Consider the following 47,345-nt stretch of genomic DNA (forward strand, 5'->3'; position numbering starts at 1 on the left):
CTGCTGCCCCCGGCTCCGACTTGATCGGAGCCTCTCCAATACCCGGCCAGCGCGGGGTCAAACATCTCGCCCAGCCAATGCAACACCACTGGCTGTTTGGCCTGGCTCAGGATGCGGCCGTAAACGCGTTCGTAATCGGCCGGTGATTTGGCCACCCGCGCCAGCGCGCGGCTGGCCATGACGATCAGTTTGCCGCCCAGCTTTTCAATCGCCGCCATCTGCTCTTCGTAGGCGGCAATCACCTCGTCAACCGTTTTGACTTCATCCAGCACCAAATGGTCGGTGCCGCAGCCGGAAGCGACCAGCGCCCCGGGAAAGTCCTTGGCCGCGTCCAATGAACGTCGTATCAGCTCCAGCGAAGTTGGCCAGTCCAGGCCCATGCCGCGCTGCGCGGTGTCCATGGCCTCGGCCACACCCAGGCCCAGCGACCACAGGTGGCGGCGGTAGGCGATGGTGTCGTCCCAGTCGATGGCACAACCGACCCAAGGGTCGCAAACTGCCAGCGGGTCGGCCACCACGTGCGCCGCCGAATAGGCGATACGGTTGAATTTCACACCTGCAGGAGGACGTACGGGGGTGGCGCCTTGCGGCGTGTAGGGCTGCAGGCCGCCCGCGACAGCGGGCAGCGTCAGGGATAAAGCCATGAATTCACCTTTATGCATCAAATCGGGCTGTAGCCCTTGCTGTACCTGCGCAAGCAGCTATCAAACCAGTAGCGCCGGAACATCCACCCAGCGGCGCTCTTTCCAGCTTTCGAGTGCGGCTTCCACCAGTTGCACGCCCTTGGCGCCTTCGGGCAGCGTCCATTTGTAGGGCTCGTTTTCAACCACGTGGCGGATGAAATGCTCCCACTGGATCTTGAAGCCGTTGTCGTAGACCTGGGTGTCCGGCACTTCCTGCCACTGGTCGGAGAAGTTCATCGTCTGCTTTTCATCCGGGTTCCAGACCGGGCGCGGGGTGTTGACGCGCGATTGGGCTTTGCACGAGGACAGACCGGCGACGGCCGAGCCGTGCGTGCCGTCAACATGGAAGGTCACCAAATCTTCGCGGTTCACGCGGGTGGCCCAGGACATGTTCATCTGCGCAATCACCGGCTCGCCGTTGTGGCCGATCAGCTCGGCCGTGGCATAGGCCGCGTCATCTGCGGTCGCCTTGTAGGGCTTGCCGGCTTCGTCCCAGCGCTCGGGGATGTGCGTCGCACCTATGCAGGAGATCGACTTCACTTCGCCGAACAGGTTGTCCAGCACATAGCGCCAGTGGCACATCATGTCCAGGATCATGCCGCCGCCGTCTTCGGTCCGGTAGTTCCAGCTTGGTCGCTGGATGGGTTGCAGGTCGCCTTCAAACACCCAGTATCCGAACTCCAGTCGCACCGACAGCATCTTGCCGAAGAAGCCGGCGCGGCGCAGCATGTCGAGCTTGCGCAGGCCGGGCAGGAAAAGCTTGTCCTGCACCGCGCCGTGTTTCAGGCCGGACTTTTCGGCCAGACGCGCGATCTCGACGGCTTCATTGAGGTTGGTGGCAATTGGCTTTTCGCAATACACGTGCTTGCCAGCGCGTATGGCCTTGGCCAGCAGCGTGGGGCGCATCTGCGTGGTGCCCGCATCAAAGAAGATGGTGTCGGCCGGGTTGGCCAGCGCCTGGTCGAGGTCGGTGCCCCAGCGCTCGATGTTCCAGGCTTTGGCCAGAGCCACCATTTTTTCGGCATTGCGGCCGATCAGGATGGGGTCGGGCATGACCTTGTCGCCGTTGGAGAGCGTGACGCCGCCCTGCTTGCGAATCGCGACGATAGAGCGGATCAGATGCTGGTTCATGCCCATGCGTCCGGTGACGCCGTGCATGATGATGCCTAGTTGCTGGGTTGCCATGGGTGTCCTGAAGCTGATTACTGAGGGGAAAGGCCGGCGTTTTTGACCAGCTTGGCGTTGACGTCGATTTCATCCTTGATGTAGCTGTCGAACTGCTCGGGCTTCAACACCCAGGCCTCGGCGCCCAGACGCGCAAAGCGCTCCCTGACCTCGGGGGAGGCCAGTGCCTTTTCCACTTCGGCTTGCAGGCGCGTGATGATGTCGCGCGGCGTTTTGGCGGGGACCATCATGCCAATCCAGAAGTTGAACTCTGAACCGGGCACGCCCGCTTCAGACGTTGTCGGCACATTGGGCAGCGCGGGAGAACGTTTGGCCGAACCGACAGCCAACGCCAGCAGCTGGCCTTCCTTGATTTGCGGCAGCACAGGCGCAATCGGCGAGAAGTAGTAGTCCACGCTGCCGACCATCACATCGGTCACAGCCTCGGGCGAACCGCGGTAAGGAATGTGCACCGCAAAAAATTTGCCCTGCATCTTGAATTTTTCGGCGTTTAGGTGCGTAGCACTGCCATTGCCAGCAGAGGCGTAGTTGAGCTTGCCGGGGTTTGCGCGGGCATAACGTACCAAGCCTTGCAAGTCCTTGAAGTCCTTTTTGGGCGAGATGACCAGGACATTGGGCAATTGCGCAATAGGCGTCACGCCCGCGAAATCCTTCAGCGTGTCGTACGGCAACTTGGCGTAGGTGGACGGGCTGACGGTGTGTGAGGAGGAGTGAACAAGGATGGTGTACCCATCCGGCGCAGAGCGGGCCACTGCAGCAGCGCCCAACGTGCCACCCGCGCCGGCGCGGTTGTCAACAATGACCGGCTGGCCCAGGCTGGCGCCGAGTTTTTCGGTGATGGCCCGGGCAATGATGTCGGTGGTACTGCCCGCCGAAAAAGGCACGATGACCCGTATGGGTTTGTTCGGGTAGGCCGTCTGCGCGTTGACCACCAGCGGTGATAACGCGGCAAGGCAGGCGAGGTAAGTCAGCGTGGCGCGGCGCATGAGTTTCATGAGATGTCTCCTGGCATGGTGGCAACAAGGGTGCACAACAACTGTTCGACGATGCGGCCAGTTGCTGTGGTGGAGACATCTTACACATAATTCACCAATAGGTGAATTAAAAAATGACAACAAGAAACTTGCCAGGCGGGCGGCACTTGCGCCGCAATCAGTTTCTAAGGACGTAGCCCAGAACGACGTCGCACATGTGCGACAGCCGCTCGTGCCGCGCTTTGGGCGTCATCAAGTCGCGCCCGAAGATGGCCGAGAGGGTGTGATTGTTTGAGAGATAAAAATAGGACATGCCCGCGATGGACACGTAGAGCTGCACCGGATCGATGCCGCCACGAAACAACCCATCGGCCCGCCCGCGTTCGAGTATTTCTGCCAGCGTCTGCACCAGCGGCGAGTTCATTTCCTGGACTCGGCTGGACATTGCCAGATGGCGTCCCAAGTGCAGGTTTTCACTGTTCAGAAGTGTCAAAAACTCGGGGTGGTCGATGTAGTATTCCCAGGTGAACTCGGTGAGCCGACGGATAGCCAGGGTCGGTGCCATGTTGCGCAGCTGCAGCTTGGTTTCCGCAGCGCGGATGTCGGCGTAGGCTTGCTCGAGCACTGCCAGAAAGAGGTCGTCCTTGCTTTTGAAGTAGTAGTAAATCAGGCGCTTGTTGAGATCAGCGCGCTCGGCGATGCGGTCCACCCGCGCACCACCGAGGCCGTGCTGCGCAAACTCGTCGCGGGCGGCCAGCAGGATGGCCTGCTGGGAGCGGTCGGCATCGCGCGAGCGCGGTTCGGCAGGCTTGGCGGTCGCGCTTGGGGGGCTTGGCATGGCGGATAATTTAACTGTTTGGTGAATTAATGCAATGCAGAAGAACGTCGCGCCCCGGCCGCAGCGAAGCGCCGGCCGCACGGATGACAGCGACTGTACCAAGCTGTGTTCATAATGGGGCAGGTATCGGCCACCCGCGCTGCTGCCACTTCAAGGAAATAGCCATGAATGATTCGACCACCCCCAAGGACGGCGACTTCGCGAACTGGGTTGACGAAAAGTCCGAGGCACTCAAGTTCGAACTCGGCGAGAAGTTCCCGGTGCCGCCGACGGAGCTGCATTCATCCTCCGCCCATGCCGAAACGAGCAGGCAAAAGCTGGAGGAGGTGTTGTTGGAGCATGAGGAACCGACCGCCGAGTTGCTAGAGGAAATCCAGGCCATGGAAAATGCGCCACCCCTGAGCGATGAGGAACTCGCCCGGCAGGCGCTGGAAGCTGGCGGCGCTGACGGCGACGCGGCCACACCAGAGTAGCTCCGCACCACGTCCTCCGAGGGAACGGAGTACATCGAACTACGTTGCGGGGCTTTGTCTTGACCGGCAGGGGCCGCGGGTCGTAAGCGCAGCGGCCCCCTCGCGGGGCAGCGACCCACACGCAGTGGGGGAGCGTGGGGGCACAATATCCTGATGACAACACAACTTGCCGGCCATCTTCTCGTTCAATGCCTTGTGGCCCAGGGCGTCACCCACGCGTTTGGCGTGCCCGGTGAAAGTTATCTTGCGGTGCTGGATGGCTTTCATGCGTATCCTGACCAGATTCGTTTTGTCATCAACCGGCAGGAGGGCGGTGCCGCCTTCATGGCCGAAGCGCATGGCAAGCTGACCGGCCGGCCAGGTATTTGTTTTGTCACGCGCGGTCCCGGTGCGACCAATGCGTCCATCGGTGTGCACACGGCCTTTCAGGATTCCACGCCCATGATTCTGTTTGTCGGCGACGTGGCCAGCGACACGCGTGACCGCGAGGCTTTCCAGGAGGTCGACTACAGCAGCTTTTTCGGCCCTTCAACCAAAGGCATGGCCAAACGGGTCGAGCGTATTGACGATGCGCGTCGCATTCCCGAATACGTGGCGCGTGCCTTCGCTACCGCGATGAACGGCCGTCCCGGCCCGGTGGTGCTGGTGTTGCCGGAAGACATGCTCACGCAGATGGTGGATGCAGATCCGCTGCCGCGCGTGGAAGCGGTTGAGGCCTGGAGTGACCCCGGCTCCCTGCGCCAGTTGCGTGAGATGCTGCTGCAGTCCCAGCGCCCGCTGGTGATCGCTGGTGGCGGCGGCTGGACGCCACAGGCGGCGCAGGCCTTGCAGCGCTTTGCCGAGAACTGGTCGCTGCCGGTAGGCAACGCCTTTCGTTTTCAGGACACCTTTGACAACCACCACCCGCTCTATGCGGGCGATGTTGGTATCGGCCTGAACCCGAAACTGGCTGCGCGGATCAAACAGGCCGACCTGGTCCTGGCCATCGGGCCGCGGCTGGGCGAGATGACCACAGGCGGCTACACGCTGATCGAAGCGCCGCGGCCGAAGCAAAAGCTGGTGCACATCCACGCCAGCGCGGAGGAACTCAACCGCGTGTTCCAGGCCGACCTGGCCATCAATGCCACCATGAATGCGGCTGCGCGTTCGCTGGAGGTGTTGACGGCGCCCGTGACGGTGCCCTGGCAGTCTTGGGCCGCATCCGCCAACGCGGATTACCTGGCCAACATAGCCCCCACCAATGACGGCGTGGTGCTGCCAGGCACGATCGACATGCCGGCCATTGTTGCGACGCTCAAGAAGCTGCTTCCCGAGGACGCCGTGCTGACCAACGGCGCTGGCAATTTTGCGAGCTGGGTGCACCGCTTCTTCCAGCATCACGGACTGGTCAAGGGCCTGAAGACCCAATTGGCGCCAACGGTGGGTGCCATGGGTTACGGTGTGCCAGCCGGCATTGCAGCGGCCATCACCACTGGCCGGACCGCCTTCACGATTGCGGGCGATGGCGACTTCCTGATGAACGGACAAGAGCTGGCAACGGCGGTTCAGCATGGCGCGAAAAGCATCGTGCTGCTGCTCAACAACGGCATGTACGGCACCATTCGCATGCACCAGGAGCGCGAGTACCCGCGCCATGTCAGCGGCTCCAGCCTGCACAACCCCGACTTCTGCGCACTCGCGCGGGCTTACGGCTACACCGCCACCCGCATCACGCGCACCGAAGAATTCGAAGCCGTGATGCGGCAAGCGCTGCAGGGCAAGGAAGGCGCGCTGATCGAGGTCATGCTGGACCCGGAAGTCATCAGCACGCGCGGCACGCTGTCAGGCATCACCACTTCGGCGCTACAAAAACAGTAGCTATCGGCGCCCGCAGGTCGGGGGCAAGACCTCGCTTTTATCAACAGACATAAAAAAAGGGCCACTTGCGTGGCCCTTTCTACCGGTCTTGCCCAGCGCAAACGCGGAGCAAGTCCTTCGCGACGTTACTTGACGTGCTTGCCGATCAGGCCAGCCATCTCGAACATCGACACCTGCGCCTTGCCGAAAACGGCACGCAGTTTTTCGTCGGCATTGACCATGCGCTTGTTGATCTTGTCCTGCAGACCCTTGGCCTTGATGTAGACCCAGAGTTTGCGCACGATCTCGGTACGTGGCAACGCAGCAGCGCCAACCACAGCCGACAAGGCAGGGCTCAATGTCAGTGGCTTCATGAAGGCTGCGTTGGGCGTACGCTTTTTGGCGGGCGCTTTTTTCGCAGGCGCTTTTTTCGCCACTACTTTTTTCGCAGGGGCTTTTTTCGCCACTACTTTTTTAGCCGGTGCTTTTTTCGCAGGGGCTTTTTTCGCGGGAGCTGCTTTCTTCGCAGCTACTTTCTTTGCCGGTGCAGCCTTCTTTGCGGCTGCTTTTTTTGCCGGTGCTTTTTTTGCAGTTGCCATGATTGATTTTCCTTCTAGAAGTTGATAAATCACCAATGCAGATAACTACTCTTCACTGGCACTGCGGATGCTACTGGAGAAAACACCTGTTTCATAGGGAAAACGGAATATTTTTGGTCTTTTATGTAGCCGGTTTACCTCTGAAAATCAAAAAGACGCCAGTGAGAATCACGCTGCAGGCAGCCCATTCACCTCCGGTGACATGTTCCCCAGCGAAAAAAGCACCCAGAAATATCGCGATCAAGGGGTTCACAAAGGCATAGCTGGTGGCCACGGCGGGCGATGCATGAGCCAGCAAATACATGTATGCGCTGAACGCGATCAGCGATCCGAAGGTCACCAAATAGAGCCAAGCCAGCACGGCCTGAGGCTGCAATGGCCAGTTGCTGATGACCTGGTGAGGCTCACCCAGTGCGAGAGATATGACCACTAACACCGCGCCACCACACAGCATTTCGCTGGCGAAGCCCGCAGGGCCGGTGGCCAAGGGCAAGCGTTCGGTGGACAGCACTGAGCCCAGCGACCACAAGGCGGTGGCCCCGGCAATGCAGACCAAACCCAGTGGCGCGGCGGCAAAACTAGCGCCCCGAACCAGCAGCAACACGCCGGCCAAGCCCACGGCCATGCCAAAAAATTCCAGCCGATTGGGTCGCTGGCCCAGCATCAAACCCCAAGCCGAGACCATGATGGGGACCACCGCGATGAAGGCAGCGATCAAACCGGAGCCAATGTGGACCTCCGCGCTGGCGACCAGCCCCATGCCCCCGCCCAGCATCAGGGTGCCAATAACGAAGGCGTTGCGCCATTCGCGCCGGGTCGGGAGCTTGTGTTTCCTGATTACCACCCACGCCATCAGAAGCGCACCCGCCACCAGGAAGCGCGTGCCCATCTGGAAAAAAGGGGGGAAACTCACCAGCGCAAGCTTGATGGCCAGGTAGGTTGAGCCCCATACCAGGTAGCAAGCGAGCAGGGCGGGAATCAGGAGGGGTGCAGCCCTGGCGGGCCGAGTAGGAAGACAGAGGGTGGTGGTCATCCAGTCATCGTAGTTTGCCAACTACCGCAAGGACATGCAAAATTAAAGGCAGATCGGCAGGCTTGCCTTTTAAATAAATGGTTGAAAGCACTATGACAGAAACTTCAGAATTCGACACCTATGACGGCCGTATCCTGGCCGAACTGCAAAAAGATGCACGCATCACCATGGCCGAGCTGGGGCGGCGGGTGCATCTGAGCCAGCCTGCGGTTACCGAACGTGTGCGCAAGCTCGAGCTCAATGGCGTGATCAAGGGCTACCGTGCTGAGGTGGATCTGACGCGGCTGGGTTACGGCATTCGCGCCATCATTCGGGTGGGGCGTGTGGAATACGCCCGGGTCGTCAAGCTGATTGAGCAGACGCCAGAGGTCATCAATGCCTACAACGTCACCGGAGACGACAGCTGGGTGCTGGAGATTGCCGTGATTGACGTGGCCCACCTTGATGCCGTGGTAACCAAATTTTGCATCGTCACCGAAACCGCGACCTGCATTGTGCTCAATGCGCCGCGCGAAAATGCCGTCGTATTGCCGGCCCGCCGTGAAAATATCAAACACTCCATCAAAAAAGTCACTGGAAGATGACAAACCAAGCGGCTTCGACGTTCGCCACCTCCGATTTTTGCGACCTATATAAGAACGACAGCCCCGGCCACTTTCGCGTTCTTCCCTCTGTGTTCAGGCCTTTTGGCGGTGTTCCCGCCTTTTGCGGGCCGGTCGTTACGGTCAAATGTTTTGAGGACAACTCACTGGTCAAGGCGGCGATGGACAGCAGTGGGCTGGTCGACACGCCGACCGGCCCCGTGCCGGCCGTGCTGGTGGTCGACGGCGGGGCTTCTTTGCGGCGCGCTGCGTGGGGCAAGCTCGGCGCGGCAGGTTCAGGCGGGCAGTTTGATTCCTAGCCGCTTGAGCTGCTCGCCGCCTTCGGTTGTGACCTGCACCACACGCGAATGTTTTTTGCGCTCTATCCAGCCTTGCTGTGTGAAGTGCTCGGCCAGCGCGGCACCCAGCGCACCGCCCAAGTGGTCACGCCGCTCGGACCAGTCCAGGCAGCGGCAGGCAAACTGCCGGCGCCGCGCTCGGGCACCCACCAGGTCGATGCCCAGGGACGTGAAGGCCTTGCTGCCCTTGGGCGTGAGTTCCAGCTGTTTGGCCGTGGTGTCGGCCACGTCGTTGACCAGCCAGCCCTTGCGCAGCAGCAGGGCCAGCAGGCCAGTGCCCAGGCTACCTGCGAGGTGGTCATAACAGTAGCGGGCCTGGCGGATCGGTTCGGCCGCATGTGCGGCCTCGGACTCGCGCCGCGGCGCCACACGCATCAGCGACTCCAGCAGCTGCGCAACCTGCTCCGATGCTAGGCGGAAATATTTGTGCCGCCCCTGTGAAGTGCCCGCCAGGAGCCCGTCATCAAGCAGGCGTTTGAGGTGGGCGGTGGCGGTGGCCGGTGTGATGCCGGCGCCCAGCGCCAGTTCTTTCGCCGTCAACGCGCGGCCTTCCATCAACAGCGCCAGCATCTGGATGCGGCGCGGGTCACCCACGGTGGATGCGAGGCGGGCGAGGTCTGGGTCTGCATGCATGGTTTGATCTTAGACAAACTATTGTTGCTCGACAAGTTGGGTGGGCCTCGCGACACTAGACGCCTTTGAACAAGGAGGGCAGAGATGGCTGAATTCACCGCCGACATCGCATGGGAGCGCGGCGCGCAGGATTTTCTGAGCGGGCGTTACAGCCGGCGACACCTGATGTCGTTTGACGGTGGGGCCGAGGTGGCGGGCTCGTCCTCGCCGCATTCGGTGCCGCTGCCGATGTCGGACGCCGCCGCCGTCGATCCGGAAGAGGCCTTTGTGGCTTCGCTGGCCAGCTGTCACATGCTCTGGTTTCTGGCGATAGCCGCGAAACGCAAATTTTGTGTGGACCGGTACACCGATGCCGCGGTGGGTGTGATGGAAAAAAATGAGCAGGGAAAAATGGCGGTGACAGTGGTCACCCTCAGACCCGCAGTGGTTTTTTCCGGCGAGCGTTTGCCCACCCGCGAACAACTGGACCATCTGCACCACGAAGCGCACGAGGAATGTTTTATCGCGAACTCGGTGCGTACCGAGGTCCGTTGCGAACCGGTGGTCAGTGATGCTTGAAGAGGTCCTGCTGCCGCCCGCCGATCCCATCGCTGCAGTCATCCACCCCGACCCCTGGCCGTATTACCGGCAGCTGCGCGAAACGCGGCCGCTGTATTTCGATGCCGGCCTGAAGCTCTGGGTCGCCAGCAGCCTGGCGGTGATCAGCGAGGCTTTGCAGCATCCTGCATTGGCCGTGCGACCGCCGGGCGAGGCCGTTCCGGCGGCGCTGCAGGGCACGTGGGCAGGCGAGGTGTTTGCGCGGCTGGTACGCATGACGGACGGGGCATTCCATGCGGCCCACAAGCCGGCCGTGGTGAAGGCGGTGCGGCGCTGGACCCTCGAGGACGTGGGGCGCGCCAGCCAGGCGGCAGCGGCTGACCTGGGGCCGCGGCTGGGCGCCAATGCCTTGATCAGCGGGCTGCCCGTACAAACCATGGCGCGTTTGCTCGCTGTTGCGGACAGCGCGCTGGACGCCACCTGCGCCCATGTTCAGGCCTTAGTTCAAGGCATCGCTCCCGGTGCCTCGGAAACGTCTGTGGTGCTCGCTTCAGAGGCCGCCCAGGCCCTGACGGCCCAGGGCGTGATGCAGGGGCTGGACGCAGTGCAGGCGGCCAACCGCATCGCTCTGATGCAGCAGTCGCTGGACGCCACGGCCGGCCTGCTGGGCCACACCGTGCTGATGCTGCGGCGACATCCGGCGCTGGCTGGGGCTGCAGACCAGTCCTTGTCGGCGATGCGTGGTTTCGTGACTGAGGTCGAGCGGCACCAGGCGCCTATCCAGAACACGCGACGTTTTGCGGCGCAGGCCCTGCAACTGGCCGGGCAGCGGATTGAACTGGGGCAGGGCGTGTTGCTGCTGCTGGCCAGCGGCAACCGCGATGAGGCGCTGAATCCGCAACCCGACACCTTTGATCCGCAACGCAGCGACCGCCGCAGCCTGGGGTTCGGAGCCGGCGCCCATGTCTGTCCCGGAGCCCAGATTGCTATCGAAATAGTAGCTGCTTGCGCACGCCAAATAAGGGCTGGAGCCCGATTTGATGCATATTTCGGGAAGCTGACAGGGTTTCGCCCGCTAGGCAATGCCCGCATTCCCGTGTTTGAAGAACGATGATTTACAAAGGAGCACACCGTGGTTTCAGTGATTTTTGAAGTCTGGCCCGACCCGGCCCACCGCGAGGGCTACCTCAATTGGGCGGCCGAGCTCCACACCGAGCTGGTCAAGATGGAGGGCTTTATCTCCATTGAGCGTTTCCAGAGCCTGACCGAGCCCGACAAGGTGCTGTCACTGCAGTTCTGGCGCGACGATGCCTGCCTGACGGCCTGGCGCAATCTGGAGGCGCACCGGGCCGCGCAGGCTGCAGGCCGCAGCACCATGTTCAAGAACTACCGGCTGCGCATCGCTGAGGTGACACGCGACTACGGGCTGGCGGCGCGCGAGGAAGCACCGGCAGACTCGCGGGTGGCGCACGGCTGACGGGCTCGCGGGCTACAGGCTGCTCAAGCCCTTCCAGAGCATGTAGGCGGCCAGCACATAAAGGATGCTGGCAAAGACGCGTTTTAGCTTGCTCACTGGCAGCTTGTGGGCGAACCTGGCGCCCAGCGGCGCCACAAAAAAGCTGGAGATGGCGATCACCACCAGCGCGGGCAGCCAGATGTAGCCGAAGGACGCTGGTGGCAGGTTTTGCACGGACTGGCCGCTGATCACATACCCCAGCACGTTGGCCACGGCAATCGGAAAGCCCAACGCTGCCGAGGTGGCGACCGCGTTGTGGATCGCGACGTTGCACCAGGTCATGAAGGGCACGCTGATGAATCCGCCACCTGCGCCGACCAGTCCAGAGAGAAAACCAATGCCGCCGCCGGCTGCAAACTGACCTGCCGTGCCAGGCATTTGCCGCGTCGGCTTGGGCTTCCTGTCCAGAAACATCTGGGTGGCCGAAAAGCTTACGAAAAGCCCGAAGAAGATGGCCAGGTAAGCACCTTTGAGCAGCGCAAAAACGCCCAGGCTACCGATGATGCTGCCGATCACGATGCCGGGTGCCAGGCGCCTGACGATGTCCCATCGCACCGCGCCGCGCTTGTGGTGTGCCCGCACGCTTGAGATGGAAGTGAAGATGATGGTTGCCATCGAAGTGGCAATCGCCATCTTGACAGCCAGATCGGGCGCCACGCCGCGTTGCGCCATGATGATGGTGATGAATGGCACCATCAGCATGCCGCCGCCTATGCCCAGCAACCCCGCGAGGAAACCTGTGCCAATGCCCAGCAGGGCGAGTTCAAGAATGAGCAGGGGTTCGAAGAGCATGCGTTGTACAGACAGGCTGCTTGCCTCGGCAAGCGGTTGGGCGGCCGGTTTGGCGAGCGGTTTAAGAAGTCAGCAAAAGGTGTCTGCAAGTGCCACCGGACCGTCATCCTGAACCGGGGTTCAGGTGGGCGAGGGCAGTCAGGTTTCGGGTTCGTCTGACGCGAGACGATCACGCCTGCCAGACAATTTACCAAGCCCGTGCTCGTAGAGCATTGGTTCAAGGAAATATAAAGCCCGGTGCGCACCGCAGACGATTCCATTGTAGGCGCTTGTAGCTGACTGTGCAGCTGGCGGCGGGGCGCTTGATGGCGCGTCGGTGGCGGTGCACCGCGCTGCGTTAAAGCAGGCGTCCGTCCACACCCAGGGCGTTGTCCAGGCGTTGCAGCAATGCCGCCAGTTGGGGCTGCGCCCCATCGGCTGGTGCAGTGCCTGCCGTATCCGCCCGGGCTGCGGCAGGCGCGGCGTTGCGTGTGGCCTTCAGCGCATTGGCTTCCTGCTCGGACAGCTCGAACGCCAGGTTCAGCGCTGCCAGCACGGCGATGCGGTCGCGCGCCTTGATTTTTCCGGCGTCGCGGATCTTGCACATCGCGGCATCGACTTTTTCCACCGCATCCAGCAAGCGCGCCTCGCCACCTTCAGGGCAGCCGAGCAGATAGCTCTGGCCCATGATCTGTACATCGAGCTGCTTCATGAGTCTGATCCGGCTGTGCTTCTTGCGGAAGCAGCGCCCAGGCTGACGGACGATGATGAGTCGGGCAAACGCTCAAGCAGCGCAACGACGCGCGCGCGCGCGGCGCTCAGGCGCGAGCGCAGGGAGTCGCGTTCCTGTGTGAGCACATGCACCTGTTCGCTGAGCAGGGTGTTGGTGCGCTGCAATTCCTCGTAGCGCAGCAGGAGCCGCTCGACACGTTCGGCAATCTGGTCGATGTGGGTTTGGTTCGACATGGCTTTGTGATTGTAGGGTTTGCCGGGTTTTGGGGCGTAGAATCTCGCCTGTTGGTGCTCGCGGTGTGGTTCACACGCTGCAGTTCAACGGGAAGCAGGAGGGAGTTTTCGCCATGCGTTCGGGGTTCACCCCGGTCCGCAAGCGCCGCTACTTTTAACCTGCGCTGCCCCCGCAACGGTAAAACGGACGAATGTTTTCCCTGAAATTCAGCTTCAGGTGCATTCAGCCCCATCACAGCCACTGAGCGTTTGAACACACGTTTGGGAAGGCGATGGGGACAGTTCCGTCAGCCCGGATACCGGCCAACAAGGTGGTTGCACGCCCGCAAGGGCTGCAGCCGTAACGCTCAATGCACTGGCGGGGAAGCCGGTGAGGGCTTTTTGTTGATTGTTTCCACCCATGAAAACCTGTGTTTTTTATGCGCGCCCTGCCGCGTTGTCGCTGGCTTTGGCCGCTGCTTTGCCTGCGCTTTGTCAGACCGAAAAATCGTCCGAACTCGTCCAGACCGTTGTCACGGCCTCGCGCGTGGCGACACCGGTCACCGATGTGATTGCCGACGTATCCATCATTGATCGGGAGACACTGGATCGGGCCGGGCAGTCGTCACTGCGCGACATCCTGGCACAGCAGCCCGGCGTGCAGATGGGCAGCAATGGAAGCTACCGCTCGAACTCAAGCATTTTCCTGCGCGGCGCCAGCAACTCGCAGACCATTGTTTTGATTGACGGCGTTCGGGTCGGCTCGGCAACTTCGGGCGGAGCATCGTTCGAGAACCTGCCGCTGGCGCGTATTGAGCGGATTGAAATTTTGCGCGGTGCCGCCTCTGCCCTGTATGGGCCGGACGCCGTGGGCGGCGTGATCCAGATTTTCACCCGTGAGCCCGCCGACGGCCTGGCACTCAGTGCCAGCGCCGGCTTTGGTTCGGACGGTCAGCGGCAACTGGACGCATCAGTGCGTGGCAGCACTGGCGCCATCGGGTACAGCCTGGGGGTATCGCGTGAAAAAGCGCGGGGCATCAGTTCTGTTTCCAGCCCGCTATCGCCCAGTTTCAATCCCGATGCCGACGGTTTCAGTTCTACCAGCGTGGACGCCAAGCTGACCGCAAAAATCAACCGCGAGCATGCGCTGACGTTGAGTTTGCTGCAGAGCGATACCGAGTATCAGTTCGATGGTTTGCCCTCTCCCAATCCGCTGGCCTTGACCCGGCTTACCTCTGATGCCCGGGCCAAGCCAAAGCTCAACAATGCCACCTTCAAGTGGGAAGCGCAGTGGCTGCCGCAGTGGAAATCCACGCTCACAGCGGGAACCAGCGATGAGGAATCGGTCAACGAGTACTACCGCATCTCTGACAGACGCTTCGGTGGCGCCAGCCGGTTCAACACCCAGCGCAGGCAATTGACCTGGCAAAACGACTTCACGCTGGGCAAGGATGTGTTGTCTGTGTTGTTTGAGGACCGTTCCGAGGCGGTGGAGAGCTCCACCAACTACACGGTCAAGCAGCGTGACCTGCGCAGCGCCCTGGTGTCCTATGCGTTCAACCGGGAACGCTGGAATGCGCTGGCTGTGATCCGTAACGACAAAAACTCCCAGTTCGGCAGCTTCAACAACTGGGCGCTTGCCGCCGGTTACCGCTTGACGGACGGCCTGCGTGCCGTGGGCAGCGTGGGCACAAGTTTCCAGGCTCCCACCTTTAATCAGCTTTACTTTCCGGGTTTTGGCAATGCGGCCCTGGTGCCCCAGCGCAACCGGGCCACTGAAGTGGGCCTGAAATACCAGCAGGGCAATCTGGCGCTCGGAGCGGTGGCCTACCACAACGACATTCAAGGCTTCATCATTCCATCGACCAATGTACAGAGTTCGCTGGCGGTGTTGCGCGGGGTCACGCTGACCGCCGATGTGCAGTCTGGCACCACCAGTTATGCGCTGTCTTACGACTATGCTGACCCGCGCTCCTACTCGTCTGTGCCGGCTTCCAATGGCCTGCGCCTGGTGCGTATTGCGCAACATGTACTCAATGCCCGCGTCACCCACCGTATGGGTGATGTCAGTGTGTTTGGTGAACTCAGGCTGTCCGGCAACCGCGAGGACGCCAAGGTGGTCGGGGCTGGCCGCGATACCTTGCCCGGTCACAGCGTGCTCAATACCGGCGTGACCTGGAAGGTTCAGAAAGATGTCACCCTGTTAGGCCGCATCAACAACCTGACCGATACCCGCTACATGCTTGCCAACGGCTTTTCGGTACCCGGTCGCAATTTCTTTGCGTCCGTTTCATGGGCCATGTGAGGCATGCCCTCAGTCCGCTGCCCCGCCATCCTGATCGCTGCCCCGGCCTCCGGCCAGGGCAAAACCACGGTCGCGTGTGCGCTGGCGCGCCTTCACGCCCGTCAGGGCCGGCGCGTGCGGGTGTTCAAGTGCGGGCCGGATTTTCTGGATCCGCACTGGCTGGCGCTGGCCAGCGCCGCACCAGTGCATCAGCTCGATTTGTGGATGACCGGCGAAGCCGATTGCGCGCGACGACTGCATGAAGCCGCACAGGAAGCGGATCTGATCATTGTCGAAGGCGTGATGGGCCTGTTTGACGGCCTGCCCAGCGCTGCCGACCTGGCACAGCACTTCAGTTTGCCGGTACTGACGGTGATCGACGCCGGCGCGATGGCTGGCACTTTCGGCGCCCTGGCCTGGGGACTGCAGTCCTACCGAGACGGCCTGCGTTTTGCCGGGGTGCTGGCCAACCGGGTCGCGTCGGAAGGTCACGCGGCCATGCTGGAGGAGAGCCTGCGTGATCCGGCGCAATGGCAAGGGGCGCTGATGCGCAGCCCGGCCTTCAATTTGCCCGAACGGCATTTGGGTCTGGTGATGTCCGGCGAGATGGACGATGCCATGGCCAGGCTGGATGCCGCTGCCGACGCACTCGCTGCCACAAAGCTGGGGCAAATGGATACGAACGCGTTGCAGGCCTGGGCGGTGGGCTTTCCCGGGCCGGATGATGCGGCGCCTGAAACGCCTCAGCTGCTGCAGGGCGTGACAGTTGCCGTTGCACGCGACGCAGCCTTCTGTTTTATTTATGCAGCCAACCTGGACTGCCTGCGGGCGCTGGGCGCCCACGTGGTGTTTTTCTCGCCCTTGCGCGATACCGCCTTGCCTGATTGTGACGCGCTGTGGCTGCCCGGCGGTTACCCCGAACTGCATGCGGCAGCGCTGGCGGAAAACAGCGCCATGAAAGCCGCCGTCGCCAGCCATGTGGCTGCCGGCAAGCCGGTCTGGGCCGAGTGCGGCGGCATGATGGCGCTGTTCGGTGAGTTGCAAACCATCGATGACAGCCGCTTCGCGATGTGGGCCATATTGCCGGGCCGCGCAAGTATGCAAAAAAAACTTGCGGCCCTCGGTCCCCAACAATTGACAATGGCTGGTGGCACCCTGCGCGGCCACACCTTCCACTACTCGACGTGCGAGACTTCGCTGGCCCCTGCGGCCCGCACTGAAGCCGCGCCGGGGCGCAAGCTGCGCGGCCAGGGTGAGGCGCTGTATGTGGCTGGCCCTGACCGCAAGGTCAAGGCCAGCTACTTTCACGCCTGGTTTCCTTCCAACCCGGCAGCTGCTGCGGCGCTGTTCATCAAGGAGAGGCTATGACCGCATCCACGGACTGGCGCGCGCTGGCATCAGGTACAAACAGGTCCGCCTATGGACCACAACGCATCGTCTGCCTGACCGAAGAGCCGACCGAGTGGCTGTACCTGCTCGGTGAAGAGCGGCGCATCGTCGGCATCTCGGGCTACACGGTGCGGCCACCGCGTGCGCGCGCCGAAAAACCGAAAGTCAGCGCCTTTCTGAACGCGAAGATCGACAAAATTGTCGAGTTGCAACCCGATTGCGTGATCGGCTTTTCCGACCTTCAGGCCGACATCGCTTCGCAGCTCATCAAAAAGGGCATCGCCGTCACCATCTTCAACCAGCGCAGCGTGGCCGAAATTTTCTCTATGCTGTACCAGCTTGCCGCCATGGTCGGGCAGGAGTCGCGCGGCCTGGAACTGATCGCGGGCATGCAAGGCCGGCTGCTTGAGATTGAACTGGCGGCGTCGGCGCTCAAGCGCCGGCCGCGCGTGTTTTTCGAGGAGTGGTACGACCCGCACATTAGCGCCATCGCCTGGGTGACGGAGCTGATCGGCATTGCTGGGGGCGACGATATTTTCCCCGAGCTGGCGTCGCAGCCCATGGGCAAGGACCGCATCATTGGCGACGGCGCAGAAATCGTGCGGCGCAACCCCGACATCGTTTTCGGTTCCTGGTGCGGTCGCAAGTTCCGCCCCGATCACGTGTTGGGCCGGGCCGGCTGGGAGGGCGTCAACGCCGTCAAACACCGGCAGCTGTTCGAGATCAAGTCCGCCGACATCCTGCAGCCCGGGCCAGCGGCACTCACCGATGGAGTCGAGCAGATCCACCGGCTGATCATGAGCTGGAACATGACCCCCACGCTCGGCACTGGCGTGTCGTCGCTGCCCCCCGAGGGGGCCGTCCGCGCCTTGGGGCGGCCCGGCGGCGCGGGGTCCGCCCCATGAATACCCCTCACATAGCCCGCAGCGAATTGATCCTCGGCGGCCAGCGCAGCGGCAAGTCGCGCCGTGCCGAGATGCTGGCGCGGCAATGGCTGGACGCTGCACCTGAGCACCGGGCGCTGCTGATCGCCACCGCACAGCCCTGGGATGCGGAAATGCGTGAACGTATCGCGCGCCACCGGCAGGACCGAGCCGAACGTGTGCCGGGCATGACCACGGTGGAGGAGCCGCTGAACCTGGCACAGGCGATCACGCAGAACAGCAACGCGCAGACGCTGATCGTTGTTGATTGCCTGACACTGTGGCTGACCAATCTCCTCATGCCGGCCGGGAGTTCACAGCAAAATAGCCTTCCAGCCCCCGAGCCACAAGCGCAGACAGCTATGGTTTTGATAGCAATACAGAATTGCACCGGCCCGCTGGTGCTGGTCGGCAACGAGATCGGGTTGGGCGTTATTCCGATGGGCCGCGAGACCCGCGACTTTGTCGACGCGTTGGGGCGGCTCAACCAGGAGGTAGCTGCCGCCTGCGAGCGCGTCACCTTCATGGCGGCCGGGTTGCCACTGACGCTCAAGGGCTCCCCATGAAACGCCTGATGTTGTTGCTGCTGGCCGGCATCGCTTGCTGGCTGCCGGCGCAGGCGCTTCAAGTGGTCGATGACCGGGGGGCGGCCATCAGCTTCACCCAGAGCCCGCAGCGCATCGTCAGTCTGCTGCCTTCGCTGACCGAAAGTGTGTGCGCGCTCGGGCAGTGCCAGCGCATTGTCGGCGTGGACCGTTTCTCCAACCATCCGGTGAGCGTGCGCAGCCTGCCGGTCATGGGGGGCGGGCTGGACCCGAACATCGAGGGCATCGTGGCGCTCCGGCCCGACGTGGTTCTGCTGTCCGTCTCATCACGCGCCAGCCAGCGGCTTGAGTCGCTGGGCATCAAGGTGGTGGCACTGGAGCCCAAAAGCCATGCTGACGTGCGCCGCGTGTTGTCGGTGCTGGGTGTGCTGCTGGAGGTGCCGGAAGAGCTTGGCGCCGCGCGCTTGTGGCGCGTCATTGATGCCAGCGTGTCAGCGGCGGCGCAGTCGCTGTCGCCGAAGGCGCGCGACACGCGGGTGTACTTCGAAGTCAGCCGGGGCCCATATGCCGCCGGTGAGTCGTCTTTTATCGGTGAAACCCTGAAAAGGCTGGGCGTCAAAAATGTGGTGCCGGCTGCGCTGGGACCTTTCCCCAAGCTCAACCCCGAGTTTGTGGTGCGCGCCAACCCGGACGTGATCATGATTGGCAACCGCAGCATGCAGGCCATGGTGCCTTACCCGGGATGGGCCAGCATCAAGGCCGTGCGCGACAAGCGCATCTGTGTCTTCGGCGTGGACGAGTCCGACGTGGTGGTGCGGCCCGGTCCACGCATGGCCGAGGCCGCGCGCCTGATGGCCCGCTGCCTGGAAGAGCAGGCGCGATGAGCCCGCAGCGCAGCGCGCAGAACCGCAGGGCGCTGTGGCTGGCCGGCGGCTTGCTGCTGGCCACGGGCTTGTTGTTGCTGTTGGGCGTCAGCGTGGGCAGCACCGGCTTCGAAAGTGTGCGGGCCATGGGTCGCGATGCGCAGGCCCTCCAGATTGTCTGGGAGATCCGTCTGCCACGCACCGTCGGCGCCTGGCTGGCCGGCGCGCTGCTGGGGCTGGCCGGCGCCGTGGCGCAAGGCCTGTTTCGCAACCCGCTGGCCGATCCTTACCTGCTGGGCAGCGCATCCGGCGCCTCGCTGGGCGTGGCGCTGGCCATGGCGCTGTTCGGTGTGTCACCGCTGGCCACGCACTGGGTCGCGCGCATCGGGCTGACCGGGGCCGCTTTTGTCGGTGCTGTGCTGGCGGTGCTGCTGACCCTGTTGCTGGCCAAGGGCGTGCAGCACACCCTGCGCCTGTTGCTGGCCGGCGTGATTGTGGGCGTGGTGCTGGGGGCGCTCAGCTCGCTGATCCTGCTGATGACCCCGGACATCATGCAGGCCATGCAGTCCTTCATGCTGGGCAGCACCGCCTTTGTCGGCTGGACCGCCTGCGCCGTAATGGCGGGCGCGCTGCTTGCCAGTTTGCTGGCGGCCTGGATGATGAGCCATGTGCTCGACGGGCTGGCGCTCGGTGAAGCCACTGCACAAAGCCTGGGCCTGAAGCTGCCGCAAATGCGCGCGGCGCTGGTTGCGGTGCTGGCGCTGGCCACCGGCACGGCGGTGGCGCAGACCGGGTTGGTGGCCTTTGTCGGCCTGGCTGCGCCGCATCTGGTGCGCTCGGTGGTCAAGACCACCCACGGTCGGCTGATTGTGCTCGCCACCCTGATGGGCGCGGTGTTGTTGATGGCCGCCGACATCCTGGCACGCTGGTTGATTGCGCCGCAGGAGTTGCCGGTCGGCGTGTTGACCGCCGTGCTCGGTGGCGGTTACCTGCTGTGGCTGATGCACCGAAGCAGCGCAAGGGGAGGGGGCATCTGATGTCGGGAATATCTCCAATTGCTATCAATTCAGTAGCTGTGCACGCAAGCGGGGTAAGGGCCAGACTCGGAAATACCGAGATATTGCACGATGTGTCGCTGGCCGTGCCGGCAGCTCGCTGGACCAGCATTGTTGGGCCCAATGGCGCCGGCAAGTCCACCCTGCTAAAGGTGCTGGCGGGGCTGCTGCCCTGCAGTGGAAGCATCACCCTGCTCGGACGGCCCCTGGCCGAGTTGCCTGCCCGCGAGCGCGCGCAGCAGCTGTCATGGCTGGGCCAGAACGAAAGCTCGCCCGACGACCTGACGGCCTGGGACGTTGCCATGCTGGGCCGCTTGCCGCACCAGGCCTGGCTGGCGCCGCCCAGCGCGCAGGACCACGCCGCTGTCGAGCGTGCGCTGCGCGCGACCCACGCCTGGGACTGGCGCGAGCGCGCCCTCGGCCAGCTCTCTGGCGGTGAGCGTCAGCGCGTGCTGCTGGCGCGGGCGCTGGCGGTCGAGGCGCAGATGTTGTTGATGGACGAGCCGCTGGCCAACCTGGACCCGCCACACCAGGCCGACTGGCTGCTGATGGCCCGCGCGCTGGTGGCGCAGGGAAAAACCGTGGTCAGCGTGCTGCATGAGATCTCGTTCGCGCTGCAGGCCGATGAACTGGTGGTGATGGCCGACGGCCGTGTCATGCACCAGGGCGCCTGCGCTGACCCGGCCACCCACCGCGCGCTGGAAAGCGTGTTTGCGCAGCGCATCGCCGTGCACCCGTTGGCTGGCCAGTGGCTGGCCGTGCCCCGAATCTGAAAGCTGAAAGACACCCCATGCAAATCGAGACGCCCCCCACTGAAAAACGCTACGACAAACCCGAGGGCGAACGCCGCGGCCTGGTTATCGTCAACACCGGTGACGGCAAGGGCAAAAGCACGGCCGCCTTCGGCCTGGCACTTCGTGCCCACGGCCGCCACCACGTGCATGGCAAGGCCGTGAAGATCTTCCAGTTCATGAAAGTGCCGAGTGCGCGTTTCGGCGAACACCGCATGTTTGAGCAGCTCGGCATTCCCATCGAAGGCCTTGGCGACGGCTTCAGCTGGAAAAGCCAGGACCTGGAACACTCGGCCCAGCTCGCGCGTGATGGCTGGCAGAAAGCCAAGGCCGCCATCCTGGGCGGTGAAAACTTCATGGTGGTGCTGGACGAGCTGACCTATCCGCTGATTTACGGCTGGATGCCGCTCGACGATGTGTTGCAGACTCTGAAGGACAGGCCCAGGGATGTGCACGTAGTCATCACCGGCCGGCGTTGCCCGCCGGAGCTCATCGAGCTCGCCGACACGGTGACTGAAATGACCAAAGTCAAACACGCCTTCAACGCCGGCATTCCGGCGCAGCGCGGCATCGAGGACTGAGGCGTGACGCCCCAGTTGCCGGACCACGCCTTCAGCCTGCCGGAACGGCAGGCGGTGTACCGCGCGATTTACGAGCGGCGCGACATGCGCCATTTTTGCGGCGGCACGGTCGCTGACGAGTTGCTGGCGCGCCTGCTGTCGGCTGCCCACCACGCGCCCAGCGTCGGTTTCATGCAGCCCTGGCGCTTTATCCGTGTGCGCAACAGCGCTTTGCGCCAGGAGGTGCATGCGCTGATCGAGCAGGAACGCGTGCTGACCGCGCAAGCGCTGGGCGAGCGGCAGGATGACTTCATGAAGCTCAAGGTGCAGGGCGTGCTCGACGCCGCCGAGGTGCTGGTTGTGGCCTTGCCGCCAGGGCGTGAGGCCCATGTATTTGGAAGGCGTACGCTGCCCGAGATGGACCTGGCTTCTGCGGCCTGCGCAATCCAGAACCTGTGGCTGGCTGCCCGCGCCGAAGGGCTGGGCATGGGCTGGGTGTCGATTTTCTGCCCGCTCAGGCTTGGCCAGTTGCTGCAGATGCCCGAGGGCAGCAAGCCTGTTGCCGTGCTGTGTCTGGGCCCCGTTGCCGATTTTTACGACCAGCCCATGCTGCAAGCTGAAAAATGGGCGCGCCGCACTGCCTTGTCTGACCTGGTCTTTGAGGATGGCTGGGGCCCGGGTGCTCCGCTTTCGCCCGTTGCCGGTTCTCTTCATGATTCACTCCCGCCCCATTGAAAGCCACGCCATGCCTTTTGAAAATGCCCTGTTCCAGCTCGCCCAGATGTTTCTCTGGCCGGTCACCCTGTTGGTGTTCGCCGTATTTGCCTATGCGGTGATGTCCCTGGGCGCCTTCGGCGTGGAGTGGCTGCGGCGACGACGCCAGCCCGATCGGCTGCTGCTGCTGAACCGGCTTAGCGACGCCTCGGCCGAAGCGCTGGAACTGGCGGTACTCAAGGAGCTTGAAGGTTTGCGGCTGTGCAGCCGCGTCGCGCCCATGTTGGGACTGGTGGCGACCATGATCCCCATGGGCCCGGCGCTGGTCGCGGTGGCTTCGGGCCAGTCGCAGGGCGTGGCGCAAAACCTGGCGCCTGCTTTTGCGGCGGTGATCGTGGCGCTCGTCGCAGCATCGATCACCTTTGTGGTGTACAGCGTGCGCCGGCGCTGGCTGCTCGCGGAAATGCTGGCGGTGCTGGACGGGCAGACCGCATGAGCCCGCCCGGCAGCGCTTCGCCCAAGCCAGTCACAAGAGTGGCAGCCGCCAGGCCGCGCATGCGCATTCTTGACGAGGACGACGACGACCCGGTGCTCTCCACCATCAACCTGATCGACGTGTTTCTGGTCGTCATTGGCATGCTGCTGATTGCGGTGATCAACAACCCGCTCAACCCGTTCGCTAATGACAAGCTGACCATCATCCGCAACGAAGGCCAGCCCGACATGGAAATCATCACCAAGGACGGCCAGAAGCTCACCCGCTTCAAGGCCAGCGGTGCCTCGGGCGAGGGCGATGGTGAAAAAGCCGGTACCGCCTACCGCATGAAGGACGGCACCATGGTGTACGTGCCGGTCGTCCCGGTCGTCCCGGTCGTGCCCGACGGCGCGCAGGCTCAGGGGGCGCGGCCATGACGCTGGTGCGTCGCCTGCTGGCCAGCGTGCTGTTGCTGCTGTTGCTCGGGGCAGCGGGGGCTGCGGCCCAAACTACCCAGCTGCATGTGGTGTTGCTGACCACCTACGTGGTCACGCCGTCGCGGCTGGCGCAACTCGTGGCCGGGGCGCGGCAGGCCGGGGTGCCCCTGACCACGCTGTCGGCCGAACAAGGCACGCCAGAGGCATTGGCCCAGGCGTTGCGCGGTGCGCGCTTGCTGGTGATTGATGCTCCGCACAGCAGCGTGGCGCAAAACACGGCCGCCCGCTTCGGCGACATCCTGGACAAGGGCGATACCCCGTATGTGCTGGTGGGCGAGTTTGCCGCCGTGGCGAACAAGCAGCCCGTGGCCGCTGCGCCCCTGGCCGCCGAGCGCGGCGTGGACAGCGCCTGGGCACAGCGCCTGCGCGAGTACTGGCGCTTTGGCGGTGCGGCCAACATCGCTTTGGCCATGAGCGCCCTGAAGCAGTCGCTGGCCGGCACGCCCGACGCTGCGGCCCTGCCAGTTGCTGTGCAGTTGCCTCTGGCAGGCTTTTACCACCCGCGTTGGCCGCAAATGCAGAGCCAGGCATCGGAGCTCGATCAGCTGCCGTTTTCAGCATCAAATATGCCTCGAGCCCTTATGGGACGGGCGCAAGCAGCTCCCAAAACAGTAGCAATCGCCGTCAACAACGCCGTTTTTACCGGTGCCGACACCGGCTGGCTGGACAGCCTGATCGCCGCGCTGGAGCAGCGCGGGCTGCGCGCCTACGCGTTTTACGGGCCGCGCCAGCAACAAGACCTGTTCTATCAGGCCACCCACATCACTGAGCCGGCGGGCCAGCGGCGTGTTGCCGACCTCATCATCAATGCCGCGCTGGTCTTCAACCCGACCGGGCGCAAGGCCGAGCTCGAGCGGATCGGCGTGCCGGTGCTGCAGACCATGCCGGCGCTGGCGATGAACCCGCCCGAATGGGCGCAGAGCCGCGACGGGCTGGCGCTCAGCGATGTGTCCTACTACTACACGCCCAGCGAGTTGTCGGGCATGGTCGATGCCATGCTGATCACGGCGCGCGACACGACCAGCGGCTCGCTGCTGCCTATCGCCGGCCAGATCAACGCCGTGGCCGACAAGGCCGCCGCCCTGGTGCGCCTGCAGCAGACGCCACCGGCGCAGCGCCGCGTGGCGATGATGGTCTACAACTATCCGCTGGGTGAGGGCAATGTGGGCGCGTCCTTCCTGAACGTGCCGAAAAGCCTGCATAACATGCTGGCCGCGATGAAAGCCGCCGGCTACCAGACCCAGGCGCCGACGGCGGATCAGATCACGCCCCAAGTGCAGGCCACCATGACCGCGTTTTACAAGCCCGAGCTGGTGCGGGGCCTGCTGGCGCAGGGGCTGGCCGAGGCCTTGCCGCTGGCCAGCTACCTGACCTGGTTCCGCAGCCTGCCACCGGCCACACAAAAGCGCATTGAGGACTACTGGGGGCCGGCCGACAAGGCCGCCATGCTGCGTGCGACCGATGCAGGCCAGCCGGCCTTCATCATCCCGCGGCTGCAGCTGGGCGAGGTAGTGATCCTGCCGCAGCCGCTGCGCCACGAGATCACGGCGTCAAGCTCAGCCGAGCAGCGCAAAAAACGCATCGGCCACCGCTCCCAGGTGCCGCTCAGCCACAACTACCTGGCCACCTACCTCTGGCTGCGCACCCAGTTCGGCGCCCATTCGCTGGTGCATGTGGGCACACATGGCACGCTGGAATGGGCACCGGGCAAGGAGCGCGGCCTCTCGGCGCAGGACGATCCGCTGCTGGCCCTCGGCGACATGCCCAACATCTACCCCTACATCATGGACAACCTCGGCGAGGCACTCACCGCCAAGCGGCGCGGCCGCGCGGTGCTGGTCAGCCACTCGACGCCGATGTTTTCACCGGCCGGTTTCCGCCCCCAGGTGCACGAGATGCACGACCTGATGCATGACTGGGAAACCGTCGCCCCCGGGCCGGTCAAGGCTGAGCTGGAAGCGCGCCTGATCACCCACTTTGTCGAGCACAACTACCATCTTGACCTGAAGTGGAGCCGGGAAAAAATCCGCAACAACTTTGCCGGATTCATGGAAGTGCTGCACCCCTTTATGGATGACCTGGCGCAGGCCGCCCAGCCGCTGGGCCTGGCCGCCTTCGGCGAGGTGCCGGACGCACAGCGCCGCCTGCTGACCGTGCTGCAGACCCTGCGCAAGCCGTTGATCGAGGCGCTCGGTGAGGATATCGACGAGGTCTTTTTGCTCGACGGCGCACGCCTGATGCAGTCGCGCCCCGCGCGCTGGTTGCAGGTCGCGTTGAAAGACCCGCAGGCCGCGAGCCGGCTGGACCTGCGCGCCGAAGACGCGAAGAATCCAAAGACCTCGGTGCCGAATCGCGCCGAAGCCAAGCTGCTGGACCCGCAGGTGCTGCTGGCACTGGCGCAGCGCGCCATCCAGCTCGATGCCGCGCTGGCCAACAACGAAGAGATCAGCGGCTTTCTGAAAGCGCTGGACGGCCGGCATCTGGCCGCCAGTTACGGCGGCGATCCGGTGCGCAACCCCGACAGCCTGCCGACGGGCCGCAACCTCTACGGCTTCGATCCCGGCCGCGTGCCGACACGCCAGGCCTGGGACACCGGGGTGGCCGCCTTCGATGCCTGGATGGCGCAGCACCGCGCAGACAACAAGGGCCGGTGGCCTCAAAAAATTGCCTTCACCCTGTGGGCCGGCGAAACCATGCGCCATCAGGGCGTGATGGAAAGCCAGGCCCTGCACGCCCTGGGTTTGCGCCCGCGCTGGGATGACGCTGGCCGCGTCACCGGCCTGGATACGGTGCCGGCCAGCGAACTCAAACGACCCCGGCTCGATGTGCTGCTCAGCGTGACCGGCTCCTACCGCGACCAGTTCCCGACCGTGATGCGCTGGCTCGATCAAGGCGTGCAGCAAGTGGCCGCCTTGCGCGAGGCCGACAACTTCGTGGCGCGCAACTCCGAGGCGCTCGCCCGAACCATGCAGGCCGGCGGCGCCACAGCAGCGCAGGCGCGGCGCTGGTCCACCGCACGGGTCTTCTCCAACGAGCAGGGCGCCTACGGCACCGGCCTTGCCGATGCGGCGCAGGCCACCGACCTCTGGCAGACTGCGGCCAGAGCCGGGGGCGACGCAGAGATGGCCAGCCTGTACATGGCGCGCATGGGCCATGCCTACGGCGAAGGGCTGGGCGAGTCGGATAGTGGCGGCGAGTCATCGACTGTGCTCAACAAGCTGCGCAGCGCTGTCTATGCAGGCAACCTCCGGCAGGTCGACACCGCCTTGTTGTCCCGTACCTCCAACACCTACGGTATGCTGACCAGCGATGATCCTTTCCAGTACCTTGGCGGCATATCGCAGGCGGTGCGTCAACTGACCGGCAAAGACCCCTCCCTCTATGTCCAGAATCTGCGTGACGCCACAGAAGTCAAGACCGAAACTGCGGCCAGCGCGCTGACCAAGGAAATGCATACCCGTTACCTGCATCCGCAATGGATCAACGCGCAAAAGGCCGAAGGCTACAGCGGCACCCTGCAGGTGCTCAAGACGGCACAGTTTCTCTGGGGCTGGCAGGTCACCTCACCACAGACGGTGCGGCAGGACCATTGGCAGTCGCTGCACAACGTGTATGTGCGCGACCAGTACAAACTGGGCACACGGCAGTGGCTGGAAGGCCATAACGGGGTTAGCCGCGCGGCTTTCGCACAGACGCTGGAGCGCATGCTCGATGCAGTGCGCCTCAATTACTGGCGGCCCGACGATGCGACGAAAAAAGAGCTGGCGCAGGCGTACATGGACGCACTCAAGGCAACCGGTTTGCGCGAAAGCAATCCCGCGGTGCGGCGTTTTGTTGAAGCGCAAGCCGGTTCTGTCCCGCCCGCAGCCACGCGCCAGATTGTGCAGCCCGCGACTGCGGCCGCGCCGCAACCCCTCGCCCAGGTGACAGATGCACAGCTTGCCCCAAAATCGCCTGCGGCGGTGCAGGGATTGAAACTCGAACCGCAGGCCGACGTGCCCGCGCCGAAAGCCACGCCCGTGGTGGACACCCTCTTTGCGCTGTTTGCCACGGCGCTGTTGCTGGCGCTGGGCGCCTGGCGGCAGGCACGGCGTGGCCGCGTCGCCGTGGCCTCGCGTCATCGAGGATAGGGAGCCTCAGATGCTGACAGCGTGGAACTTCTTCCAGTTGGATCCAAGCCCCGGGATGCTCGCGGTGTGTGTGGCGATTGTTATGGTGTTTGTGCTGGTGCTGGCCCTGTCGATTGATGCGCGCTGGGGCGAACCAAGACCGGTTGTCCATCCTGTCGTCCTGATGGGCCGTTACCTGCAGGCCTGCGGGGATGTGATCACTGCCCGTCCGCCGGCCCTGGCTTTTGTCGGCGGCGCGCTGGCCTGGCTGGCCGGGGTGCTGGTTGTGGGCGCCCTAACTTTTGCGCTGCAGGCCCAGATCTTGCGTCAGGTCACGCATCTGGTGCTGAATCCGGGGCTGGACAAGGCCGCCATTGCCATGCTGTGGGTAGTGCTCATGGGATGGCTGCTCAAATGCATGTTGTCCTGGCGCATGCTGCATGACGAGGTCGGTGCGGTGGAGACCGCCTTGCAGCAATCGGTGGAAGCCGGGCGTGCACGGCTGGCCTGGCTGGTCAGCCGCAACACCGCCCTGCTCAGCGAGAGCGAGGTGCGAGAAAGCGCTATCGAGTCACTGGCCGAAAATCTCAACGATTCGGTGGTGGCACCGGTGTTCTGGTTCGTTCTGTTCGGCCTGCCGGGCGCGGCCATCTACCGTTTTGCCAATACCGCCGACGCGATGTGGGGCTACCGCGGCATGCACCGCGGGCAGCACTGGGAGTGGGCCGGCAAATGGGCGGCGCGTGCCGATGACGTGTTGTCCTGGTTGCCAGCGCGCCTGACGGCTGGTTTGCTGGCATTGGTGGCGCGCGGCCTGCCGGTGGGCGCCTTGCGTTGGGAAGCCGCCAAGACACCGTCGCCCAACAGCGGCTGGCCAATGGCGGCCATGGCGCTGGCGCTGGGTGTCAGCCTGCGCAAGCCGGGGGTGTACACCCTCAACGCCGCAGGCCGGCCGGCCGAAGCCGCTGACACCGCCTCGGCCCGGAAATATGCATCAAAAGCGGTGTTTGCCCTTGTCCTGTGGGCGACGACAGCTATCTTTTTAATAGCATTGACCTTGTTCCCGGGAATTTCGCAATGAGCTTTTTGCCGCTTGCGAGTGCGCGCAACCACGGCGGTCCTGACCAGTTCGGCGTGCCCCTGCATGATTTTTCAAGCAACAGCAATGCCTGCGGGCCGTGCCCGGATGCGCTGGCTGTGGTGCAGCAGGCCGATGCCACGGCGTATCCCGACGCCGGCTACACCCGGTTGCGCCGCCAACTGGCGAATTTTCACGATGTTGCGCCTGAGCGTGTGCTGGTGGCCGGCAGTGCCAGCGAGTTTGTGTTTCGGGTGACGGCGCTGGCGGCGCAGCGCGGCGCTTCATCCGTCTGGCTACCGCGCTACAGCTACGGCGACTATGCGCAGGCGGCTTCAGCCTGGGGGCTGCCGCTGGCCTCGTCGCCAGATGGGGCGCAGTTGCGCTGGGCCTGCGACCCGTCCAGCCCGCTGGGTCAGTCTGACGCGGCGCCGGACGGTCGCGCAGACACGAATGCCCTGTGCGTGCTGGACCGTGCTTACGAGCCCCTGCGCCTGAGCGGTGTGTCGGCATGGTCGGGCGGCGCGGTGCAAAACGTCTGGCAACTGTGGACGCCGAACAAGGCCCTGGGCCTGACCGGTGTGCGCGCAGCCTATGTGATTGCACCGACCGGCCAGGACGGCACGGTCAGGCAACTTGAAGCACTCGCGCCGTCCTGGCCGGTGGGCGCGCACGGGGTCGCCATGCTGCAGGCCTGGGTCAGGCACGACGTGCAGGCCTGGCTGGCCGCGAGTTTGCCGGTGCTGCGGGAATGGAAGGCCGCGCAGCTTCAATTGTGCGAATCGTTGGGCTGGGGCTGCCTGCCCAGTGAGGCCAATTTCTTTAGCGCGCAGCCGGCCCTGCCTTCGGGAATCACGCTGGCAGAGGCGCTGGTGGCATTGCGGACGAGGGGTATCAAGCTGCGTGACACCACTTCCTTTGGCCTGCCCGGCCATGTGCGCCTGAGTGTCGCGGCTCCAGCGGCGCAGGATGCCTTGCGCAAGGCATGGCCCGATATCGCGAGGGCTGCGGCATGAGGGCGAAGGCCATCATGGTGCTGGGCACCACCAGTGGCGCCGGCAAAAGCTGGCTGACCACCGCGCTGTGCCGCTATTACGCCAACCAAGGCCTCAAGGTCGCGCCTTTCAAGGCGCAGAACATGAGCAACAACGCCAGAGTCGTAGCCCCCACGCTTGTCGCTTCGCGTACTACGCTACCCCCCGAGGGGGCTAATTTTCCTTGGGGCGGCCCGGCGGAAAATTGCGTGCCTGGCGGCGAGATCGGCAGCGCGCAGTATTTCCAGGCGCTGGCGGCCCGCGCCGTGCCCGAGGTGCGCATGAACCCGCTGCTGCTCAAGCCCGAGAAAGACACGCAGAGCCAGGTCATCCTGATGGGGCAGGTCAACACGGAACTGTCGCGTATGGCCTGGCGCGGCCGCAGCGCGTCGGTGTGGCCGGTGATCGCGCAGGCGCTCGACGAGCTGATGGCCGAGAACGACGTGGTGGTGATTGAAGGCGCGGGCTCGCCCGCCGAGATCAACCTCAAGGACAGTGACATCGTTAACATGCGTGTGGCCCTTCACGCCCATGCGGCCTGCCTGCTGGTCACCGACATTGATCGCGGCGGTGCGTTTGCGCACCTGTACGGCACTTGGGCCATGCTTGATAACGCCGAGCAAAAACTGATCAAGGGTTTTGTGCTCAACAAGTTCCGCGGCGATGCAACCCTGCTTGCACCCGGCCCGCAAATGCTGCAGAACCTGACCAGCGTGCCGACGGTCGCGACCCTGCCAATGTGGTGGCAGCACGGCCTGCCCGAGGAAGACGGAGTCTTTGACGCCAGCAGCCGCGCCACTGGCACCGTTACCAAAACCATCGCGGTGATTGCCTACCCGCGCATCAGCAACCTCGACGAATTCCAGCCGCTTAAAAACGTTCCCGGCATTCGCCTCCAGTGGGTGCGCAGCCCGTCAGAACTCGCGGGTCTGTCGCCGGCCGACTGGGTCATCCTGCCCGGCTCCAAACACACGAGCGGCGACCTGGACTGGCTGCGCGCCCAAGGGCTGGATCGCGCAGTGGCCGAACATGCCGGCCGCGGCGGCGCGGTGCTCGGTATCTGCGGCGGTTTGCAGATGCTCGGTGAAGCGCTGATTGACACTCACGGCATCGACGGCAATGGCCCGGGCCTGGGCCTGTTGCCGGTTGTCACGATGTTCGAGCCGGCCAAGACGGTGCGGCACCGCGAGGCGGGCTTTACTGCGGTGAGCGGGCCCTGGTCGGCGCTGTCGGGCGTGATGGTGCGGGGTTATGAAATTCACCACGGCCAGACCGCGCCGCACAGCGCCATGGCTGCCGCCGGTGACCTGGCACAGGCGGTGCTGCCTGAGGGCCTGGGCTGGCAAAACGCTGCGGGCAATGTGCTGGGCGTTTACCTGCATGGGCTGTTCGAAGACCCGGCGGTGCTGCAGGCACTGTTCGGTGCGGGCACCCCCACGCTGGACTCAGTGTTCGAGGGCCTGGCCGGCTACATTGACCGACACTTCGAGCCGAGCGTACTGAATGAACTGATTGCCGGAAGGGTTGCGCCATGATTCTGGTTGTTGCGGCGAATCTTGCCGTGGTGTTGATGGCAGTGGTGATTCATTACGAGTTCCTGCTGCGGCTCAGTGTGCTGCTGCGTCGCGTCAAGATTCCACACCGGCCGCGGCTTCTGCTCGGCGTGGGCGGCGCACTGGTGGCGCACGCGGTGGAGGTCTGGCTGTTTGCTGCCGTCTATTACCTGATGCACCATGCCGAGGGCTGGGGCAGGCTGACGGGCAACTTCGACGGCAGTCTGATGGACTGCGTTTATTTCTCCTTCACCACCTTCACCACGCTGGGCTTTGGTGACATCCAGCCGATTGGCGAGATGCGTTTTTTGACCGGCATCGAAGCCCTGACCGGGCTGGTGCTGATCACCTGGACCGCCTCCTTCCTGTTTGTGGAGATGCAGAAGTTCTGGGATTCAAAATAGCGCCTTTGCCATTTCGGTTTTTGGGGGGCGGCGGGCCCTCGGCGTGGGAGGCAAAATCCGGCAGGCCAGAACCGGCGGCGAGGTCATCAACGACTGCTTGTATGTGAGGCATCCAACAGCGTACCAGGCACTGCGGAATTGTCGGTATGTTGCCCAGTAGTCTGCGTCAATTCTCCGGGGAAGACTGCTGCGTCAATGCGCGTAACCGGGCCGCCACTTGAGTCAGCCCGATTACCTCCTGCGCCGCCCCCAGCGCAATGGCCTGCCGCGGCATTCCGAACACGATGCTGCTCGCCTCGTCCTGCGCAAGGGTGATGGCACCTGCATGCCGCATGGCCAGCAACCCCTCGGCGCCATCTGCGCCCATGCCCGTCATCAAGAGGCCGATGGCCTGGGCGCCCGCCGTCCGCGCCATCGACATGAAAAGAGCGTCCACGGACGGACGGTGCCTGTTTACCGCAGCATCGTCGGTGACACGTAGCAGATAGCGCCCCGATTCCCGCGCGAGCAGGAGATGACGTCCACCCGGCGCCACATACACAGTGCCTTCAACAGCCTCATCTCCGTCGCAGGCCTGCCGGACCGACAACGCGCTGATGGCGTCGAGGCGGCGGGCGAAGGTCTCGGTGAATCCTGGCAGCATGTGTTGGGCCATAAGTATCGGTGGCATTTGCGCCGGGAGTTCGGTCAGGATCGCCCTGAGCGCCTCCACCCCGCCGGTCGAGGCGCCGATGCCGATGATGGTACCCACGGCCATTCGGCCTCGTGGTCGCTGCGGGGCTGCAGGCGCCGGCAAGAGTTGGGAACCGGCGGATGCCCTCACGACACGGGCCTGGGCTGCCGCACGAATCTTCTCGGCGATGTCCTGGCTCACACGCGCAAGTTCGTCCAGTGACGCCGGCTTGGGGAAAAAGTCGACGGCACCCAGTTCCAGCGCGCGAAAAGTGGCGTCAGCACCCTCTTGGGTCAGCGAGGAGATCATGAGCACCGGTAGCGGCCGCACCGCCATCAGCTTGCGCAGGAAGTCCAGGCCGTTCATGCGAGGCATCTCCACGTCCAGCGTGATGACGTCTGGCGCCGTGCGGCGGATGCGCTCTATGGCCAGTAAGGGGTCCGACACCACGCCTGCCAGTCGCATGTCGGGCTGCGCGTTGATCACCTGCGACAGGAAGGTCCGCATCACGGCAGAATCATCGATGACGAGAACGTTGATCATCTGGAAAAAATCTCGACGTCGCCACTGCCCGATTGGCCCGACAGGCCCTGAAGATACGCTTGCTCCTGCCGCTGAACCGGGTCGTCCTGGCGCAGGCTCAGGCGTTTGAGTTGGACTTTGCCCGTGGCAGGAAAAAAGTGGACCTTGCGCGGGCACTCCCCAAGCAGGTCCTGCCCCAACAGTTCAATACCCTCCTCGCGCAAGAAGCTGAGTACAAATTCGCTGTTGCGTGCGCCCACGTCGAACCTCTCGAATCCCTGTAGGACCCGGGCACCGCCGAATACCTTGGCTACAAAGCGGCGTCGGTCTGCACCCAGATGAACCATGGTGTTTATCAGCAATTCCATGGCGTTGATCCCGAATCGCGCTGACAGGGCCCACGGCGACGTGGGTGCAGCAGCTTCACCCGGAAGCATGAAATGGTTCATGCCGCCGATACGACGAACCGGGTCCCACAGGCAAGTGGCGACACAGGAGCCAAGCACTGTTGAGATCGAGCCATCGCCTTGCGTTGCGTAGTACTGCCCAGGCAGCACCCGCACTGAGGTAATCCTGAGTTCGCGGTCGAAGTAGCCCAGTGGCGCTGTGTCCATCACCATGCACGCGCGGCGTCCGCTGTGGGGTGACTCCAAGCCGGATGGTTTTCCTCATCGACCGTGCGCTGGAACGCTTTATCCCTGCGGATGCATGGTTTAGGCTCAATGTCGGCTTGCTCCGCCCTACAGCGGACGTCCTGCTTTTTGCACACACGTGAGTTACCCGAAATGAAGAGCGGGAGAGCCATATGTTTCAACCAGGTATGAATTCGTAGGCAGTGCGGCCGCAGGGCTGGAACGCTGCCAAGGAGGCGGGGAAGCTTTCGGCATGGCCTACCGCCAGCAAGCCCTTGGGTCGCAGTACGGTAGCAAACCGTGTGAGCAGGTGTCGTTGTGCATCGCGGTCGAAGTAGATCACGACGTTGCGGCAGAAGATCGCGTCGAAGGGCTCCATGGTTGGCCAGCGTTGTGCTTGGAGGTTCAACTGCATGAAGCTCACCATGGGCCTCAACTGTGGCCGCACGCTGATCCAGCCGTGGTTGTCACCGACTCCGCGCAGCCAGTGTGCGCGCAATTGCGCAGGTGTGAGGCTGGTCGCTCGGTCCTGCGGGTACAAGCCCGCATTGGCGTAGTCAAGGGCATCGGTGTCTATGTCGCTGCCCACTACTTCCGCCGGGCATTCAGCGTCGCGCAACGTCATGGCGATGGACCAGGCCTCCTCGCCCGTAGAGCAAGCCGAGCTCCACACGCGCATGGGGCGCCGCTCATTCGCACGATGGATCAGCGCCCGCGCGCGCAGCAATCCGAAGTGATGCGGCTCGCGAAAGAACGCGGTGAGGTTGGTCGTGAGTGCGTTGACAAATGCCTCGCGCTCTCCCGAAACGTCGTCTAGCACCAGGTTCAGGTAGTCCGAAAAACTGTCCATGCCCCGCGCACGCAACCGCCGCGTCAGGCGGTTGTGCACCATATAGCGTTTTTGGGGTCCGATTTTAATCCCGGCGTATTCCGCGATCAACCGCCTCACAAGCGTGAACTCTCTTTCACCCATCAGAGCCGTGACATCGGGAATCATTGGCGCCATTCAACTATGGATGATGAAGTGCAATCAGTTTTTGCTGCGGCCAAGCTACTCATGAGCGTCTCAAAACTCTTCCCATTGTCCGCTACCGGATGGTTTGCGCGAGGACGGCAGCATCTCTGCGACGGGCATTGGCGCGACGGGACTGACTGGCCGGGGTGTCGGCGCACGAACAACAACGGGCGTGGGGGCAGGCGGCTCTTGCTCGTCCAGTGCATCTTCATCGAGCTTGAAGCGCGACACGGCCTGAAGCAACGCGCCAGCCTGCTCCTTCATCGCCTCCGTAGCGGCGGTTGCTTCCTCGACCAGCGAGGCGTTTTGCTGCACCACCTGCTCCATCTGCGCTACTGCGGTGTTCACTTGTCCGATACCTGCGCTCTGCTCCTGACTGGCCGCTGCGATCTCGGCGATCAGGTCGTTGACCTCCTTGAACGACAACACGATGCCCACCATCGTGTGGCCCGCTTCGTCAACCCGCGCACTTCCGGCCTGGACTTTCTGTTCAGAGTGCACGATCAGGGCTTTGATCTCCTTGGCTGCCGCCGCCGTGCGGTGCGCCAGGCTACGCACCTCCGCTGCCACCACTGCAAAACCGCGCCCTTGTTCGCCGGCACGCGCCGCCTCCACGGCTGCATTGAGGGCCAGCATATTGGTCTGGAAAGCAATACCATCGATGACACTGATGATCTCGGACATTTTCTTGGATGCATCCAGGATTTCGTCCATGGTCGCGACGACGCCGTCCACCACTTCGCCGCCTTTGCGGGCAGTGTCTGATGCAGCGGCCGCAAGCTGGCTGGCCTGGCGCGCATTGTCCGCGTTCTGCGCCACGGTGGAGGTGAGCTCTTCCATGGAACTTGCCGTTTCCTCCAACGTGCCTGCCTGCTCCTCGGTGCGTTGTGACAGGTCCAGGTTGCCCTGGGCGATCTGGGCACTGGTGTCGGCGAAGGAGCGAGCGCTGTTCATCACTTCGTAGATCAACGCGCGCAAGCCAATGGTCATTTCATCCAGCGCCGTAGCCAGCTTTCGTGTGTGCAGTTGGTCCATGCCCTCGGCTCGAGCCGTCAGGTCGCCGGCCGAAACCCGCTCCAGGAGCTGCGTTGCGCCTCGCAAAGGGCGCAGATTGGACATGTGGATCCCGCGACGCAGCCGCCAACCTGTGACCATCCCGATCACGACCATGGCGGTCAGCAGCATGGCCGCCTGACGCTTGTCTGCATCCGCTTCTCGAGCGACCCGCGCGACTTCCTGCTCGATCATGCCGTCGACCGCCTGCGCCACCGATACCCACTTGGCGTGGTCCTGCTTGGCAGCCGCTTCCAGAACAGAGACGTCAAGCTTGTATTTTTCCATGACGGCGCGTGCCTCGGCAAGGTGCTTGCGAACCACATGCTGCTCGGGCGTGGGCGTCAAGAGTTGCGAGGAGGGTGTACCCGTCCTGGCGGATCTAGCAGGGATCTGCTCAGTGGCCAGTCGTAAAGCGGCTGCATCAGCGGCATGCGCCGCCAGCGAGGCGGCGGCGAAGTCGCGCCCCATTTGAAGCGATTCCACTAGGCGCCGCTGCGACTGGTCGATGACGTAATAGGAATAGCTACCAGCGACGGCGACTCCCAGCAGCAGCAGAAGAATCAGGGTGTTGAGCAGGAATGCGGCGGTATGTTGTTTTTTCATGATGAATCTCCCATACGTTGGGTGCGGTTTAGTGCGAGGCTGCCTCGACGAGTGCCATCTCTGAGCTGGTCATGAGCTTTTCGATATCGAGCAGGATGAGCATGGAATCGCCGACAGTGGCCAGTCCGGTGATGTATCGCGCGTCAAAGGTGGTCGACGCGAACTCAGGTGCTGGGCGGATCAACTCAGCCGCCAGCGACACCACGTCTGACACCGAGTCCACCACCACGGCGACCACACGTGAGGCCACATTGAGCACAATGACCAACGTCAGCTCGTCGTAGCGCGCCTCGGGAAGCTGGAACTTCACGCGCAAGTCCAGGATGGGTACGATCACACCGCGCAAGTTAATGACGCCCTTGATGAATGCAGGAGCGTTCGCGATGACCGTGGGCTTCTCATACACTCGGATTTCCTGCACCTTCAGGATGTGGATCCCATAGCTTTCCTCCCCCAGGCGGAAGGTAAGGAACTCGATGTCCGGCGCTTGCGCTTTCGTTGGTCCCCCCGAGGGCGATAAGCTGCGGTAGCTGTTTTGCATGGTTTTCATATCCTCTTTTCAAAGCAGCATGGCTTCGCGGCGCCCACACAGGCGGGCGATATGTACCACGTCCAGGATCAAGGCCACCGAGCCATCGCTCATTACGGTTGCGGCAGAGATACCGGGTACCTTGCGAAAGTTGGCTTCAAGACTTTTGACCACAACTTGTTGCTGGCCTATCAGCGCATCGACCATCAGCGCAGCGTAGCTTCCGTCCACCTCCACAATGACCGCAATGCCACTGGCTTTCGCGGGCTCCCGGCCTGAGGGAAATATCCTGTCCAGGTGCAACACGGGCAGGTACTCGCCGCGCAGGCGCAGTGTTTCCTGTTCACCGGGCAATGCATGAAAATCTGTTGGCGCCACGCTCAGCGACTCGACCACTGCCGACAGCGGGATGACGTAGGTTTCACCGCCCACGTCCACCGTCATCGCTTCGACGATGGCCAGCGTGAGTGGGACGCTTACCGTGACGGTCGTTCCCACACCCTGCGCGCTGAAGATGTCCGCGGTTCCGCCCAGTGCCTCGATGTTGCGGCGCACCACGTCCATCCCGACACCCCGTCCGGAAAGCTCCGTCACAGCCTCGGCTGTGGAGAAACCAGCCTCGAATACCAGCTGCCAGACCTCCATGTCGGAGGCGTCCGGCGACACGTCAAGACCTTGTCGTTTCGCCTGAGCGAGGATACGTTGCCGGTCCAGCCCCCGGCCATCGTCGCTGACCTCGATCACCACATTGCCTCCACGTTGGCTGGCACGAAGCCTGAGAAGTCCTGCCGCCGGCTTGCTGACCGCCTGTCGGGCTTGCGGCGTTTCGAGTCCATGGTCGATTGCGTTACGCACGAGGTGTGTCAGCGGGTCAGAGATTTTTTCGATCAACCCGCGGTCCAGTTCAGTGGCCTCGCCATCAAACTGCAGTTCAACCTGTTTGCCCAGCTGCGCTGACAACTCATGGACCAAGCGGGCAAAACGAGAGAACACATGCGATATCGGTAGCATTCGGATGGCCAGTACCGCCTCCTGCAGGTTGCGGGTATGGCGCGACAAGTCCGTCAGGCCCTTGTCGGTAAAGCGGTCTGCCGCGGCGACATCATTTGGGCGCAGTGACCGCGCAAGCATGGCCTCCGTGATCACCAACTCCCCCACCAGGTTGACCAGCAGGTCAATCTTCTCGGTAGACACGCGGATCATGCCTCCGTCATGCGTCTGCAGGCCGACGAGTTCAGCTGTCTCCTCGGCGGCACGGAGAGGCACTGGCGCAGCAGCCGCCCGGAGCGCGTCGCGCCGCTGGCGAAACTCTTGCGGGTCCACGAAGAACTCATCACCGTTGTCGGCGGGCGGGATCGTCTTGGCCTTCTCGATGGAGATCAGCTCCGGGGCCACCAGCAGTGAGAGCACGTCCGTCAAATCGGTCGCGGTCCCTTCCAGCGTCACCTGGAATGCCACCGCTCCGCCGGCTGTATTGTCAACCTCGGTTTGGGTCACAGAGCCCATCTCAGCCAGGCCGGCGAGCATCATTTCCAGCTCGGCTTGGGCGATCGGCTCAACCAAGGGACCCAGGCGCACGGCGAAGCTGCGCAGCATTGGCCCCGGCTGAGGGGTTGTCGCATCGCTGCGCGGCCGGGCCAGTTGCGCACGCAGAAGCGCTTCGGCTGGCGCGCTGTCGGGGGCTTCATGGGCCACGCCGCGATGACGCAGCGCTTGCGCTTGCACGGTGTCGCCGGCCCTCAACATGGCCTCCACATCGGCGGCCTCCAGCGCCCGCTCATCCTTGCGCAAGAGATCCAGCAGGCTTTCCTGCAGATGAGCCAGCGCTGCCATGTCGTGGCAGCCCAGCATGGCGGCGCTGCCCTTGATGGAATGCACGGCACGGAATATGGCATTGAGCCCCTCCTGACAAGGCTGGCCGGGTTGCAGGCGGAGCAGGATCGCCTCAACATTGGTCAGGTGCTCATGCGTTTCCTCGAAAAAAATCGCGCGGTAGGTGTTGGGGTCTCCAAGGACACTGGCGGGTTCTTTCATGGCGCTCCCGGGTCTTCAGATGAACTTCCCGACGATGTCGAGCATGCGTTGCGGATCGAAGGGCTTGGCCATCCAGCCGGTTGCGCCGGCTTCTCGGCCTTTTTGCTTGAGTGCCGGGTCGACCTCTGTGGAGAGCACGATCAGCGCGACAGTGTCATATTCGGCCAACTGGCGCAGCTCGCGAACCAAGGTCACCCCATCCATGCGGGGCATATTGTGGTCCGTCACAACCAGGTCGAAGCGTCGGGTGTTGGCGGCTTCCAGCGCCTCTATGCCGTCGCCCGCCTCCGCCACGTCATAGCCGGCGGCAGCCAGCACCGCGGCCACCATCTTGCGCATAGAGCGAGTGTCGTCCACCACCAGGATTGACTTGTTCATCATTGTTTACGCTTGGAGCGCCCTTCGTGTTTGCGGCTGCTCGGAAGGAACTTGGCGATCACCTCCAGCAGGTGGTCTTCGTCAAGCGGCTTGGTCAGGTACTCGTCGCACCCGGCCAGCGAGCCGCGCAGCTTGTCGAACGGCGAGCTGCGGCTGGTCAGCATGACGACGGAGGTCTTCTTGATGGCTTGCTTGTTGGACTTGATCAGCTTGCAGACTTGGTAGCCGTCAATGCCGGGCAGAACCACGTCCAGGAACACACAGGTGTATTCACGCGTGCCACTGAGTCCAATGGCCTCTTCGCCGGTTTCGGCAAAGTCCACCTCGAATCCGAAAGGCGCCAACTTGGCCTGCATAAACATGCGCACCGTCGCATTGTCGTCAACTACCAGCACCGTGTCGCCGAGCATGCGCTTGGTTGTCGCCTCGTCTGGGTTGTCCCGAGGGCTGAGCGTTCGACCCAGCTGCGCGCCAGGCAAGGTGCGACGCAGGGCAGGCACGGGGTCAAGTGTGCGACCAAGCGCGGCGGTTTGGTCCTCATCTCCACCCACGAGGTTGTCCAGTGCTTGCAACAGGCGAGCCCACTGCACCGGGCGCGGCAGCATGGGGAAGCCTTCCACAGCCGGGCCGCTGCCTATCATCACCGTGGGCAGGCTCGCGCGCTTGAACAGTGAACGGAATTCGCCGAGCGCAGTGGGCTTGTCAGCATCCACAAGGTAGATGCCCGGCGGGCGGGTCGAAACGCCCGGTTCGTACTGCGCAAACCCCGGATCTCGGCGGGCGGCCAGCGCGAAGATGCTGGCGAGCATGGATCGCTCCACGCTGTTGAAGCCGATCACGTCCACCAGGTATTGTTCGTTGTCACTCACGATAGTTGCTCCAACACGGCTTTGCCGTGGGCCCAGCGCTGCTCTGGTTTCTTGGACAGCATCCGGTTTAATAGAGGTTGATATTTCTCCAGCATTCGCGGCAGGCGCGGTACTGGAGCAAACATGTGTTGGCAGATGATCTCTGTCAGCGTCGTTCCGGGGTAGGGCGGCTTGCCTACCAGCCATTCGTAGAATAATACGCCCAGGCTATAGACATCGGCCGTAGGTTGGGCGGCGCCAGGGCCCTGCTGTTCTGGTGCCGCATAGCGCGGTGTGCCAATGAGGGTGCCGGCCGTGAGCGGATAGCGCTGGCCATGCGGGCAGGCTGTGCCGAAATCGGACAGGGCCACGCTGCCATCCCCACGCAGAAGCAGATTCGCCGGTTTCAAGTCCCGGTGTACCCAACCCTGCTGATGCAGCAGCGCCAGTGCGCTCGCCGACTGCGCCAGCAGCGCCAACGCCCGTGGCGGTTGCAGCGGGCCACGCAGTTGGCTGAGATCCCCGCCCTCCATGAGCTCCATGGCCAGAAAGGCCTGTTGCGAGGTGGCACCATGGTCTAAGGCTTGTACGATATGCGGATGGATGGCCTGATTGTGCAATTTGAACTCGCGTTCAAATCCGGGGCTGACGCCGCCGCCTGTACCTCGGGAAGCCAGCTTGATGGCCACTTTGCGGCCCGTTTGCGGCGAGTGCGCCAAGTAGACGACCCCGTGGCGCCCACGCCCCAGCACAGCATCGAGCTCGTAGCCGGGCGGGGCGCTTGCGAATGTGGTGTGCATGCTTAGTGACCCACCTGGTTGAGCGCATTCAACAGCGTGGCCACTGACTCGTAGCGCTTGGCGGGGTCCTTGGCCATCATCTTTTCCAGTATTGGCTGTAGCATGCGGTGCGCCGAAGGCAGCAATGGCACCGGCGCGTCCACATGAAGCTGCAGCAGCTCGTGCGCCGTGGCCGCGGTGTATGGCTTCTTGCCTGTGAGCATCTCGAAGGCCAGCACGCCCAGACTGTAAATGTCGCAGCGTTGGTCGACGTTGCGGCCCAGGACCTGCTCGGGGCTGAGGTAGTAAGGGGTTCCGACAATCTCGTTGGCCCCGGTATCTGTGATCTCCATGGAGACCTGCTTGGCGATGCCGAAGTCCGCGATCGCGACGATCCCGTCGTCGCGCATCATCACGTTGTCGGGTTTGAGGTCGCGGTGCACGATACCCACTTGATGGATGACTTCCAGCCCGGCGGCAATCTGCCGCAAGTAATACAACGCCACGCCCGGGTCCAAGGCCCTGCGCATACGACTGCGCAGATCGCCCAGCGGGAAATACTCCATGGCGATATAAGCATTGCCGACACAGAAGTCCTGCCGGAAGATACGCGCCACATTCGGGTGATCGATCTGCGCCAACAACGCAAATTCCTGCATGAATCGCTGCAGGTCAGCCATGCCCTGCGCACTGTTAAGCCGCAGGACCTTAAGCACCTGAGGTTCGTGTCCGTGACTTGGCTGGGCCAGGAATACGGACGCAACACCGCCTTCGCCTATCTTGCGCAACAGGCGATAACCTTCGATCAACAGGTGGCCGGCGTATTGCTGCCCTGCAGAGCTGGATGGCTGCGTGACTTTGGCGGCAGCCCGGGCCAACAGCTGGTTCTGGCGAAGCGACTCGCGCAGCGACTCGTAGTGGCTGGGCGGAGTGGCCGAACCTCTGCGCGGCACCAGGCCCGAGATCTCGACGATGTCCAGAAATCCATCGTCCGGTAGACCCAGGGTGCCGATGCGACCAGCGTCCACGCGGGTGCCGGCCGCCAGCCGGGTAGGGCCCGACGTGGCGAGATTCCAGTTCAAATCAGCAGCGGCAACCTCCAGAAGGCGTGCGATTTCCACCGCCTCGCCCATGGCGTGCACCATACCCTCGCTGTTGGTGGAGCGAGGTTTGACTTCACCCGCGCCGAGGTGCACGCCGATGGCCACGCACAGTGGTGGAAGGCCGGCTGACTGGGGCCGGGCTGCGACGCGGCTCGACAGTTGTACACATTCATGGACCGTGAGAATGGCAGCGTGCAACGCCCGCTTGGCGTGCGTCGGGATGCGGTCTTGCGTTTTGTGCGTGAACGCGCATAAAACTGAGTCCGGCCGCCGCTGTGCGATCTGGCCCCCCAACTCCAGGACGGCGGCCGACAAGATGCGCCGGACATCGTTCACGAAAGAGGTAAGTTCTGTACCCTCCATGGTCTGACAGGTTGCTGTGAAGTTGTGCAAACGTGCATACAGGAAGGTGGATATATCCGCAGGCGGTGCGACCGGCTCGCTCTGCCCGGGCAACTCCAGGGGCGAGGCCTCGGTCGGCGGGAAATGCTCATTGGCTTCGGGCATTGACTCGAAATGCATGGCGGCTAGTAGAGCGGTCGGGAAATGGCTAAACAAGCTGAAAGTGACTGACGCGCGCGCGGAGCGAAGCGCAAACCGCAGGGAAGGCAGGGCCCACTCCAAAGGCTCTCCGCGCCGTCAGGATTGCGAAGAGGCGCTTTCCAGTCTCGACACTGTCTAGTGGCAGAGGTCGGCTCTGAGACTGGAAACTTGTGTGCATTAACGGTTGACAGTTTTTGGTGCATTTGGGTAACGTATCGCAAGAAAAGACACGTTCGGTTACATACTATAAGCGTGATGCTTCAGATTTCCTTCCGTTCTTACGGTAATTCTTCACGATCAGGCAATGCAAGGCTATACCGATGCGGCAGATCCACACTTTAATAACGCCCATCGTGATAATGCTCTTTTACCCTGTTTGAGATAAATAGGCCAGCCATTGACGCGGCATCACATCATCGCCAGGAGACGGCGATGCAAGGATATGGTTGCTTTCGCGCACGCTCAAGATTCCCGGAAAGAGGCAGTGGAATCGGAGTTACAGCTAAGAGTCCGGGCGTCAGAAGGCGTAGAAGCGAAAAATGGACCGGCGCGGCGCATTGCAGCCGACCTTCCTTCTGTCGCCCAGGTTCATAGGAACGGGACTGCCAAAAACGCCTTCAACATGTTGCAGACGGAAATACAATACAGGCACTGTGTATTTATCCAGACCTTAACCAGTCCATACCGTAAGTGAAAGCCCTGCCATTTATTCAGCGCCGGAGGCAGTATTCCCCAAAGGGGCGCTTTTACCAACATGGCTGAGGCGTATGTGGTCGCCGTGCGCGCTTTGTGCGACTTCACCGCCAAGCACGGTGACCTTGATTTGCGCTTCACCCCCTCGCCATCGGCCATTGAAGGCATGGCCGGCCACCGCATGGTGGCGATGCGGCGACCGCCGCACTACCAGACCGAAGTCAGCTTGAGTGGCGACTACCGCGACCTGCGGGTGCGCGGCCGCGCCGATGGCTACGACGCCGAGACTGGCCAGCTTGAAGAGGTCAAGACCTATCGCGGCAACCTGGACGCCATGCGCGAGAACCACCGGCATCTGCACTGGGCCCAGCTCAAGGTTTATGGCCACCTGCTGTGCAGCCGCGATGGCCTGCAGCAGATCAAGCTGGCGCTGGTGTACTACAACGTTACCACTCAGGACGAGACGCTGCTGGTCGAGTCACACAGCGCGGACGAATTGCGCATTTTTTTTGAAGACCAGTGCGGGCGCTTTCTCGAATGGGCGCGCCGCGAGCTGGCGCACCGCGCTGCGCGCAACCAGGCGCTGGCGACATTGCCGTTTCCGCACGCGGCTTTTCGGCCCGGCCAGCGCGAGCTGGCTGAGGCGGTCTACAAGGCGGCCAGCAGCGGCCGCTGCCTGATGGCGCAGGCGCCGACCGGCATCGGCAAGACCATTGGCACGGTTTTCCCTTTGCTCAGGGCCTGCCCGACGCAGCAACTTGACAAGATGTTTTTTCTCGCTGCCAAGACACCGGGCCGGCAACTGGCGCTGGATGCGCTGGCGCTGATCAAGGCCACTGCGCCGGGCTTGCCGCTGCGGGTGCTGGAGCTGGTGGCGCGCAGCAAGGCCTGTGAACACCCGGACAAGGCCTGCCACGGCGAGTCCTGCCCACTGGCCCAGGGCTTTTATGATCGCCTGCCGGCAGCGCGCGAGGCAGCGGTGGATGTCGCCGCCGCCCGCCCAGGCCCGCTCGACAAAAATACCCTGCGCGAGGTGGCGCTGGCGCACAAGGTCTGCCCCTACTACCTGAGCCAGGACCTGCTGCACTGGAGCGACGTGGTGGTGGGCGACTACAACTACTACTTCGACGTCAACGCCATGCTGCATGCCCAGGCCCAGGCGGGGCAGTGGCGGGTTGCCGTGCTGGTGGACGAGGCGCACAACCTGGTTGAGCGTGCGCGCAAGATGTATTCGGCCGAGCTGGCCCCCGCCCAACTGGCGGTGGCGCGGCAGGCGGCACCTCCGGAGATCCGCAAGGTGCTGGACGGCCTGGGCCGGAGCTGGCGCGCGCTGCACCGGGACCAGACAGAAGATTACCAAGTGTATGAGGAGGTGCCGCAGGATTTTCGGGGCGCATTGCAGCAGACGGCCAGCGCCATCCTGGATCACCTGGCCGAACACCCTTCAGGTATAGCCGCTCCCTTGCAGGACTTTTTCTTTGAGGTGCTGCACTTTTCGCGCATGGCCGAGTTGTTGGGCGCCCATTCATTGTTCGACATCACCTTGGGCGAGGGCGGCGCACTGCTGTGCCTGCGCAACGTGGTGCCCGCACCATTCCTCGCGCCACGCTTTGCCGCCGCGCGCTCGGCGGCGCTGTTTTCGGCCACGCTGAGCCCGGCCAACTTCTACAGCGACCTGCTAGGCCTGCCGGAGGACACCGCCTGGATCGATGTGGCCTCGCCCTTCAAAGCCGAGCAGCTGGCGGTGCGGGTGGTGGATGACGTGTCCACGCGTTTTCACCATCGCGGCCACTCACTGCTGCCGATGGTGGAGCTGATGGCCGCGCAGTACAGGACGGCACCCGGCAACTACCTGAGTTTTGTCAGCAGTTTCGACTATCTGCAGCAAGTGCTGGCGCTGTTCAGCGCGCGTTATCCCGAGATACCCGTTTGGGCGCAGTCGCGCGGCATGGAAGAAAGCGCGAAGAAGGCGTTTCTCGACCACTTCACGGTGGTATCCGGCGGCATCGGTTTTGCCGTGCTCGGCGGCGCATTTGCAGAAGGCATTGACCTGCCTGGCAAACGCCTGATCGGCGCCTTCATCGCCACCCTGGGCCTGCCGCAGATCAACCCGGTCAACGAGCAGATCAAAGCGCGCATGGAAACCAGCTTCGGCCGCGGCTACGACTACACCTATCTGTACCCCGGGCTGCAGAAGGTGGTGCAGGCGGCGGGGCGGGTGATACGCACCGAGTCGGACAGCGGCGTGGTCTACCTGATCGATGACAGGTATGCGGCGCCTGAAGTGCAGCAGCTTTTTCCCGGGTGGTGGAAAGTGGAGCGGCTGCGGGCGCGTCTGCCCTGTGCGCCCGTGAAGCGGCCCTCCATCGATCTTGTAGGCTGAATCAATGAAATTCACCGTCACTCGTCGGCCCCTCGCCGCGCCATGCGGCGTTGCTGCTGCGCTCTTGTTGCGCTTCTTGTGAGCGAGATCGCCTTCCAGCCCTTGCTCCATAAGCACAAGCAGCTATAAATACGATAGCGCCTGGGGGCTGGTTATGCCGGCACGGGCGTCTTCGGTGTGTAGTCGCAATACGGCGCCACCGCGCATTGCCAGCACATGGGCTTGCGCGCCACACACACATAACGGCCATGCAGGATCAGCCAGTGGTGCGCGTCCACCAGGTATTCGGGCGGGATGCGTTTGAGCAGCTTCAGCTCAACTTCCAGCGGCGTTTTGCCCGGTGCCAGGCCGGTGCGGTTGCCCAGGCGGAAGATGTGGGTGTCCACCGCCATGGTGGCTTCGCCGAAGGCTGAGTTAAGCACCACATTGGCGGTCTTGCGGCCCACGCCGGGCAGCGCCTCCAGCGCCTCGCGGCTGTGCGGCACCACGCTGTGGTGTTGCTCGACCAGCATGCGGCAGGTTTCCATCAGGTGTTTGGCCTTGCTGCGGTACAGGCCTATGGTCTTGATGTAGCCCTCCAGGCCCTCAATACCAAGATCAAGAATCTTCTGCGGCGTGTTGGCCACTGCAAACAGCTTGCGTGTGGCCTTGTTCACACTCACGTCGGTGGCTTGTGCGCTCAGCAGCACGGCGGCCAGCAGCTCAAACACGCTGGTGTATTCCAGCTCGGTCACCGGCATGGGGTTGGCGGCTTTCAGCGTGGCAAAAAACGGGGCAATGTCGGTGGTTTTCATGGAAGCTCTGCAATAATTTTTTCAGCTTGGGCTAGCATGCCTCGGCGTATGGGGGTAAACACCCGCGAAGGAAAGCCGGGTGGCAACTCCGCCTCTACCCGCTCCAGCGCGTCAGGCACCTGCAGCACCAGCGCCACCATGTGGTCAAAGGCGTCAGGCACGCCGCTTTGCAGCGCCAGTTCTTGCCAGTGGCGGGTGCGAATCTCGTGCAAGTGGTCGTGCGTGTTTTTGCTACGCAGGGCCATGGCTAGTTTGGCGCGCCGCGGGCTGAGCTGGTTATCGCCGTTGCCCATGATGGGCCAGACCGACAGCACGTCATACAGTGGCGTCATGTGAAAGCCACCGCCACGCTCCAGAAAGATCGAGAAGTTTTTGGCATGCCCGTCTGTGGCGGCCATCAGCCAGAAGGCGAGCTGCGCTTTGACGAAGGTCAGGCGGTCTTCGTTGGCACGGCTGCTGATTTCAAGCTGGCGAAGAATTGCGCGTAGGCCCGGGCCGCCTTCCGACTCGTACTTGCGCTCCCCGGATACGCCCAATGTCTGGCAAAAATCTTCCTGCGGCAGGCGCGCCAGCCACTCTTTGCCGGTTGGCGGAGACTGAAGCGCCCGGTCGAACCATTCAACCACCAGCACCTTGCGTTTGCCAAAAACCGCCGGCTCACATTTGGCCACGGGCATACCGAGTGCCGCAAGGAGGCGGGCACACAGCCATTCGTTTTCTACAGAGTCGCTCATGTCCGCCCGCATGTTGCCCACAAGGTCGAGCGGGAGCTTGAAGATGTGTGTGGTGGGCGTAGAACCCAGCGGACGCCTCCATTGACCTGCATGCCAGAGCAGGGCGGTTTTTTCCTGGGCGCCAGCGATCGAAATTCGAAAATCATCAGCCTCCAGCATGCCAATGACGCGTCCCCCCGTCACTGCCGAATTGATGGCGCGCTCGACTCCAGCTTCGTCCAGCGGTTCGGATTCAATGCGGTCAATACCTGCGGGGTCTTCGCCCAGCGGCAACAGCTGCACAGCGCCCACGCAATCGCGGCCTATGGCGGCAAGCAGGGCAAAGGTGTCGGTGCTTCCGGTGGTGAATTTATCCCGCAGGCGCCGGCGGATGGTGTCGCTGTCTGGCAGCAGATTGTCAAAAAAAAAAGAACCACATTTCCGCGGTGCGGCACGTTGTCGGGCGTCAGGGGCAGCGACAGCGACAGCGGCCGCCCCGCGGGTGACGCAGGCCAGCTTTCGGCGTACTGGAACCGGTGCTCTCCGTCGATGACGGACCAGGTGCCAACGCGCTCTCCGTTGGTCCACACAGCCAGCATGCTGTCTTGCGGCTTGGTCCGCGGGCGGCGCGGCGTCACCACGTGGGCCCTGGCTCAGACACTTTATATTTGGGCGGCTCGTCAATCATCAGTCTGTCTGAATCGCCCCGGGTTTCATGGAGGCTGTTTGGTTTAAGTCATGCCTCCACCGTGGAGGCTTGACTGGCGAGTTGCCGGTAGTAGTTTGCCTCAGCTTCTGCCGGAGGTATAT

44 protein-coding genes, 2 pseudogenes and 1 riboswitch are annotated in these 47,345 nt (G+C 63.2%); of the genes and pseudogenes, 24 read left to right on the top strand and 22 right to left on the bottom strand.

Annotation, left to right across the window (positions count from 1 at the left end; translation table 11 throughout):
- From H0W47_RS07365 to H0W47_RS07380, 4 genes are all read right to left on the bottom strand, one after another.
- A partial coding sequence (locus H0W47_RS07365; protein WP_296922498.1) for a DUF993 family protein occupies positions 1–644 on the bottom strand: 644 nt, incomplete at its 3' end.
- Positions 645–704: 60 nt separating this feature from the next.
- Positions 705–1,868, bottom strand: coding sequence for a Gfo/Idh/MocA family oxidoreductase (locus H0W47_RS07370; RefSeq protein ID WP_296922501.1), 1,164 nt, complete (start codon positions 1,866–1,868; stop codon positions 705–707).
- A gap of 17 nt (positions 1,869–1,885) precedes the next feature.
- A complete protein-coding gene (locus tag H0W47_RS07375) occupies positions 1,886–2,863 on the bottom strand; it encodes a tripartite tricarboxylate transporter substrate binding protein (RefSeq protein WP_296922504.1) in 978 nt (325 codons plus the stop codon).
- 157 nt (positions 2,864–3,020) lie between these two features.
- Positions 3,021–3,680, bottom strand: coding sequence for a TetR family transcriptional regulator (locus H0W47_RS07380; RefSeq protein WP_296922506.1), 660 nt, complete (start codon positions 3,678–3,680; stop codon positions 3,021–3,023).
- 164 nt (positions 3,681–3,844) lie between these two features.
- On the opposite strand from H0W47_RS07380, the gene H0W47_RS07385 reads away from it, so the two are divergent.
- Positions 3,845–4,153 carry a hypothetical protein gene (locus tag H0W47_RS07385; protein ID WP_296922509.1) on the top strand — a complete coding sequence of 103 codons (309 nt, stop codon included), beginning with the start codon at positions 3,845–3,847 and terminating at the stop codon, positions 4,151–4,153.
- A gap of 153 nt (positions 4,154–4,306) precedes the next feature.
- Positions 4,307–6,010, top strand: coding sequence for a thiamine pyrophosphate-binding protein (locus H0W47_RS07390; RefSeq protein WP_296922512.1), 1,704 nt, complete (start codon positions 4,307–4,309; stop codon positions 6,008–6,010).
- A gap of 125 nt (positions 6,011–6,135) precedes the next feature.
- On the opposite strand, the gene H0W47_RS07395 is transcribed toward H0W47_RS07390, so the two are convergent.
- Both H0W47_RS07395 and yedA read right to left on the bottom strand, forming a co-directional pair.
- Positions 6,136–6,588 (bottom strand): SWIB/MDM2 domain-containing protein, encoded by a 453-nt coding sequence (locus H0W47_RS07395; protein ID WP_293594691.1) that lies wholly within the window; start codon positions 6,586–6,588, stop codon positions 6,136–6,138.
- A 121-nt stretch (positions 6,589–6,709) separates the two neighbouring features.
- The gene (gene yedA, locus H0W47_RS07400) at positions 6,710–7,621 is read right to left on the bottom strand and encodes a drug/metabolite exporter YedA (RefSeq protein WP_296922514.1); all 912 of its coding nucleotides are present in this window, start codon (positions 7,619–7,621) and stop codon (positions 6,710–6,712) included.
- Between the two features lie 92 nt (positions 7,622–7,713).
- On the opposite strand from yedA, the gene H0W47_RS07405 reads away from it, so the two are divergent.
- Together H0W47_RS07405 and H0W47_RS07410 are read left to right on the top strand one after the other, a co-directional pair.
- On the top strand, positions 7,714–8,205 hold the full coding sequence (locus H0W47_RS07405) for an Lrp/AsnC family transcriptional regulator (protein WP_296922517.1): 492 nt from the start codon (positions 7,714–7,716) through the stop codon (positions 8,203–8,205).
- Positions 8,202–8,495: pseudogene (locus H0W47_RS07410) on the top strand (ribonuclease); the annotation flags it as partial. The gene H0W47_RS07405 and the pseudogene H0W47_RS07410, both read left to right, overlap by 4 nt.
- A gap of 3 nt (positions 8,496–8,498) precedes the next feature.
- Here H0W47_RS07410 and H0W47_RS07415 read toward each other — a convergent pair.
- Complete coding sequence (locus H0W47_RS07415) at positions 8,499–9,194, bottom strand: helix-turn-helix transcriptional regulator (RefSeq protein WP_296922520.1); 696 nt, start codon at positions 9,192–9,194, stop codon at positions 8,499–8,501.
- An 84-nt stretch (positions 9,195–9,278) separates the two neighbouring features.
- On the opposite strand from H0W47_RS07415, the gene H0W47_RS07420 reads away from it, so the two are divergent.
- From H0W47_RS07420 to H0W47_RS07430, 3 genes are read left to right on the top strand one after another with little or no spacing between them, the layout of a single operon-like run.
- Positions 9,279–9,752, top strand: coding sequence for an OsmC family protein (locus tag H0W47_RS07420; protein ID WP_296922522.1), 474 nt, complete (start codon positions 9,279–9,281; stop codon positions 9,750–9,752).
- Positions 9,745–10,845: a cytochrome P450 gene (locus H0W47_RS07425; RefSeq protein ID WP_296922524.1), complete on the top strand. Its 1,101-nt coding sequence runs from the start codon at positions 9,745–9,747 to the stop codon at positions 10,843–10,845. The genes H0W47_RS07420 and H0W47_RS07425 overlap by 8 nt, the downstream gene beginning before the upstream one ends.
- An 18-nt stretch (positions 10,846–10,863) precedes the next feature.
- Positions 10,864–11,208 carry an antibiotic biosynthesis monooxygenase gene (locus H0W47_RS07430; RefSeq protein WP_296922526.1) on the top strand — a complete coding sequence of 115 codons (345 nt, stop codon included), beginning with the start codon at positions 10,864–10,866 and terminating at the stop codon, positions 11,206–11,208.
- A gap of 12 nt (positions 11,209–11,220) precedes the next feature.
- Here H0W47_RS07430 and H0W47_RS07435 read toward each other — a convergent pair whose 3' ends face one another.
- The 3 genes from H0W47_RS07435 to H0W47_RS07445 form a co-directional block, all read right to left on the bottom strand.
- Positions 11,221–12,039: a sulfite exporter TauE/SafE family protein gene (locus tag H0W47_RS07435; protein WP_296922529.1), complete on the bottom strand. Its 819-nt coding sequence runs from the start codon at positions 12,037–12,039 to the stop codon at positions 11,221–11,223.
- Positions 12,040–12,376: 337 nt separating this feature from the next.
- Positions 12,377–12,730 (bottom strand): cell division protein ZapA, encoded by a 354-nt coding sequence (locus H0W47_RS07440; protein WP_296922532.1) that lies wholly within the window; start codon positions 12,728–12,730, stop codon positions 12,377–12,379.
- A complete protein-coding gene (locus tag H0W47_RS07445; RefSeq protein WP_296922535.1) occupies positions 12,727–12,984 on the bottom strand; it encodes a DUF904 domain-containing protein in 258 nt (85 codons plus the stop codon). The genes H0W47_RS07440 and H0W47_RS07445 overlap by 4 nt, the downstream gene beginning before the upstream one ends.
- 35 nt (positions 12,985–13,019) lie before the next feature.
- Positions 13,020–13,307, top strand: a riboswitch (cobalamin riboswitch).
- A gap of 77 nt (positions 13,308–13,384) precedes the next feature.
- Between H0W47_RS07445 and H0W47_RS07450 the strand changes: the two genes are divergently transcribed.
- From H0W47_RS07450 to H0W47_RS07525, 16 genes are read left to right on the top strand one after another with little or no spacing between them, the layout of a single operon-like run.
- The gene (locus H0W47_RS07450; RefSeq protein ID WP_296922538.1) at positions 13,385–15,268 is read left to right on the top strand and encodes a TonB-dependent receptor; all 1,884 of its coding nucleotides are present in this window, start codon (positions 13,385–13,387) and stop codon (positions 15,266–15,268) included.
- 3 nt (positions 15,269–15,271) lie between these two features.
- On the top strand, positions 15,272–16,615 hold the full coding sequence (locus tag H0W47_RS07455; protein ID WP_296922541.1) for a cobyrinate a,c-diamide synthase: 1,344 nt from the start codon (positions 15,272–15,274) through the stop codon (positions 16,613–16,615).
- Positions 16,612–17,541 (top strand): ABC transporter substrate-binding protein, encoded by a 930-nt coding sequence (locus H0W47_RS07460; protein WP_296922544.1) that lies wholly within the window; start codon positions 16,612–16,614, stop codon positions 17,539–17,541. Before H0W47_RS07455 ends, H0W47_RS07460 begins: the two co-directional genes overlap by 4 nt.
- Positions 17,538–18,125, top strand: coding sequence for a bifunctional adenosylcobinamide kinase/adenosylcobinamide-phosphate guanylyltransferase (cobU, locus tag H0W47_RS07465; protein ID WP_296922547.1), 588 nt, complete (start codon positions 17,538–17,540; stop codon positions 18,123–18,125). Before H0W47_RS07460 ends, cobU begins: the two co-directional genes overlap by 4 nt.
- Entirely contained in the window at positions 18,122–18,988 is an 867-nt protein-coding gene (locus tag H0W47_RS07470) for an ABC transporter substrate-binding protein (RefSeq protein ID WP_296922551.1), read from the top strand. The genes cobU and H0W47_RS07470 overlap by 4 nt, the downstream gene beginning before the upstream one ends.
- A complete protein-coding gene (locus H0W47_RS07475) occupies positions 18,985–20,004 on the top strand; it encodes an iron ABC transporter permease (protein WP_296922554.1) in 1,020 nt (339 codons plus the stop codon). The genes H0W47_RS07470 and H0W47_RS07475 overlap by 4 nt, the downstream gene beginning before the upstream one ends.
- Positions 20,004–20,795 (top strand): ABC transporter ATP-binding protein, encoded by a 792-nt coding sequence (locus H0W47_RS07480; RefSeq protein WP_296922557.1) that lies wholly within the window; start codon positions 20,004–20,006, stop codon positions 20,793–20,795. Before H0W47_RS07475 ends, H0W47_RS07480 begins: the two co-directional genes overlap by 1 nt.
- A gap of 17 nt (positions 20,796–20,812) precedes the next feature.
- The gene (cobO, locus tag H0W47_RS07485; protein WP_296922560.1) at positions 20,813–21,394 is read left to right on the top strand and encodes a cob(I)yrinic acid a,c-diamide adenosyltransferase; all 582 of its coding nucleotides are present in this window, start codon (positions 20,813–20,815) and stop codon (positions 21,392–21,394) included.
- 3 nt (positions 21,395–21,397) lie between these two features.
- The gene (gene bluB, locus H0W47_RS07490; RefSeq protein ID WP_296922563.1) at positions 21,398–22,108 is read left to right on the top strand and encodes a 5,6-dimethylbenzimidazole synthase; all 711 of its coding nucleotides are present in this window, start codon (positions 21,398–21,400) and stop codon (positions 22,106–22,108) included.
- A gap of 10 nt (positions 22,109–22,118) precedes the next feature.
- Positions 22,119–22,583: a MotA/TolQ/ExbB proton channel family protein gene (locus tag H0W47_RS07495; protein ID WP_296922566.1), complete on the top strand. Its 465-nt coding sequence runs from the start codon at positions 22,119–22,121 to the stop codon at positions 22,581–22,583.
- Between the two features lie 59 nt (positions 22,584–22,642).
- Entirely contained in the window at positions 22,643–22,999 is a 357-nt protein-coding gene (locus H0W47_RS07500; protein ID WP_296922591.1) for a DUF2149 domain-containing protein, read from the top strand.
- A complete protein-coding gene (cobN, locus tag H0W47_RS07505) occupies positions 22,996–27,189 on the top strand; it encodes a cobaltochelatase subunit CobN (protein ID WP_296922569.1) in 4,194 nt (1,397 codons plus the stop codon). Before H0W47_RS07500 ends, cobN begins: the two co-directional genes overlap by 4 nt.
- A gap of 55 nt (positions 27,190–27,244) precedes the next feature.
- Entirely contained in the window at positions 27,245–28,249 is a 1,005-nt protein-coding gene (gene cbiB, locus H0W47_RS07510) for an adenosylcobinamide-phosphate synthase CbiB (protein WP_296922592.1), read from the top strand.
- Complete coding sequence (locus tag H0W47_RS07515) at positions 28,246–29,262, top strand: aminotransferase class I/II-fold pyridoxal phosphate-dependent enzyme (protein ID WP_296922572.1); 1,017 nt, start codon at positions 28,246–28,248, stop codon at positions 29,260–29,262. The genes cbiB and H0W47_RS07515 overlap by 4 nt, the downstream gene beginning before the upstream one ends.
- Positions 29,259–30,815, top strand: a complete 1,557-nt coding sequence (locus tag H0W47_RS07520; RefSeq protein WP_296922574.1) for a cobyric acid synthase — start codon at positions 29,259–29,261, stop codon at positions 30,813–30,815. The genes H0W47_RS07515 and H0W47_RS07520 overlap by 4 nt, the downstream gene beginning before the upstream one ends.
- Positions 30,812–31,237 carry a potassium channel family protein gene (locus H0W47_RS07525; RefSeq protein ID WP_296922577.1) on the top strand — a complete coding sequence of 142 codons (426 nt, stop codon included), beginning with the start codon at positions 30,812–30,814 and terminating at the stop codon, positions 31,235–31,237. The genes H0W47_RS07520 and H0W47_RS07525 overlap by 4 nt, the downstream gene beginning before the upstream one ends.
- A 166-nt stretch (positions 31,238–31,403) precedes the next feature.
- Here H0W47_RS07525 and H0W47_RS07530 read toward each other — a convergent pair whose 3' ends face one another.
- The 10 genes from H0W47_RS07530 to H0W47_RS07575 form a co-directional block, all read right to left on the bottom strand.
- On the bottom strand, positions 31,404–32,453 hold the full coding sequence (locus H0W47_RS07530; RefSeq protein WP_296922578.1) for a chemotaxis response regulator protein-glutamate methylesterase: 1,050 nt from the start codon (positions 32,451–32,453) through the stop codon (positions 31,404–31,406).
- A complete protein-coding gene (cheD, locus tag H0W47_RS07535; RefSeq protein WP_296922579.1) occupies positions 32,450–33,052 on the bottom strand; it encodes a chemoreceptor glutamine deamidase CheD in 603 nt (200 codons plus the stop codon). Before cheD ends, H0W47_RS07530 begins: the two co-directional genes overlap by 4 nt.
- A 190-nt stretch (positions 33,053–33,242) precedes the next feature.
- Positions 33,243–34,070 carry a protein-glutamate O-methyltransferase CheR gene (locus tag H0W47_RS07540; RefSeq protein WP_367265112.1) on the bottom strand — a complete coding sequence of 276 codons (828 nt, stop codon included), beginning with the start codon at positions 34,068–34,070 and terminating at the stop codon, positions 33,243–33,245.
- 60 nt (positions 34,071–34,130) lie between these two features.
- Positions 34,131–35,738: a methyl-accepting chemotaxis protein gene (locus H0W47_RS07545; RefSeq protein WP_296922580.1), complete on the bottom strand. Its 1,608-nt coding sequence runs from the start codon at positions 35,736–35,738 to the stop codon at positions 34,131–34,133.
- A gap of 28 nt (positions 35,739–35,766) precedes the next feature.
- Positions 35,767–36,279 carry a chemotaxis protein CheW gene (locus H0W47_RS07550; RefSeq protein ID WP_296922581.1) on the bottom strand — a complete coding sequence of 171 codons (513 nt, stop codon included), beginning with the start codon at positions 36,277–36,279 and terminating at the stop codon, positions 35,767–35,769.
- An 18-nt stretch (positions 36,280–36,297) separates the two neighbouring features.
- Complete coding sequence (locus H0W47_RS07555; RefSeq protein ID WP_296922582.1) at positions 36,298–38,301, bottom strand: chemotaxis protein CheA; 2,004 nt, start codon at positions 38,299–38,301, stop codon at positions 36,298–36,300.
- A gap of 15 nt (positions 38,302–38,316) precedes the next feature.
- Positions 38,317–38,679 (bottom strand): response regulator, encoded by a 363-nt coding sequence (locus H0W47_RS07560; protein ID WP_296922583.1) that lies wholly within the window; start codon positions 38,677–38,679, stop codon positions 38,317–38,319.
- Positions 38,679–39,548 carry a response regulator gene (locus H0W47_RS07565; protein ID WP_296922584.1) on the bottom strand — a complete coding sequence of 290 codons (870 nt, stop codon included), beginning with the start codon at positions 39,546–39,548 and terminating at the stop codon, positions 38,679–38,681. Before H0W47_RS07565 ends, H0W47_RS07560 begins: the two co-directional genes overlap by 1 nt.
- A complete protein-coding gene (locus H0W47_RS07570; protein ID WP_296922585.1) occupies positions 39,545–40,327 on the bottom strand; it encodes a serine/threonine-protein kinase in 783 nt (260 codons plus the stop codon). The genes H0W47_RS07565 and H0W47_RS07570 overlap by 4 nt, the downstream gene beginning before the upstream one ends.
- A gap of 2 nt (positions 40,328–40,329) precedes the next feature.
- A complete protein-coding gene (locus tag H0W47_RS07575) occupies positions 40,330–41,931 on the bottom strand; it encodes a protein kinase (protein WP_296922586.1) in 1,602 nt (533 codons plus the stop codon).
- Between the two features lie 775 nt (positions 41,932–42,706).
- Between H0W47_RS07575 and H0W47_RS07580 the strand changes: the two genes are divergently transcribed.
- Positions 42,707–45,028: an ATP-dependent DNA helicase gene (locus H0W47_RS07580; RefSeq protein WP_296922587.1), complete on the top strand. Its 2,322-nt coding sequence runs from the start codon at positions 42,707–42,709 to the stop codon at positions 45,026–45,028.
- A gap of 152 nt (positions 45,029–45,180) precedes the next feature.
- On the opposite strand, the gene nth is transcribed toward H0W47_RS07580, so the two are convergent.
- Positions 45,181–45,822, bottom strand: a complete 642-nt coding sequence (gene nth / locus H0W47_RS07585; protein ID WP_296922589.1) for an endonuclease III — start codon at positions 45,820–45,822, stop codon at positions 45,181–45,183.
- Positions 45,819–47,134, bottom strand: a pseudogene (locus H0W47_RS07590) (type II toxin-antitoxin system HipA family toxin). The gene nth and the pseudogene H0W47_RS07590 overlap by 4 nt, the downstream one beginning before the upstream one ends.
- Positions 47,135–47,345 lie beyond the last annotated feature (211 nt).

This window comes from Polaromonas sp. (assembly GCF_013817205.1).
GTDB lineage: Bacteria > Pseudomonadota > Gammaproteobacteria > Burkholderiales > Burkholderiaceae_C > Polaromonas.

Excerpts from the sequence above, each read along its gene's own strand:
- H0W47_RS07370 (WP_296922501.1), bottom strand. The coding sequence starts at position 1,868 with ATGGCAACCCAGCAACTAGGCATCATCATGCACGGCGTCACCGGACGC.
- H0W47_RS07375 (WP_296922504.1), bottom strand. The coding sequence starts at position 2,863 with ATGAAACTCATGCGCCGCGCCACGCTGACTTACCTCGCCTGCCTTGCC.
- H0W47_RS07380 (WP_296922506.1), bottom strand. The coding sequence starts at position 3,680 with ATGCCAAGCCCCCCAAGCGCGACCGCCAAGCCTGCCGAACCGCGCTCG.
- H0W47_RS07385 (WP_296922509.1), top strand. The coding sequence starts at position 3,845 with ATGAATGATTCGACCACCCCCAAGGACGGCGACTTCGCGAACTGGGTT.
- H0W47_RS07390 (WP_296922512.1), top strand. The coding sequence starts at position 4,307 with ATGACAACACAACTTGCCGGCCATCTTCTCGTTCAATGCCTTGTGGCC.
- H0W47_RS07395 (WP_293594691.1), bottom strand. The coding sequence starts at position 6,588 with ATGGCAACTGCAAAAAAAGCACCGGCAAAAAAAGCAGCCGCAAAGAAG.
- yedA (WP_296922514.1), bottom strand. The coding sequence starts at position 7,621 with ATGACCACCACCCTCTGTCTTCCTACTCGGCCCGCCAGGGCTGCACCC.
- H0W47_RS07405 (WP_296922517.1), top strand. The coding sequence starts at position 7,714 with ATGACAGAAACTTCAGAATTCGACACCTATGACGGCCGTATCCTGGCC.
- H0W47_RS07415 (WP_296922520.1), bottom strand. The coding sequence starts at position 9,194 with ATGCATGCAGACCCAGACCTCGCCCGCCTCGCATCCACCGTGGGTGAC.
- H0W47_RS07420 (WP_296922522.1), top strand. The coding sequence starts at position 9,279 with ATGGCTGAATTCACCGCCGACATCGCATGGGAGCGCGGCGCGCAGGAT.
- H0W47_RS07425 (WP_296922524.1), top strand. The coding sequence starts at position 9,745 with ATGCTTGAAGAGGTCCTGCTGCCGCCCGCCGATCCCATCGCTGCAGTC.
- H0W47_RS07435 (WP_296922529.1), bottom strand. The coding sequence starts at position 12,039 with ATGCTCTTCGAACCCCTGCTCATTCTTGAACTCGCCCTGCTGGGCATT.
- H0W47_RS07440 (WP_296922532.1), bottom strand. The coding sequence starts at position 12,730 with ATGAAGCAGCTCGATGTACAGATCATGGGCCAGAGCTATCTGCTCGGC.
- H0W47_RS07445 (WP_296922535.1), bottom strand. The coding sequence starts at position 12,984 with ATGTCGAACCAAACCCACATCGACCAGATTGCCGAACGTGTCGAGCGG.
- H0W47_RS07450 (WP_296922538.1), top strand. The coding sequence starts at position 13,385 with ATGAAAACCTGTGTTTTTTATGCGCGCCCTGCCGCGTTGTCGCTGGCT.
- H0W47_RS07455 (WP_296922541.1), top strand. The coding sequence starts at position 15,272 with ATGCCCTCAGTCCGCTGCCCCGCCATCCTGATCGCTGCCCCGGCCTCC.
- H0W47_RS07460 (WP_296922544.1), top strand. The coding sequence starts at position 16,612 with ATGACCGCATCCACGGACTGGCGCGCGCTGGCATCAGGTACAAACAGG.
- cobU (WP_296922547.1), top strand. The coding sequence starts at position 17,538 with ATGAATACCCCTCACATAGCCCGCAGCGAATTGATCCTCGGCGGCCAG.
- H0W47_RS07470 (WP_296922551.1), top strand. The coding sequence starts at position 18,122 with ATGAAACGCCTGATGTTGTTGCTGCTGGCCGGCATCGCTTGCTGGCTG.
- H0W47_RS07475 (WP_296922554.1), top strand. The coding sequence starts at position 18,985 with ATGAGCCCGCAGCGCAGCGCGCAGAACCGCAGGGCGCTGTGGCTGGCC.
- H0W47_RS07480 (WP_296922557.1), top strand. The coding sequence starts at position 20,004 with ATGTCGGGAATATCTCCAATTGCTATCAATTCAGTAGCTGTGCACGCA.
- cobO (WP_296922560.1), top strand. The coding sequence starts at position 20,813 with ATGCAAATCGAGACGCCCCCCACTGAAAAACGCTACGACAAACCCGAG.
- H0W47_RS07495 (WP_296922566.1), top strand. The coding sequence starts at position 22,119 with ATGCCTTTTGAAAATGCCCTGTTCCAGCTCGCCCAGATGTTTCTCTGG.
- H0W47_RS07500 (WP_296922591.1), top strand. The coding sequence starts at position 22,643 with ATGCGCATTCTTGACGAGGACGACGACGACCCGGTGCTCTCCACCATC.
- cobN (WP_296922569.1), top strand. The coding sequence starts at position 22,996 with ATGACGCTGGTGCGTCGCCTGCTGGCCAGCGTGCTGTTGCTGCTGTTG.
- cbiB (WP_296922592.1), top strand. The coding sequence starts at position 27,245 with ATGCTCGCGGTGTGTGTGGCGATTGTTATGGTGTTTGTGCTGGTGCTG.
- H0W47_RS07515 (WP_296922572.1), top strand. The coding sequence starts at position 28,246 with ATGAGCTTTTTGCCGCTTGCGAGTGCGCGCAACCACGGCGGTCCTGAC.
- H0W47_RS07520 (WP_296922574.1), top strand. The coding sequence starts at position 29,259 with ATGAGGGCGAAGGCCATCATGGTGCTGGGCACCACCAGTGGCGCCGGC.
- H0W47_RS07525 (WP_296922577.1), top strand. The coding sequence starts at position 30,812 with ATGATTCTGGTTGTTGCGGCGAATCTTGCCGTGGTGTTGATGGCAGTG.
- H0W47_RS07530 (WP_296922578.1), bottom strand. The coding sequence starts at position 32,453 with ATGATCAACGTTCTCGTCATCGATGATTCTGCCGTGATGCGGACCTTC.
- cheD (WP_296922579.1), bottom strand. The coding sequence starts at position 33,052 with ATGGTGATGGACACAGCGCCACTGGGCTACTTCGACCGCGAACTCAGG.
- H0W47_RS07540 (WP_367265112.1), bottom strand. The coding sequence starts at position 34,070 with ATGGCGCCAATGATTCCCGATGTCACGGCTCTGATGGGTGAAAGAGAG.
- H0W47_RS07545 (WP_296922580.1), bottom strand. The coding sequence starts at position 35,738 with ATGAAAAAACAACATACCGCCGCATTCCTGCTCAACACCCTGATTCTT.
- H0W47_RS07550 (WP_296922581.1), bottom strand. The coding sequence starts at position 36,279 with ATGCAAAACAGCTACCGCAGCTTATCGCCCTCGGGGGGACCAACGAAA.
- H0W47_RS07555 (WP_296922582.1), bottom strand. The coding sequence starts at position 38,301 with ATGAAAGAACCCGCCAGTGTCCTTGGAGACCCCAACACCTACCGCGCG.
- H0W47_RS07560 (WP_296922583.1), bottom strand. The coding sequence starts at position 38,679 with ATGAACAAGTCAATCCTGGTGGTGGACGACACTCGCTCTATGCGCAAG.
- H0W47_RS07570 (WP_296922585.1), bottom strand. The coding sequence starts at position 40,327 with ATGCACACCACATTCGCAAGCGCCCCGCCCGGCTACGAGCTCGATGCT.
- H0W47_RS07575 (WP_296922586.1), bottom strand. The coding sequence starts at position 41,931 with ATGCATTTCGAGTCAATGCCCGAAGCCAATGAGCATTTCCCGCCGACC.
- H0W47_RS07580 (WP_296922587.1), top strand. The coding sequence starts at position 42,707 with ATGGCTGAGGCGTATGTGGTCGCCGTGCGCGCTTTGTGCGACTTCACC.
- nth (WP_296922589.1), bottom strand. The coding sequence starts at position 45,822 with ATGAAAACCACCGACATTGCCCCGTTTTTTGCCACGCTGAAAGCCGCC.